Annotated in this window: 48 protein-coding genes and 2 tRNA genes (1 of these 50 running past the window's edge); 15 read left to right on the top strand and 35 right to left on the bottom strand. The window is 73.4% G+C overall.

What is annotated here, in order from left to right; all coding sequences use genetic code 11:
• Positions 1 to 51 precede the first annotated feature (51 nt).
• The 8 genes from def to NQU55_RS11280 form a co-directional block, all read right to left on the bottom strand.
• Positions 52 to 696 (bottom strand): peptide deformylase, encoded by a 645-nt coding sequence (def, locus tag NQU55_RS11315; protein WP_168096998.1) that lies wholly within the window; start codon positions 694 to 696, stop codon positions 52 to 54.
• Positions 697 to 765: 69 nt separating this feature from the next.
• Positions 766 to 1,752: a tetratricopeptide repeat protein gene (locus NQU55_RS11310; protein ID WP_058047142.1), complete on the bottom strand. Its 987-nt coding sequence runs from the start codon at positions 1,750 to 1,752 to the stop codon at positions 766 to 768.
• 277 nt (positions 1,753 to 2,029) lie between these two features.
• Positions 2,030 to 3,292: an HD domain-containing protein gene (locus NQU55_RS11305; protein ID WP_256790399.1), complete on the bottom strand. Its 1,263-nt coding sequence runs from the start codon at positions 3,290 to 3,292 to the stop codon at positions 2,030 to 2,032.
• A gap of 17 nt (positions 3,293 to 3,309) precedes the next feature.
• Positions 3,310 to 4,677 carry an HD-GYP domain-containing protein gene (locus NQU55_RS11300; protein WP_168094086.1) on the bottom strand — a complete coding sequence of 456 codons (1,368 nt, stop codon included), beginning with the start codon at positions 4,675 to 4,677 and terminating at the stop codon, positions 3,310 to 3,312.
• Between the two features lie 294 nt (positions 4,678 to 4,971).
• On the bottom strand, positions 4,972 to 5,376 hold the full coding sequence (gene rsrA, locus NQU55_RS11295; RefSeq protein WP_240976532.1) for a mycothiol system anti-sigma-R factor: 405 nt from the start codon (positions 5,374 to 5,376) through the stop codon (positions 4,972 to 4,974).
• Positions 5,373 to 6,104 carry a sigma-70 family RNA polymerase sigma factor gene (locus NQU55_RS11290; protein ID WP_372504681.1) on the bottom strand — a complete coding sequence of 244 codons (732 nt, stop codon included), beginning with the start codon at positions 6,102 to 6,104 and terminating at the stop codon, positions 5,373 to 5,375. The genes rsrA and NQU55_RS11290 overlap by 4 nt, the downstream gene beginning before the upstream one ends.
• 454 nt (positions 6,105 to 6,558) lie before the next feature.
• Entirely contained in the window at positions 6,559 to 7,197 is a 639-nt protein-coding gene (locus NQU55_RS11285; RefSeq protein ID WP_168094084.1) for an alpha/beta hydrolase family protein, read from the bottom strand.
• Between the two features lie 79 nt (positions 7,198 to 7,276).
• Positions 7,277 to 8,110 (bottom strand): SOS response-associated peptidase, encoded by an 834-nt coding sequence (locus NQU55_RS11280; protein WP_168094087.1) that lies wholly within the window; start codon positions 8,108 to 8,110, stop codon positions 7,277 to 7,279.
• A 42-nt stretch (positions 8,111 to 8,152) separates the two neighbouring features.
• On the opposite strand from NQU55_RS11280, the gene NQU55_RS11275 reads away from it, so the two are divergent.
• The 4 genes from NQU55_RS11275 (at position 8,153) to NQU55_RS11260 (ending at position 11,797) form a co-directional block, all read left to right on the top strand.
• Positions 8,153 to 8,866 (top strand): M50 family metallopeptidase, encoded by a 714-nt coding sequence (locus tag NQU55_RS11275; protein WP_168094083.1) that lies wholly within the window; start codon positions 8,153 to 8,155, stop codon positions 8,864 to 8,866.
• 120 nt (positions 8,867 to 8,986) lie between these two features.
• Complete coding sequence (aroA, locus tag NQU55_RS11270; protein WP_168094082.1) at positions 8,987 to 10,357, top strand: 3-phosphoshikimate 1-carboxyvinyltransferase; 1,371 nt, start codon at positions 8,987 to 8,989, stop codon at positions 10,355 to 10,357.
• 20 nt (positions 10,358 to 10,377) lie between these two features.
• A complete protein-coding gene (gene rsgA, locus NQU55_RS11265) occupies positions 10,378 to 11,385 on the top strand; it encodes a ribosome small subunit-dependent GTPase A (protein WP_168094081.1) in 1,008 nt (335 codons plus the stop codon).
• Between the two features lie 88 nt (positions 11,386 to 11,473).
• Positions 11,474 to 11,797 (top strand): DMT family transporter, encoded by a 324-nt coding sequence (locus NQU55_RS11260; protein ID WP_030366234.1) that lies wholly within the window; start codon positions 11,474 to 11,476, stop codon positions 11,795 to 11,797.
• A gap of 16 nt (positions 11,798 to 11,813) precedes the next feature.
• On the opposite strand, the gene NQU55_RS11255 is transcribed toward NQU55_RS11260, so the two are convergent.
• Genes NQU55_RS11255 through NQU55_RS11245 form a run of 3 tightly spaced genes read right to left on the bottom strand, consistent with a single transcriptional unit; the run spans position 11,814 to position 15,804 of the window.
• Positions 11,814 to 13,865: a dipeptide ABC transporter ATP-binding protein gene (locus NQU55_RS11255; protein WP_168094080.1), complete on the bottom strand. Its 2,052-nt coding sequence runs from the start codon at positions 13,863 to 13,865 to the stop codon at positions 11,814 to 11,816.
• A complete protein-coding gene (locus NQU55_RS11250) occupies positions 13,846 to 14,805 on the bottom strand; it encodes an ABC transporter permease (RefSeq protein WP_372504679.1) in 960 nt (319 codons plus the stop codon). Before NQU55_RS11250 ends, NQU55_RS11255 begins: the two co-directional genes overlap by 20 nt.
• A gap of 15 nt (positions 14,806 to 14,820) precedes the next feature.
• The gene (locus NQU55_RS11245; RefSeq protein WP_256790411.1) at positions 14,821 to 15,804 is read right to left on the bottom strand and encodes an ABC transporter permease; all 984 of its coding nucleotides are present in this window, start codon (positions 15,802 to 15,804) and stop codon (positions 14,821 to 14,823) included.
• Between the two features lie 166 nt (positions 15,805 to 15,970).
• Here NQU55_RS11245 and NQU55_RS11240 point away from each other — a divergent pair, with 166 nt between their 5' ends.
• The gene (locus NQU55_RS11240; RefSeq protein WP_168095315.1) at positions 15,971 to 17,671 is read left to right on the top strand and encodes an ABC transporter family substrate-binding protein; all 1,701 of its coding nucleotides are present in this window, start codon (positions 15,971 to 15,973) and stop codon (positions 17,669 to 17,671) included.
• A 108-nt stretch (positions 17,672 to 17,779) separates the two neighbouring features.
• Here the strand turns inward: NQU55_RS11240 and NQU55_RS11235 are convergent, their stop codons facing one another.
• Complete coding sequence (locus NQU55_RS11235; RefSeq protein WP_168095316.1) at positions 17,780 to 18,430, bottom strand: TetR/AcrR family transcriptional regulator; 651 nt, start codon at positions 18,428 to 18,430, stop codon at positions 17,780 to 17,782.
• A 126-nt stretch (positions 18,431 to 18,556) separates the two neighbouring features.
• On the opposite strand from NQU55_RS11235, the gene hisN reads away from it, so the two are divergent.
• Together hisN and NQU55_RS11225 are read left to right on the top strand one after the other, a co-directional pair.
• Positions 18,557 to 19,363, top strand: coding sequence for a histidinol-phosphatase (hisN, locus tag NQU55_RS11230; RefSeq protein ID WP_168095317.1), 807 nt, complete (start codon positions 18,557 to 18,559; stop codon positions 19,361 to 19,363).
• A gap of 157 nt (positions 19,364 to 19,520) precedes the next feature.
• A complete protein-coding gene (locus NQU55_RS11225) occupies positions 19,521 to 19,943 on the top strand; it encodes a CBS domain-containing protein (protein ID WP_168095318.1) in 423 nt (140 codons plus the stop codon).
• 75 nt (positions 19,944 to 20,018) lie between these two features.
• On the opposite strand, the gene NQU55_RS11220 is transcribed toward NQU55_RS11225, so the two are convergent.
• A complete protein-coding gene (locus NQU55_RS11220) occupies positions 20,019 to 21,509 on the bottom strand; it encodes a catalase (protein WP_168095319.1) in 1,491 nt (496 codons plus the stop codon).
• A gap of 204 nt (positions 21,510 to 21,713) precedes the next feature.
• Here NQU55_RS11220 and NQU55_RS11215 point away from each other — a divergent pair, with 204 nt between their 5' ends.
• The gene (locus NQU55_RS11215) at positions 21,714 to 22,130 is read left to right on the top strand and encodes a Fur family transcriptional regulator (protein WP_168095320.1); all 417 of its coding nucleotides are present in this window, start codon (positions 21,714 to 21,716) and stop codon (positions 22,128 to 22,130) included.
• Positions 22,131 to 22,237: 107 nt separating this feature from the next.
• Here NQU55_RS11215 and NQU55_RS11210 read toward each other — a convergent pair.
• From NQU55_RS11210 to NQU55_RS11195, 4 genes are all read right to left on the bottom strand, one after another.
• A tRNA-Met gene (locus NQU55_RS11210) sits at positions 22,238 to 22,311 on the bottom strand.
• An 82-nt stretch (positions 22,312 to 22,393) separates the two neighbouring features.
• Positions 22,394 to 24,280 carry a tetratricopeptide repeat protein gene (locus tag NQU55_RS11205; protein WP_256790397.1) on the bottom strand — a complete coding sequence of 629 codons (1,887 nt, stop codon included), beginning with the start codon at positions 24,278 to 24,280 and terminating at the stop codon, positions 22,394 to 22,396.
• 236 nt (positions 24,281 to 24,516) lie between these two features.
• Positions 24,517 to 24,590: transfer RNA gene (locus tag NQU55_RS11200), tRNA-Met, on the bottom strand.
• Positions 24,591 to 24,632: 42 nt separating this feature from the next.
• A complete protein-coding gene (locus tag NQU55_RS11195) occupies positions 24,633 to 27,545 on the bottom strand; it encodes a UPF0182 family membrane protein (RefSeq protein ID WP_284702506.1) in 2,913 nt (970 codons plus the stop codon).
• Between the two features lie 144 nt (positions 27,546 to 27,689).
• Here NQU55_RS11195 and NQU55_RS11190 point away from each other — a divergent pair, with 144 nt between their 5' ends.
• A complete protein-coding gene (locus tag NQU55_RS11190) occupies positions 27,690 to 28,289 on the top strand; it encodes a PPA1309 family protein (RefSeq protein WP_168094278.1) in 600 nt (199 codons plus the stop codon).
• A 21-nt stretch (positions 28,290 to 28,310) separates the two neighbouring features.
• On the opposite strand, the gene NQU55_RS11185 is transcribed toward NQU55_RS11190, so the two are convergent.
• From NQU55_RS11185 to NQU55_RS11170, 4 genes are all read right to left on the bottom strand, one after another.
• Positions 28,311 to 29,399 carry a YlbL family protein gene (locus tag NQU55_RS11185; RefSeq protein WP_256790393.1) on the bottom strand — a complete coding sequence of 363 codons (1,089 nt, stop codon included), beginning with the start codon at positions 29,397 to 29,399 and terminating at the stop codon, positions 28,311 to 28,313.
• A gap of 113 nt (positions 29,400 to 29,512) precedes the next feature.
• A complete protein-coding gene (locus tag NQU55_RS11180; protein WP_168094123.1) occupies positions 29,513 to 29,719 on the bottom strand; it encodes a hypothetical protein in 207 nt (68 codons plus the stop codon).
• A gap of 172 nt (positions 29,720 to 29,891) precedes the next feature.
• Positions 29,892 to 30,359: a molybdenum cofactor biosynthesis protein MoaE gene (locus NQU55_RS11175; protein ID WP_168094122.1), complete on the bottom strand. Its 468-nt coding sequence runs from the start codon at positions 30,357 to 30,359 to the stop codon at positions 29,892 to 29,894.
• A gap of 101 nt (positions 30,360 to 30,460) precedes the next feature.
• Entirely contained in the window at positions 30,461 to 31,588 is a 1,128-nt protein-coding gene (locus NQU55_RS11170; RefSeq protein WP_168094121.1) for an SDR family oxidoreductase, read from the bottom strand.
• Positions 31,589 to 31,779: 191 nt separating this feature from the next.
• On the opposite strand from NQU55_RS11170, the gene NQU55_RS11165 reads away from it, so the two are divergent.
• Complete coding sequence (locus tag NQU55_RS11165) at positions 31,780 to 33,198, top strand: zinc-dependent metalloprotease (RefSeq protein WP_168094120.1); 1,419 nt, start codon at positions 31,780 to 31,782, stop codon at positions 33,196 to 33,198.
• Positions 33,195 to 33,716: an NUDIX hydrolase gene (locus tag NQU55_RS11160; protein WP_168094119.1), complete on the top strand. Its 522-nt coding sequence runs from the start codon at positions 33,195 to 33,197 to the stop codon at positions 33,714 to 33,716. Before NQU55_RS11165 ends, NQU55_RS11160 begins: the two co-directional genes overlap by 4 nt.
• Positions 33,717 to 33,824: 108 nt before the next feature.
• Here the strand turns inward: NQU55_RS11160 and NQU55_RS11155 are convergent, their stop codons facing one another.
• The 4 genes from NQU55_RS11155 to NQU55_RS11140 form a co-directional block, all read right to left on the bottom strand.
• Complete coding sequence (locus NQU55_RS11155) at positions 33,825 to 34,580, bottom strand: AIM24 family protein (RefSeq protein WP_168094118.1); 756 nt, start codon at positions 34,578 to 34,580, stop codon at positions 33,825 to 33,827.
• A 17-nt stretch (positions 34,581 to 34,597) separates the two neighbouring features.
• Positions 34,598 to 35,281 (bottom strand): AIM24 family protein, encoded by a 684-nt coding sequence (locus tag NQU55_RS11150; RefSeq protein ID WP_168094117.1) that lies wholly within the window; start codon positions 35,279 to 35,281, stop codon positions 34,598 to 34,600.
• A gap of 16 nt (positions 35,282 to 35,297) precedes the next feature.
• Positions 35,298 to 37,079 carry a TerD family protein gene (locus tag NQU55_RS11145; RefSeq protein ID WP_168094116.1) on the bottom strand — a complete coding sequence of 594 codons (1,782 nt, stop codon included), beginning with the start codon at positions 37,077 to 37,079 and terminating at the stop codon, positions 35,298 to 35,300.
• A 140-nt stretch (positions 37,080 to 37,219) separates the two neighbouring features.
• A complete protein-coding gene (locus NQU55_RS11140) occupies positions 37,220 to 37,813 on the bottom strand; it encodes a SprT-like domain-containing protein (protein WP_168094115.1) in 594 nt (197 codons plus the stop codon).
• Between the two features lie 260 nt (positions 37,814 to 38,073).
• Between NQU55_RS11140 and NQU55_RS11135 the strand changes: the two genes are divergently transcribed.
• Positions 38,074 to 39,213: a ThiF family adenylyltransferase gene (locus NQU55_RS11135; protein ID WP_168094114.1), complete on the top strand. Its 1,140-nt coding sequence runs from the start codon at positions 38,074 to 38,076 to the stop codon at positions 39,211 to 39,213.
• A gap of 42 nt (positions 39,214 to 39,255) precedes the next feature.
• On the top strand, positions 39,256 to 40,635 hold the full coding sequence (locus NQU55_RS11130; protein ID WP_256790388.1) for an ABC1 kinase family protein: 1,380 nt from the start codon (positions 39,256 to 39,258) through the stop codon (positions 40,633 to 40,635).
• Between the two features lie 18 nt (positions 40,636 to 40,653).
• Here NQU55_RS11130 and NQU55_RS11125 read toward each other — a convergent pair whose 3' ends face one another.
• The 5 genes from NQU55_RS11125 to NQU55_RS11105 all read right to left on the bottom strand — a co-directional run bounded on the left by NQU55_RS11125 (position 40,654) and on the right by NQU55_RS11105 (position 44,497).
• On the bottom strand, positions 40,654 to 40,839 hold the full coding sequence (locus NQU55_RS11125) for a hypothetical protein (RefSeq protein ID WP_168096205.1): 186 nt from the start codon (positions 40,837 to 40,839) through the stop codon (positions 40,654 to 40,656).
• A gap of 143 nt (positions 40,840 to 40,982) precedes the next feature.
• A complete protein-coding gene (locus NQU55_RS11120) occupies positions 40,983 to 41,309 on the bottom strand; it encodes a putative WhiB-interacting protein (RefSeq protein WP_168096204.1) in 327 nt (108 codons plus the stop codon).
• The gene (locus NQU55_RS11115) at positions 41,306 to 41,668 is read right to left on the bottom strand and encodes a WhiB family transcriptional regulator (RefSeq protein WP_030366211.1); all 363 of its coding nucleotides are present in this window, start codon (positions 41,666 to 41,668) and stop codon (positions 41,306 to 41,308) included. The genes NQU55_RS11120 and NQU55_RS11115 overlap by 4 nt, the downstream gene beginning before the upstream one ends.
• A gap of 131 nt (positions 41,669 to 41,799) precedes the next feature.
• Complete coding sequence (locus NQU55_RS11110; protein WP_168096203.1) at positions 41,800 to 42,132, bottom strand: hypothetical protein; 333 nt, start codon at positions 42,130 to 42,132, stop codon at positions 41,800 to 41,802.
• Between the two features lie 160 nt (positions 42,133 to 42,292).
• Positions 42,293 to 44,497: an ATP-dependent DNA helicase UvrD2 gene (locus NQU55_RS11105; RefSeq protein ID WP_256790387.1), complete on the bottom strand. Its 2,205-nt coding sequence runs from the start codon at positions 44,495 to 44,497 to the stop codon at positions 42,293 to 42,295.
• Positions 44,498 to 44,687: 190 nt separating this feature from the next.
• On the opposite strand from NQU55_RS11105, the gene NQU55_RS11100 reads away from it, so the two are divergent.
• On the top strand, positions 44,688 to 44,945 hold the full coding sequence (locus tag NQU55_RS11100) for a mycoredoxin (protein ID WP_058046142.1): 258 nt from the start codon (positions 44,688 to 44,690) through the stop codon (positions 44,943 to 44,945).
• Between the two features lie 85 nt (positions 44,946 to 45,030).
• Here the strand turns inward: NQU55_RS11100 and nudC are convergent, their stop codons facing one another.
• The 5 genes from nudC to NQU55_RS11075 form a co-directional block, all read right to left on the bottom strand.
• Positions 45,031 to 45,972 (bottom strand): NAD(+) diphosphatase, encoded by a 942-nt coding sequence (nudC, locus tag NQU55_RS11095; protein WP_168096274.1) that lies wholly within the window; start codon positions 45,970 to 45,972, stop codon positions 45,031 to 45,033.
• 56 nt (positions 45,973 to 46,028) lie between these two features.
• Positions 46,029 to 47,456, bottom strand: coding sequence for a dipeptidase (locus NQU55_RS11090; RefSeq protein ID WP_168096275.1), 1,428 nt, complete (start codon positions 47,454 to 47,456; stop codon positions 46,029 to 46,031).
• Between the two features lie 82 nt (positions 47,457 to 47,538).
• A complete protein-coding gene (locus tag NQU55_RS11085; protein WP_256790384.1) occupies positions 47,539 to 51,204 on the bottom strand; it encodes a UvrD-helicase domain-containing protein in 3,666 nt (1,221 codons plus the stop codon).
• An 83-nt stretch (positions 51,205 to 51,287) separates the two neighbouring features.
• Positions 51,288 to 54,605, bottom strand: coding sequence for an ATP-dependent helicase (locus NQU55_RS11080; protein WP_168092691.1), 3,318 nt, complete (start codon positions 54,603 to 54,605; stop codon positions 51,288 to 51,290).
• A gap of 206 nt (positions 54,606 to 54,811) precedes the next feature.
• Entirely contained in the window at positions 54,812 to 55,180 is a 369-nt protein-coding gene (locus NQU55_RS11075; RefSeq protein WP_240976331.1) for an MGMT family protein, read from the bottom strand.
• A gap of 197 nt (positions 55,181 to 55,377) precedes the next feature.
• Here NQU55_RS11075 and NQU55_RS11070 point away from each other — a divergent pair, with 197 nt between their 5' ends.
• Positions 55,378 to 55,872, top strand: partial view of a lysylphosphatidylglycerol synthase transmembrane domain-containing protein gene (locus tag NQU55_RS11070; RefSeq protein ID WP_168092693.1) — the 5' portion only. The gene runs 2,163 nt beyond the window's last position; 495 of the gene's 2,658 nt are visible here — the first part of the coding sequence; it begins with the start codon at positions 55,378 to 55,380; its stop codon lies beyond the right edge, outside the window.

The following is a 55,872-nucleotide window of genomic DNA, read 5'->3' as shown; positions in this document are numbered from 1 at the left end:
CCCCCCCCCCGCGGGGGGGGGGCGCCCGCCACACGTGCGTCGTGCGCGAGGTCAGTCGTTGGCGACGACCGGGTAGCGCGGCGTGCCCTCTTCCATCTGCTTCAGGGCGTCCTTGCGGTCGCGCTTGGAGAGGCGGTCGATGTAGAGCCGGCCGTAGAGGTGGTCGGTCTCGTGCTGCAGGCAGCGTGCGAAGTAGCCCGTGCCCTGGACGCGGATGGGGTTGCCCTGGGCGTCCTGGCCGCTGACGACCGCGTAGTCGGGGCGGGCGAGGGAGGCGTAGGCGGTGGGGACGGAGAGGCAGCCCTCGTTGGAGTCGTCCAGGATCCGGCGGTCGGCCGGGAGGTCCTCCAGGACGGGGTTGCACACGGTGCCCACGTGGCGGACGCCCTCGTCGTCCATGCAGTCGTAGACGAAGACCTTGAGGTCGACGCCGATCTGGTTGGCGGCGAGGCCCACGCCCTCCGCGGTGCGCTGGCTCGCGAACATGTCGTCGATCAGCTGCGCGAGCTCGGCGTCGAACGAGGTGACGTCCTTGCACTCGCGGTGCAGGACGGGGTTGCCGACCACGGTGATCGGGCGGGACGTGCCGCGCTCGCGGTGCGCGAGCTCGCGCTCCTCGCAGTCCTCGGTGTCCACGATGAACTCGTCGTCCACCGGCTGGTCGGTCTCTTGCTGCGACTGCTGCGACTGCGACATGTCCGCCGTTATGCCTCTCTCAAAACCCAAAAGGATGCCTATACAGGGTAAGGGGCCCCCTCGGGGGCGTCAGCAGACCTCTTCCAGATCACGCCACTCGCGTGTGTCGGGGCTGTCCGCGACCCAGCCGTCCAGCAGGCCCCGCACCAGCCCGGCGGGGGCGGCGATGCCGCACTCGCGCTCGGGCACCCACAGGGAGCCGGAGCCGGCCGTGCGGTGCCCGAGGGGGCCGGGGTGGCCGGGCTCGCTGTGGTCGTGCGGGTCGAGGTGCTCGCCGTTGCCCTCGTCGCTGGGCATGCGGCTCTCGGAGCACGTGCGGCACAGCAGGCGCACGGACGAGGACCAGTCCTCGGCGGCGAAGCCGGCGTCGGCCGCGAGGCGCTCCAGGGCGTCCCGGTCGGCCTCCGTGGCGGCCTCCAGCAGCACGACCCACGTCGGCACGGGCGAGGGTGCCCACAGTTCGATCTCGTCGAAGACGGGATAGGAGGGCCCGGCGGCGGTGACGCGCTCGCCGTGCGGGACGCCGTCGTGCAGCACGACCTCGCCCCAGCGGCGCCCCGAGGAGGGCAGCGGGATGGAGAGGACCTCCATGCGGGCCGGGTCGAGCCTGCGGCCCCAGACGACCTCCGCCTCGCCCTCGGGCGAGAGTCTGACGGCCGCGCTGCCCAGCTCCATGCCGACGGGCTCGCCGGCCGGGGTGCCCTCGCCGGGGACCCGCAGGCCGTACGCCTGCCAGGCGCGGCGGGCCAGGGGCCAGTCCTGCAGGGCGGTGGCGGCGATGCCCACGTTCCACCAGTCCGGGGCGCCGGCCTCGCGGTCCAGGAGCGCCACGGCGCGCAGCCCCGCGGCGCGGGCCTGCTCCCAGTCGTGGCGGAACTTGTGCAGCAGCGCCAGGTTGAACCACGACTCCGAGAGCCACGGCTCCATGTCCGCCGCGCGCGTCAGCAACGCGCCCGCGTCCTCGTACCGGCCGTCGCCGATGAGCGTGAAGGCACGGTCGGTGGCCTGCCGCCACGAGGCGGAAGGCCGGTGCCGTACCTTGCCGAAGATCCTCACGATTCCCGCCTGCCGGTTTCTGCGTGCGACCACGCCGGATGACCCAGGTGAAGGCCGCCGTCCTCCCTGACGACAACCTGCCACATCTCACTCGCTCCGGGAAGTCGCGACCGATCCGCCTCCGTGCCGGAGGCGGCGCGCCCGACGCCCCCCCGTCGTCTCCGTGGTTTCCCCGTCTTTCTCTGTCGTCTTCTCCTCTTCGCATCCAACCATGCCCCTTTGGACGCCCGCTCATTACCCGTGGGTTCACCGCGGTACTCCCGCTTTGACCGGACTCTTACCCCTGGTCCGGCCCCGGTCCACCCCCGCCGCGCCCCGGCTCCGCTCCCCCGCCGCCGCCCCCGCGCGCGAGCACCCTGGCCAGGGCCGCCACGACCTGCGGGTCGTGTTCGCGGGCGGTGTCGAGGCGCAGCCGCTCCAGGGCGCACAGGGGCCCGCAGCCGGTCCGGCCCACGTGGTCCTCGAAGGCGTTGACGGTGCGGACGACGCGGGCGGCGAGCGGCTGCTCGCGGTAGGGGTCCGCCTGCCGCTCCACGACGACGGCGACGTCGGAGGGCACCCCGGTCTGGCGGACCACGGCCCCGCCCAGGAGGGCGATGCGGCGGCGCTGCTCGGGGGGCAGCGGCTCCGTGGCCCCGGCCGGGACGGGGTCGAGGAGGGAGAGCTGGCCGATGTCGTGCATCAGCGCCGCGTACTCCAGAACGGTGAGGTCCGTCTCGGACAGGCCGAGCTCGCGTCCCGCGGCTCTGCTGAGGGCGGCGACGCGGCGGGCGTGCCCGGCCGGGGTGTGGCCGGCGATCTCCGTGGAGCGGGCGAGGGAGGCGATGGTCTGGTGGTACGTGGCCCGTACGGCGGTGTAGCGGTGGAAGGAGAGCTGGGTGAGCAGCAGGGGCAGGCAGAAGACCGGCAGGGCCCACAGTCCGGCGACGCCCACGGCGAGGGCCATGACGGCGCCGGTGGCGCAGATCGCGGTGCCGATGCCGGCGAGGGCGCGCAGCTCGTCGCGGAGGACGGGCCCGTAGGGGTCGCCGGTGCGGGCGCGGGTGAGGACCGCGGCGAGCACGGCGTCGAAGAGGGTGGTCAGCGCGAGGACGAGGAGCAGGACGAAGGCGTAGGCGGGGCCGTGGCCGGGCCAGCGGTCGAGGACGCCGGAGTGGTGCAGGGGCTGGAAGCAGAGGGCGGCGAAGCCGGTGGTGAGCAGGCGGCGGGCGAGGTGGTCGCGGGTGGGCGGGCGGCCGACCGCCCCGGCGAGGGTCGCGGCGAGCACGACGGCGACGACCTGCGGGGCGCAGTGCGCGGTGGGCCGGCCGCCGATCTCCCCGAGCAGGGCGTAGGAGAGGGCTCCGGCGGCGCCGACGGGGGCGGTCTGGCGGTCGCCGGGGCCGGTCGTGGGGCGGCGGCGCCGGGCGGCCTCGCCGACGGCGATCAGGAGGGCGTAGGCGAGGGCGACCCGCGGCTGGGCGACGCCGTGCCAGGCGGTGCGGGCCAGGGCGGCCAGGGAGAGCGCCACGGCCGCGGCGTGCACGCTCCGTATCAGCATCGGGTCACCGCGTCCCGTCACCCCTCACCTCCCGGGTGGCCGGCCCCGGTGACCGGCCGGCGGGAAGAAGGGACGTTTCCGCTGGGCGGAGTTGCACTCTCCGTAGCCTCCGAGGTCACTGTCGAATGCCATCCGTGACGGTCGAGGGCCGCGGACAGGGCCGCGACCATACGAGGGTCGAACTGGCTTCCCGCGCAGCGGTGGAGCTCGGCGAGGGCGGCCGGTACGGGACGGGCCCGGCTGTAACTGCGCGTGGAGGTCATGGCGTCGAACGCGTCGGCGACGGCCACGATGCGGGCGAACAAGGGGATCTGAGGGCCCATCAGACCGTAGGGATAGCCGCTGCCGTCCAGGCGCTCGTGGTGGTGCAGGATCGCGGCCCGCGCCTCGTCCAGGAAGCCGATGCCGCGCACCATCTCGTGCCCGTACTCCGGGTGCAGCTCGATGACGCGCCGCTCCTCCGGGGTGAGCGGCCCGTCCTTGCGCAGCAGGCGGGTGGGGACGCCGAGCTTGCCGACGTCGTGCAGGATGCCCGCGAAGCGCAGCGCCTCCAGCCGCTCCCCGGCCATGCCGAGCTCGCGGCCGATGAGCACCGAGGCGCGCCCCACGCGCTCGCTGTGGCCGCGGGTGTACTGGTCCTTGAGGTCGACGGCCTGGACGAGCGCGCGGATGGTCGCCTGGTGGGCGGCCCGCTCGCGCTCGCAGCGGTCCAGGAACCAGGATGAGACGGACATCGGCAGCAGGATGAGCAGCGCCGTGGCCGGGCCGTAGGCGCTGTGCCAGAGGGCCGCGGTCAGCAGCCCGATGGGGCCGTGCACGAGGGCCGGCAGCAGCGGGCCGGGCAGCAGGAGCCCGCTCCACGCGGCGCGCGGGCGGCGGCGCTCGGCGGCCACGCGGACGGCGCCGTCGAGGGCTGCGGCGACGAGCGAGAGGACGAGGGCCGCGGCGAGGGCGGGCGGCAGGGCGGAGGGGAAGTCCGCGGGGGCCACCGGGGGGAAGCCCGCTCCCGGAGCGGCGGGCGGCGCCGTGGCCGGGGCCGTGAGGGCGAAGACGTGGGAGGCCGCGCAGGTGGCCAGCGAGAGCTGGGCGGCGTGCCACAGCCGCCGGACCCACGCCGGGCGCTGCTCGACGCGGCCGGCGAGCGCGCCCGGGACGGCCACGAGCCCCGCGGCGGCGGGCGGCAGCAGGAACGCCCCGGCGAGCAGGACGGGCAGGGTCAGGGTGCGGCGCGGCAGGCGCTCGCAGACGGCGCAGACCGCGGCCAGGAGGGCCACCGCGCCCCAGGGGACGCCGTGGGCGGACCGCAGGGCGGGGGCTGCGCACAGGGCGGCGGCGAGGGCGGCGCACAGGACACAGGCGCGCGCTGCCGCCGGAAGTGCCCCCATGGTGCGTCCTCCCGTCCCTGAGGTGCCGGCATGCTTGCCGTCAGGAAGGGGAGAATAGGGTTCGGCGCGGCCGGGGAACGGCGCATTCGGGGATTGCCCCACGCGAACCGACCAGATGCACACCTTCGGGTGATAATCCCCGCCGGGCGGCATGCCGGGCCCGGGCCGCATCAGGCCCGGAAGGGCTACGCGCATCAGGCCCGGAAGGGCTACGCAGAGGGACGCGGAGGAACTACGCGAACGGACGCGGACCGCGCGGTGCGGGCACCGCGCCCGCGTCTACCGCGCCCGCTTCTACTCCTGTGCCGTGGCGCCCAGGGGGCCCGCACCGGCGGAGCCGCCCGACGCGCTGCGGACGCCCCGGTCGCTCCGGTCGCCCTGCGTCAGGGCGGCGGCCTCCGCCGCCCTGGCCTCGGCCACGACGTCCTGGTCGGGCACGGACTGCCCGGCGCGGATCAGCTCGATCCGGCCCATCACCTTCGAGCGCAGGTCGGCGGGCACGTCGTCATGCCCGCAGCAGCGCTTGACCAGCTTCTTCACCGCCTGTTCCAGGCCGTATTTCTCCAGGCACGGGGAGCACTCGTCGATGTGCACCTCGAACTTGGCGCAGTCCCCGTCGGGCATCTCGTGGTCGAGGAACTCGTAGAGGTGGTCGAGGACCTCGGAGCAGTCCGTCTCGTGCGGGTCTCCGCAGCTCATGAGTCCGAGCCTTTCCGGTTGTGCGACTCGTCGGAGCCGTTCGGCGCGGGGGCCGCCCCGGCCGGGACGAGACCCCGCTCACGGGCGTAGTCCTCCAGCATTCCGCGCAGCTGGCGGCGGCCCCGGTGGAGCCGGGACATGACCGTGCCGATGGGCGTACCCATGATGTCCGCGATCTCCTTGTACGCAAAGCCCTCGACGTCCGCGAGGTAGACCGCTATCCGGAATTCCTCGGGGATGGCCTGGAGGGCCTCCTTGACATCGGAGTCCGGAAGGTGGTCCAGCGCCTGGGACTCGGCGGAGCGCAGGCCGGTCGACATGTGCGACTCGGCACGGGCCAGCTGCCAGTCCTCGATCTCCTCCGACGCGCTGCGCAGCGGCTCGCGCTGCTTCTTGCGGTAGGAGTTGATGAAGGTGTTGGTCAGGATGCGGTACAGCCACGCCTTGAGGTTCGTGCCGTCGCGGAACTGGTGGAAGGACGCGTACGCCTTGGCATAGGTCTCCTGCACCAGGTCCTCCGCGTCCGCCGGGTTGCGCGTCATGCGCAGGGCCGCGGAGTACATCTGGTCGAGGAAGGTGAGGGCGTCGCGCTCGAACCGGGCGTTGCGCTCGGCGGCGCTCTCCGCGCCGGCGGCCCCGCCCGTGGCGGCGGCGTTCTCGGTGGCGCTCTTCATGCCCGTGGCCCCGGTGTCTTCGGTCCCCTCGTCGGTCCCAGTGACCGGACCCACCTCCTCCAACACGACGGCAGGACCGGATGCGGACCCGCTCGAATCGGAGAATAGACGACGATCCCGCCCGTCCGCCGCTCCAGCCGGGGCGGGCTGCGCCACATGCAGTGCCGCCCACCCCAGGTCAGCGGTCTGCGGGCGGGACAGGCAGGCGGTCGAACCCATGCGGCGAGCTCCTATTCCTCGGTCGGCCAGTGGCCACCGGTCCAGTAGCTGATGACGACTGGCACAACAGCGCCCGGGCGCGGGGCATTCCCGGAATCCTCCGGAATTCAACGGCTCTTTCGGAATGCGGAATTCCGGAGAGACGGCGGATGTATCGCGGGGCCCGGCTTCCTTACGGGCTCCGGCGGATCCGGCTGCCTTACGGGCCCGGCGGATCCGGCTGCCTTACGGGCCCGGCGGATCCGGCTTCCTTGCGGGCCCGGCGGATCCGGCTGCCGCGCCGGCGGCTTCAGCCGTCGGCGCCGGCGCCGACGCCCTCCAGCCAGCCGGCCACGGCCTCCGTGAGGCCGGCCAGGGCCTCCTCCTGCCCGACGTCCGCCTTCTTCGGCACGGCGAAGCCGTGGTCCCCGTGCGGCACGGGGACCGGGCGGGTGCCGGCCGGGAACTCCTCGGGGCGGCCGAACGGGTCCTTGGCGCCCTGGACGACGAGGGTGGGCAGGCCGGCGCCGGTCAGCTCGTCCGCGCGGGACTTCTCCGGCTTGCCCGGCGGGTGGAGCGGGAAGCTCAGGGCGAGCACGGCGACGGCACCGAGGCCGGCCGCGGTGCGGCAGGCGACGCGGGCGCCCGCGCTGCGGCCGCCGGCCACGACCGGGTGCCCGGGCTTCCGCAGCGCCGGCCACAAGGCCGTCCAGGCGGCGTCCAGCGTCTTCGGCGCCGGGGCGACCTTCTTGCCGGCGACGCGCCAGGGCTGCTCCACCAGGGCGACGGTGACGCCGCGGGCGGGCAGCGCGGCGGCGAGGGCCTGCAGGTCGCGGGCCTCGACGCCACCGCCGGCGCCGTGGCCGAGGGCGAGCACGAGGCGCGCCTGCGGGGCGGGGTACCAGTGGATCCGGGCGTCGCCCGCGGGGGTGGGAACGGTCTCGATCACCCGTCCATCTTCGTCCACCGCGCCCGGAAACCCCTCGGCCCCGGAACCCCGTGCAGCGCTCGATCCCCCGGACGATCCCTCAGAACAGCGTCGCTTCCTCCGGCGCGTCCAGTTCCTTCAGGAGCTCGGGGCCGTTCTTGCGGACGTCGCTGACCGCGGTCGCGACCGGGTAGGCGCGGACGGATCCCGCGGGCGGCGGGGCGAGCAGGGCGCGCAGCTCCTCCACGTCCGTGCACGCCGGGTCCAGCCAGGCGTCCCACCGGTCGGGCGGCAGCACCAGCGGCATCCGGGGGTGGATCTCGGCCAGGGAGCGGGGCCCGCCGCCGTCCGGGGCCGCGTCCCCCTCCGCGGAGGCGAACGGCGCGGGCTCGGCCTCCGTCGTGATCACCGTGCAGGTGGCCCACCAGGCATGGGGGTGGTCGGGCGGCAGCGCCGGGTCGCGCCAGAACTCGTACAGCCCGGCCATCGCCATGACCGAGCCGTCGGCCGAGGTGACGAAGTAGGGCTGCTTCCGGGTCCTCTTCCTACGGCCCTGCTCCTCCAGCTCCCGCTCGGCCGCACCGGTGACCCACTCGTAGTATCCGTCGGCGGGTATCAGACAGCGGCGCCTCTCGAAGGCCTGCCGGTAGGACGGCTTCTCGTGGACGGTCTCGGACCGGGCGTTGATCATCTTCGCGGCGCCCTCGGGCGACTTCGCCCACGGCGGGACCAGCCCCCAGCGCAGCGGGCGCAGCTGGCGAACCGGACGCCGGTCGGCTGCGTCTTTCAGAGGACGTTCGAGCACCGCGTGGACGCTCTTCGTCGGGGCCACGTTCCAGTCCGGAGCGAGGGCCTCCGCCGGCTCCCACTTCCCGATGCCGAAGAGCCCCACGAGATCCTCGGGCTCCCGGCTCGCCGCATATCGACCGCACATGTTCGCCAACCCTGCCACGGACCCACGAGGAGCCGCGCACAAATGGACAGCACCGAAGCCACCGCCCTGTGGGACCGCGTGGTGGGGACCCAGCCCGCGCCCTCCGTGTGGCTGGTGGCCGCCACGGGGCTCGTCGCCCTCGCGGCGGTGGCCCCGCGCGGCATATGGCTGGTGACCCGCAACGCCGTCACCATCGCCCACGAGGGCGGCCACGGGCTGGTGGCCCTGCTCGCCGGGCGGCGGCTGGAGGGCATCCGGCTGCACTCGGACACCTCGGGCCTGACCGTCTCGCGCGGCAAGCCGACCGGCCTCGGCATGATCCTCACCGCCGCCGCGGGCTACCCGGCCGCCTCGCTGCTGGGGCTCGGCGGCGCGTGGCTGCTCTCCGCCGGTCACATCACGGCGCTGCTGTGGGTCGCGACGGCGCTGCTCGCCGCGATGCTGCTGATGATCCGCAACGCGTACGGGGTGCTGACGGTGGTGCTCTCGGGCTCCCTGTTCGTGCTGGTCTCCTGGCTGGCGGGGCCGGCCGTGCAGGCCCTGTTCGCGTACGGGGTGGTGTGGTTCCTGCTGCTCGGCGGCGTCCGCCCGGCCTTCGAGCTGCAGAGCAAGCGCCGCTACGGAGGGGCTCCCGACTCGGACGCGGACCAGCTCGCGCGGCTCACCCACCTGCCCGCCACGGTGTGGCTGGTTTTCTTCCATGTGATCTCGCTGTGCGCGCTGACCGGCGGGGGCCGCTGGCTGCTGGGGCTGTGATCCGGGAGGGGCGCGTACGGGGCGCACACGGGGCACCGGCGGCCGCCGCCCGGGCCGGGAACCTCAGGCCATAGGACTTCGGGGACCGAACCACGCGGCGAACGTCAGTAAGGTAAAGGCATGACCGAGAACCCCGCGCACACCGACCTCTGGCCCGCCCCCCTCGCCACGGGAGCGGTCGACGCGACCGTCACCGTGCCCGGTTCGAAGTCGGTCACCAACCGCGCCCTGGTGCTGGCCGCGCTCGCCTCCGAGCCCGGCTGGCTGCGCCGCCCCCTGCGCTCCCGCGACACCCTGCTGATGGCCGAGGCGCTGCGCGCCATGGGCGTCGGCATCGAGGAGACCGTCTCCTCCAGCTCCGGCGACGCGGACGGCCCGGCGGGCTCCGGCGAGGCGTGGCGAGTGATCCCCGCGCGGCTGCGCGGCCCCGCCACCGTGGACGTCGGCAACGCCGGCACCGTGATGCGCTTCCTGCCGCCCGTGGCGAGCCTGGCCGACGGCCCGATCCGCTTCGACGGCGACCCGCGCAGCTACGAGCGCCCCCTGCACGGCGTGATCGACGCGCTGCGCGCCCTGGGCGCCCGCATAGACGACAACGAGCGCGGCGCCCTGCCCCTGACCGTGCACGGCGGCGGCGCCCTGGAGGGCGGCACCGTCGAGATCGACGCCTCCTCCTCGTCGCAGTTCGTGAGCGCGCTGCTGCTGTCCGGCCCGCGCTTCAACCAGGGCGTCGAGGTCCGGCACGTGGGCTCCGTGCTGCCCTCGATGCCGCACATCCGGATGACCGTCGACATGCTCCGCCAGGCCGGTGCGCAGGTGGACACCCCCGAGTCCGGCGGCGAGCCGAACGTGTGGCGGGTCTCCCCCAGCGCCCTGCTCGGCCGCGACGTCGTGATCGAGCCGGACCTGTCCAACGCTGCGCCGTTCCTGGCCGCCGCCCTGGTCACCGGCGGCCGCGTCACCGTCCCCGACTGGCCCGAGCGCACCACCCAGCCCGGCGACGCCCTGCGGGAGATCTTCACCGCGATGGGCGGCTCCTGCGAGCTGACCGAGGCCGGCCTGACCTTCACCGGCACCGGCCGCATCATCGGCATCGACGCCGACCTGCACGAGGTCGGCGAGCTGACCCCGGTGATCGCCGCCGTCGCGGCGCTCGCCGACTCCGAGTCCACCCTGCGCGGCATCGCCCACCTGCGGCTGCACGAGACGGACCGGCTGGCCGCCCTGGCCAAGGAGATCAACGAGCTCGGCGGCGACGTCACCGAGACCGAGGACGGGCTGCACATCCGCCCGCGCCCGCTGCACGGCGGCGTCTTCCACACCTACGAGGACCACCGGCTCGCCACCGCGGCCGCCGTCATCGGCCTCGCGGTCGACGGCGTCCAGGTGGAGAACGTGGCCACCACCGCCAAGACCCTGCCCGACTTCCCGGAGCTGTGGACCGGGATGCTCGGAACCGTCGCGGGGGCGGCGACGGCGCCGAGAGTCTGAGAGATCCAGGAAAGCCAGCAATGCGCCGCTACGGCAAGAACCCCGACGAGGACGACGTCCGCGTCCGCCCCAACCGCAAGGGCAACCGCCCCCGCACCAACATCCGCCCCAAGCACGAGGACGCCGCCGAGGGCTTCGTCCTGACCGTCGACCGCGGCCGGCTGACCTGTCTGGTCGAGGACCGGATCGTGATGACGATGAAGGCCCGCGAGCTGGGCCGCAAGGGCGTCGTGGTCGGTGACCGGGTCGCGGTCGTCGGGGATCTTTCCGGCGCGAAGGACACCCTCGCGCGCATCGTGCGGGTCGAGGAGCGCTCGTCGGTGCTGCGCCGCACGGCGGACGACGACGACCCCTTCGAGCGCGTGGTGGTGGCCAACGCCGACCAGCTCGCGATCGTCACCGCCCTCGCGGACCCCGAGCCGCGGCCCCGGCTCATCGACCGCTGTCTGGTCGCCGCGTTCGACGCGGGGCTGGAGCCGCTGCTCGTCCTGACGAAGTCGGACCTGGCCTCGCCGGACAAGCTCCTGGAGTCCTACGGCTCGCTGGGCGTGCAGTACGTGGTCACCAGCCGCGAGGAGCTCGCGGACGGCGGCGCCGCGGACCGGGTCCGCGAGCGGCTGGAGGGCCGGGTCACCGCGTTCGTCGGCCACTCCGGCGTCGGCAAGACGACCCTGGTCAACGCGCTCGTCCCGGACCGGCAGCGGGCCACCGGCCACGTGAACGCGGTCACCGGCCGCGGCCGGCACACCACGACCTCCGCGCTGGCCCTGCCGCTGCCCGGGGGTTCGGGCTGGGTCATCGACACCCCGGGCGTGCGGTCGTTCGGCCTCAACCACATCGATCCGTCCCGCGTCATCCACGCCTTCCCCGACCTGGAACCGGGCACGGAGGGCTGCCCGCGGGCCTGCAGCCACGACGAGCCGGACTGCGCGCTGGACGCGTGGGTGACCGACGGCCACGCCGATCCGCAGCGCCTCTACTCGCTGCGCCGACTGCTTTCCACGCGGGAGCGACGCGAAGGCGACTGATCGCCTACGTTTGCGAGTGACCGCCAGTGGCAAGGGCATCAAGCACACCGGGACGGACGGCGGTCACCGAGACACGGGAGGCAAACTGATGGCGTGGCTGCTGGTCGTGGTCGCCGGACTGCTGGAAACCGGCTTCGCGGTCTGTCTCAAGCTCTCCCACGGTTTCACCCGGCTGTGGCCGACGATCGCGTTCGCGTGCTTCGCGCTCGGCAGCTTCGGCCTGCTGACACTCTCCCTCAAGAAGCTCGACGTGGGCCCGGCCTACGCGGTGTGGACGGGCATCGGCGCGGCCGGCACGGCGATCTACGGCATGGTCTTCCTCGGCGACCTGGTCTCGACGCTGAAGCTGGTGTCGATCGGCCTGGTGATCCTGGGAGTGATGGGCCTTCAGCTGTCGGGCTCGGCGCACTGAGGCCCGCCCGGACCCGCTACGCGCCGGCGAAGTGACAGGCCGCCACCTGCTCACCGCCGAACGACCGCGGCACCGGCCGCACCCCCTCGCACCGCGCCCGGTCCGCGTCCCCCAGCCCCGCGTACAGCCCGCACCGCCCGCGGAACCGGCACCCCTCGTCCCGTACCTCGGGGCTGGGCGGATCGCCCGCCAGCAGGATCCGTTCGCGGGAGCGCTCCCGCGCGGGGTCGGGCACCGGTACGGCCGACAGCAGCGCCTGCGTGTACGGGTGCCGCGGCCGGGCGAAGACCTCCTCGACCGGCCCGGACTCCACGGTGCGGCCGAGGTACATGACGCTGACGCGGTCCGCGACGTGCCGCACGACGGCCAGGTCGTGCGAGACGAAGAGGTAGGCGAGGCCCAGTTCGCGCTTGAGGCGCTGCAGCAGGTTGAGCACGCCGGCCTGCACGGAGACGTCCAGCGCGGACACCGGTTCGTCGAGGACGAGCAGCTCCGGCTCGACGGCGAGCGCCCGCGCGATGCCGATCCGCTGCCGCTGCCCGCCGGAGAACTCGTGCGGGAAGCGGTCCGCGTGGCCGGCCTCCAGGCCGACGAGCTCCAGCAGTCCGGGGACGCGGCCGGCGGCGGCCGCGCGCCCGTGGCCCTGGGCGCGCAGCGGCTCGGCGACGATGTCGCCGACCGGCATCCGCGGGTCCAGGCTCGCCATGGGGTCCTGGAAGACGATCTGTACGGAGCCGCGCAGGGCGTGCGCCTGGCGCTTGGTCAGCGCGGCGGCGGAGCGGCCGAGGATCTCGACCTCCCCGGACTCGGGGGCGGCCAGCCGCAGGATCTCCATCAGGGCGGTGGACTTGCCGGAGCCGGACTCGCCGACGAGTCCCAGGGTCTCGCCCCGCCGGATGTCGAGGTCGACCCCGTCGACGGCGTACACGCTGCCGACGCGGCGGCGGAAGGCGGCACCCTTGAACACCGGGAAGGTCTTGGCCAGCCCCTGGACCCGTAGCACAGCGGGCAGTTCACCGCGCGGCGCGTCGGCGGCGGCGCGCACGGGCGGGAGGCCGGGCACCGGGTAGAGGCCGGGGCCGGGTGTCTTCACGCAGGCCGCGAGGTGGTCGCCGGACCCTGCGAGCGCGGGTTCGTCGGCGCAGGCGTCGTCGGCGAGCGGGCAGCGGGGGGCGAAGGGGCAGCCGCCGGATATTTTCCGCGGGTCGGGCGGTGAGCCGGGGACGGGGGTGAGCGGGCGCCCGCCGGCGTCCGGGCGGGGCACGGCGCCGAGGAGCCCGATGGTGTACGGCATGCGCGGCGCGGCGAACAGCTCGTCCACGGGTGCGCTCTCCACGACGCGGCCCGCGTACATCACGGCGACGCGGTCGGCCATGCCGGCGATCACGCCGAGGTCGTGGCTGACGAGGAGCAGCGCGGCGCCGGTCTCGCGCCGGGCGGTGCGCAGGACGTCGAGGATCTGGGCCTGGACGGTGACGTCGAGGGCGGTGGTGGGCTCGTCGGCGAGGATGACGTCGGGGTCGTTGGCGACGGCCATGGCGATCATCGCGCGCTGGCGCATGCCGCCGGAGAACTCGTGCGGGTAGGCGCGGGCGCGCCGGGCGGGGTCGGGGATGCCGACGAGGTCCAGGAGTTCGACGGCGCGGCGCCGGGCCTTGTCGCGGGTGACGTCCTGGTGGATGCGGACGGCTTCGGCGATCTGGTCGCCGATGCGGTGGACGGGGGTGAGGGCGGAGAGCGGGTCCTGGAAGACCATGGCGACGCGGCTGCCGCGCAGCCGGGACAGCGCCTTCTCCCCCGCGCCGAGCATCTCGGTGCCGCCGGCCAGGACGGAGCCGCGGACGCGTGCGGTGCGGGGCAGCAGCCCCATGGCGGCGAGGGCGACGGTGGACTTGCCGGATCCCGACTCGCCGACGAGGCCGAGGACTTCGCCGCGGTGGAGGGTGAGGCCGACGCCGCGGACGGCGGGGACCGGGCCGCCGGGCCCGTCGAAGTCGACGTGCAGGTCCCGTACGGCCAGGGCGGCCGTGCGGGCCGGGGTCACCGCGTCAGCGGGCGGCGCGGTCATGGGTGGTTCCCTTCCGGCGCGGGCGGCGCCTGGTGCGGTGGTGGCCCGAGGTGGGGTCGAGGGCGTCGCGCAGGCCGTCGCCGAGGAAGTTGACCGCGAGGACGAAGACGACGAGCAGTCCCGCGGCGAAGAAGAACATCCAGGGGTAGGTGAGGGCGGCGTCGGAGCCGTCGGCGATGAGGGTGCCGAGGGAGACGTCGGGGGGCTGCACGCCGAAGCCGAAGTACGACAGGCCGGTCTCGCTCATCACGGCGCCGCCGACGGCGATGGTGGCGTCGACGATGAGGAAGGAGGAGATGTTGGGGAGGATGTGGCGCACGATGATGCGCAGCGGGTGCACCCCCATGAGCTGGGCGGCGCGTACGAATTCGCGCTCCTTGAGGGAGCGGGTCATGGATCGCACCACCCGCGCGGTGATCATCCAGCCGAAGACGGCGAGGAGTCCGACGAAGACGATCCAGCCGCTGTCGCGGAGCCGGGGCGAGACGATGGCGATGATCAGGAAGGCGGGGAAGACGAGGAGGAGGTCGATGAAGAAGGTGACGGCCCGGTCGGCCCAGCCGCCGAAGTAGCCCGCGCAGGCGCCGACGACGGAGGCCAGCACGGTCGAGGTGAGGGCTGTGAGCAGGCCGATCAGCAGCGATTTCTGCAGCCCGTGGAGGACTTGCGCGTACACGTCCTGGCCGATGCGGTTGGTGCCCCACCAGTGGTCGGCGGAGGGCGCTTCGCGGAGCGCGCTGTAGTCGATGTCCGTGTGGCTCCAGGGAGTGAGGTGGGGGCCGGCGAAGGCGAGCAGGAACAGCAGCAGGAGGACGCCGGCGCCGGTGACGGCGTTGCGGTTGGCGGCGAAGCGGCGCAGCGCGGTGCGGCCCCGCCCGCGGGCTGCGGGAGGCGGCGCCGCGGCGGGGCCGGCGGTGGGGACGGTGGCGGTGGTGGTCACGGTCGTGTGCCTCGCTCAGCTGGTGCGGACGCGCGGGTCGAGCGCGGCGTGGAGGACGTCGGCCAGGAAGCCGGAGAGCAGCACCATGACGGCGGCGAACACGTTGACCGCGACGACGGAGTTGACGTCGCTCTTGCCGATGGCGTCGATGAACCACGAGCCCATGCCGTGCCATCCGAAGATCTTCTCGGTGAAGGCGGCGCCGGTGAACAGGGCGAGGAACCCGTAGGCGAAGAACGTGGACATGGGCACGAGCGCGGTGCGCAGGCCGTGGGTGAGGACGGCCCTGCGATGGGTGAGCCCCTTGGCGCGCGCGGTGCGCAGGAAGTCCGAGCCGAGGACGTCGAGCATGGTGCCGCGCTGGTAGCGGCTGTAGGCGGCGGCGGTGCCGAGCGCGATGGAGAGCGTGGGCAGCAGCAGGTGGGCGGCGCGGTCGCCGAGGAGCGTGCCCGCCGAGCCGGTGAGGCCCGGGGTCTTCTCGCCGGTGAAGGAGATCAGTTCGGCGCCGGCGGCCTGGTTGACCTTCATGGCCCCGATCTTGAGCAGGACGGCGAGGAGGAAGGTGGGCGTGGACAGCAGCAGGAAGGCGAGGACGGTGACGGCGCGGTCGGAGAACCGGTACTGCCGGAGCGCGCCCCAGGCACCCGCGAGGATCCCGGCCACGGTGCCGAGCAGGGTGCCCGCGAGCAGCAGCCGCAGGCTGACGCCGACGCGGCGGCCGAACTCCTCGCCCACGCTGCTGCTGTCGATGGTCCGCCCGAAGTCCCCGCGCACCGCGTGCGAGGCCCAGGTGCCGAATCGTTCCAGCAGAGGCGTGTGGTCGTTGATCCCGAGCGCGGTCAGCTGCGCCTCCACCGACTCGGCGGGGGGCGGCGGTTGGCGGCCTTCGAAGTACCCGCGCGGGGAGAGCGCCAGCGACGACAGCACGTACGACAGGAAGACGGCCACGGCCAAAAGCAGCGCATAGTAGCCGAGTCGTTTCGTCAGATAGGCGAGCACGGTGAGTGACACTATCCGGCGGAACCTACCGTTCGGTTTCTTTCTGTTTCGGATGTGTTTCGTGCGCGATAAATGCTGTAAACGCTTGACCGTATGGGCCTGTTGAGGCGGCAGTGACGTGCTTACGGTGGCCGGGCCGCCCGTCCCCCATGAGAGGAAACCCGCCATGATCAGGCCCGTCAGAGCCACCGCCCTCGCGGCCGCGGCCGTCTCCGCCGCGCTGGTGGTCACCGCCTGCGGCAGCGGCTCGGGGAAGTCCACGGACGACGGCGCGCAGGGCCAGGCGGCACCGGCGGCCGGCGCCCAGGACCTCAACCCGCACCCGGCGGAGGACCTGAAGCAGGGCGGCGTCCACAAGGTCTCGATCCAGCAGTGGATCAACCAGTACAACCCCAACCAGACGGACGGCACCCAGGGCGACGCCGCGGCGATCACCGCCCTGGTGGAGCCCGACCTGTTCACCTTCGACGCGAAGGGCGTCCCGCACTCCAACCCGGACTACCTGGCCTCCGCGAAGGTCGTCTCCACCGACCCGCAGGTGGTGTCGTACGAGCTCAACCCCAAGGCCAGGTGGTCGGACGGAAAGCCGCTGGGCGTCGCCGACTTCGAGGCCCAGTGGAAGGCGCTCAGCGGCAAGGACAAGGGCTTCCAGGTCGCCTCCACCAGCGGCTACGACCAGATCGCCAAGGTCGAGCAGGGCAAGGACGAGCACGAGGTGCGGGTCACCTTCGCGACCCCCTTCGCCGACTGGCAGATGCTCTTCGACCCGCTGCTCCCGGCCTCCCTCAACGCGAACCCGGACAGCTTCAACAAGAGCTGGGCGGGTCAGGTGCCGGTCACCGGCAACGCCTGGAAGGTCGGCCGGTACGACAGGACGGCGAAGACCATCACCCTGGTCCCGGACCCCGCCTGGTGGGGCGAGAAGCCGAAGCTGGACAAGTACATCTTCTGGGCCATGGACAGCAAGGCCCGCACCGACGCCTACCTCAACAAGGAGCTCGACGAGGCCCCGGCCTCCACTCCCGAGGCGTACCAGCGCCTCAAGGGCGACCAGGGCACCGACATACGCATCGGCGCGCGCTGGGACCAGGTCACGCTCAGCATGAACGGCGCCCGGGGGCCGCTCCAGGACGTCAAGGCGCGCCAGGCCGTGGCCCTGGGCGTGGACCGCGAGGCGCTGGCGAAGGTGGCGGGCAAGGACCTGCCCTTCCGGCCCAAGGTCGTCAACAACCACTTCTTCATGCCGAACCAGGAGGGCTACCGGGACAACGCCGGCTCCTTCGGCAAGCGGGACGTCGCCCGGGCGAAGAAGCTGCTGGACGAGGCGGGCTGGAAGGAGGAGGGCGCCGGCAAGCCGCGCAGCAAGGACGGCAAGCCGCTCGCCCTGGAGTACGTGATGCCCGCCGACGCGGTCGGGCTCGCCGAGGACCAGGCCAAGCTCACCCAGCAGATGCTCGGCGAGATCGGGATCAAGGTCGACCTGCGCAAGGTCCCGGGCGACGACTACTTCGACCGGTACGTCCACCGGGGCAACTACGACCTCACGCAGTTCCGCCAGGTCGACCGGATCTACCGCTCCAGCTCCTACCAGGACTACCGGCAGCCGGACGGCGACAACGCCTTCACCAACTACGGCCGGGTCTCGTCCCCCGAGGTGGACAGGCTGATGGTGGAGGCGTCCCGGACCACGGACGCCGCGAAGCAGGTCGCGCTGTACAACGAGGCGGACGCCAAGGTCTGGGAGCTCGGTCACTCGGTGCCGCTCTACCAGCGGCCCCAGATCATCGCGATCCGCAAGGGCCTGGCCAACACCGGAGCGCCGGGGCTGGGCGACGAGAACAGCGTCCGGATCGGATGGCTGAAGTAACCCCTGAAGCAACTCCTGGAGTAACTCCTGGAGTAATCAGGTAATCCCTGAAGCGGCCGCCGAAGCGCCGGCTGAAGCGCCGCCTGAAATGCCCGCCGCCCCGGCCGGTCACTGCTCCGGACGGGGTGCTTCCGTCGCCCGCTCGCCCACCAGGGTGCGGACCAGACGGGCGACGTGGCCGGCGGCCTCCTCGTCCGACGCGCCCGGGACGACGACGTAGGACAACGTCAGCCGTACGGCCGCCTCGCAGGCCCACCGCGTGACCTCCGGCGCCCGGTCGGCGGCCGTGCCGGAGACCGCCCGGACGGTGCGGTCGCGGACGGCCTCGGCGAGGGCCGCGGCGCCCGGCCCGGAGCGCCCCCGGGGCGGGGCGAACGGCCCGCGCGGGCCCGGCGGGGCGGGTGCCGCGGCGGCCGGGAGCCGCTCCCCGCGGCACCCCGTGAGCGCGGCCCGGACGAGGGGGTTGGCCCGGGCCGTGCGCAGGATCCAGCAGGCGGCGGCCGCACAGCGCTCCCCGGCGTCCGCGGCGGCGCCGGCGGGCGCGGCCGCCAGGGCCCGCTCGACACCGGCGAGGAAGGCCTCCGCCTCCCGGCGGACCAGGGCGCGGGCGAGGCCGTCCTTGCTGCCGAACTCGTTGTAGAGCGTCTGCCGGGAGACCCCGGCCGCGGCCGCGACGTCGACCATCCGGACCCCGTTCCAGGGCCGGGTGCGAAGCGCCGCGAAGGCCGCGTCCAGCAAGAGCTCTCGTGCCGCGGGCATCGTCGCCTCCCCGGCCGTCCGGCCGCACCACGACTGTGGGCACAGAATTGACGTGCCGCCATACGGTGTCAAGAGCCGTGGGCGGGCCGCGAGTGCCGGAGCGGCGGCCACGGGTACTGTTCAGCCATGTCCGACTACCACGATGATCTGCGGCTGGCCCATGTCCTCGCGGATGCCGCCGACGCGGCCACCATGGACCGGTTCAAGGCCCTCGACCTGAAGGTCGAGACCAAACCGGACATGACCCCGGTGAGCGAGGCGGACAAGGCCGCCGAGGAGCTGATCCGCGGTCACCTGCAGCGCGCGCGTCCGCGCGACGCGGTGCTGGGCGAGGAGTTCGGCAGCGAGGGCACGGGCCCGCGCCGCTGGGTGATCGACCCGATCGACGGCACCAAGAACTACGTGCGCGGGGTGCCGGTCTGGGCCACGCTGATCTCCCTCATGGTGCAGACCGAGTACGCGGGCTCGATCAGCTGGGAGCCCGTCGTGGGCGTGGTGTCGGCACCGGCGCTGGGCCGCCGGTGGTGGGCGGCCCGGGGATCCGGTGCGTACACCGGCCGCAGCCTGACGTCGGCGACCCGCCTGCAGGCGTCCCGCGTGGGCCGTATCGAGGACGCCTCGTTCGCCTACTCCTCGCTCAGCGGCTGGGAGGAGCGCGGCCTGCTGCCGGGCTTCCTCGACCTCACGCGCGACTGCTGGCGCACCCGGGGCTACGGCGACTTCTGGCCGTACATGATGGTCGCCGAGGGGTCGGTGGACATCTGCGCCGAGCCGGAGCTGTCCCTGTGGGACATGGCGGCGAACGTGGTCATCGTGGAGGAGGCCGGCGGCCGCTTCACCGGGCTGGACGGCCGGCCGGGCCCGCACAGCGGCGACGCCGCGGCGTCCAACGGCCTGCTCCACGACGAGCTCCTGGGCTACCTGCGCACGTAGCGCGCCCGGGCGGATCCGGGAGTGCCGCCGAGCGCGGTTACGGCCCTGCGCGCCTCTTGTTGGGCACGCCGTGCCGTGTGACGATGAGGGCCCCACGCTTGTGAACTTGTGAATCCCGGCAGGGGGTTCGCGGTCCACCAAGGAGGTGGCTCCAGCCATGCTCGTCCGCGACGCCATGAGCACGGTGGTCCTCACCATCGGCCCCGCCCACACCCTCCGACAGGCGGCCAGGCTGATGTCCGCGCGCAGGATAGGCGCGGCGGTCGTCCTCGACCCCGATACGAGCGGTCTCGGCATCCTCACCGAGCGGGACATCCTCAACTCCGTCGGCGCCGGGCAGGACCCGGACCGGGAGACCGCCCACGCGCACACCACGACGGACGTCGTCTTCGCGGCGCCCGAGTGGACGCTGGACGAGGCCGCGAACGCCATGTCGCGCGGCGGATTCCGCCACCTGATCGTCCTCGACGGCGAGGGGCCGGTCGGCGTGGTGTCGGTGCGCGACATCGTCCGCTGCTGGCTGCGGACGGGCGCGCACGGGGCCCGCGAGGACGCGGCGGCCGGGGCGCTGGCGGGCTGAGGGCTTCCGGGCAGCCGGGAAGGCCGGAGCCCATTGGCGTCCGGCCTCCCCGGTTCTCGTACGGCAAGCGGCCACTCAGCCGCGCAGGGCCTGGACGGCGGCCTCCAGTCGCTTGCCGTAGTCCGCGTCCGCCTGGCGGAAGTTGTTGATGGCCCGCTCGGCGATGTCGGCGCGCGACACCTTCGCGATGAAGCCCGCGAGGTTGGCGATCAGGCGCTCCTTCTCCTCCTCCGACATCAGCCGGTAGAGGTTGCCCGCCTGGACGAAGTCGTCGTCCTCGGCGTGCGAGACCACCGCGTGGTTGCCGGTGCCGCCGTTGACGGAGGTGGAGCCCCACAGCGGCTGCCCGGTCTCCCGGGGGCCGCCGAAGCTGTTGGGCTCGTAGTTCTTGGACCGGCCGTGGCGGCCGTCGTAGGCGTAGCCGTCACGGCCGTAGGTGTTCGCCACGGTGGCGCGCGGGCGGTTCACCGGCAGGTGGTCGGCGTTGATGCCGACGCGGTAGCGGTGGGCGTCGCCGTAGGCGAAGAGCCGGCCCTGCAGCATCTTGTCCGGGGAGGGGCCGATGCCCGGCACGAAGTGCGCCGGCGAGAAGGCGGACTGCTCGACCTCGGCGAAGACGTTGTCGGGGTTGCGGTTGAGCTCCAGCTTGCCGATCTCGATCGGCGGGTAGTCCTCGTGCGGCCACACGCGGGTGAGGTCGAAGGGGTTGAAGCGGTACTGGGCCGCCTCGTCCGCCGGCATGATCTGCACCTGCAGGGTCCAGGTGGGGAACTCGCCGCGCTCGATGGCCTCGCGCAGGTCGCGCTGGTGGAAGTCGGGGTCCTCGCCGGCGATGCGGTTGCCCTCGTCCTGGGTGAGGTTCTTGATGCCCTGGTCGGTCTTGAAGTGGTACTTGACCCAGAAGACCTCGCCGGCCTCGTTCTGCCACTGGTAGGTGTGCGAGCCGTAGCCGTTCATGTGGCGGTACGAGGCGGGGATGCCGCGGTCGCCGAAGAGCCAGGTCACCTGGTGGGTGGCCTCGGGCGAAAGCCCCCAGAAGTCCCAGACGTTGTCCGCCTCCTGCGAGCCCGTGTACGGGTCGCGCTTCTGGGTGTGGATGAAGTCGGGGAACTTGATGGCGTCCTTGATGAAGAACACCGGGGTGTTGTTGCCGACGAGGTCGTAATTGCCCTCCTCGGTGTAGAACTTCAGGGCGAAGCCGCGGGGGTCGCGCACCGTGTCGGCGGAGCCGAGGCTGCCGGCGACGGTGGAGAACCGCAGGAACGTCTCGGTCTCCTTGCCCACCTGGGACAGGAACTTCGCCCGGGTGTACCGCGAGACGTCGGCGGTGACGGTGAACGTGCCGTAGGCACCGGCGCCGCGGGCGTGCACCACGCGCTCCGGGATCCGCTCGCGGTTGAAGTGCGCGAGCTTCTCCAGCAGCGACTGGTCCTGGATCAGGACGGGACCGCCGACACCCGCGGTCTCACTGTTCTGGTTGTCCGCGACCGGAGCTCCGGACTCCGTGGTCAGCGGGCCCGTCGTGGGAATGGTCTCGCCCTGAACCGACACGTGTGCCTCCGTCATCTCGTCCCTCACTCGGCCACTGGGTCCGGCCGGTCGTCTGGCCGGACCCGATCGCTTTGGCTTGACCTGATCGCTTGGCCTGAGCCGAGCTCGATCCTACATTAGACAATGTCTAAGTCAAGATGGACCTAACATAAAAACGAGATCCAATCGTGGACGAGGGCCGCTGCTACGCTGGTCCCATCTGACTGATAGGTGAATGGCATGAGTGACCTGCTGGAACGGCTCCGGGGACGCGGCTGGCGGCTGACCGCACAGCGACGCGTCGTGGCCGAGGTCCTGGACGGGGACCACGTGCACTACACCGCGGACGAAGTGCACGCCAAGGCCGCGGAACTACTGCCGGAGATCTCGCGCGCGACCGTGTACAACACCCTCGGGGAGCTGGTCTCCCTGGGCGAGGTCATGGAAGTGAGCACGGACGGGCGCGCCAAGCGGTACGACCCCAATGCCCACCACGCGCACCAGCACCTGGTGTGCTCCCAATGCGGCACCATCCGCGACGTGCACCCCACGGGCGACCTGATGGCCGTCCTGCCGGCCGAGGAGCGCTTCGGCTTCCAGGTGGCCGCCGTCGAGGTCACGTACCGCGGCGTGTGCCCCAACTGCTCCACGAGCTGAGCGCAGCGGCGCCCGGGGGGGGGCCACGAGCACGACGGGCCCGGAAACGATCCGGGCCCGGAAACGGCGAAGGCCCGGATCCTGAGGATCCGGGCCTTGCCTTGGAGTAGCGGGGACAGGATTTGAACCTGCGACCTCTGGGTTATGAGCCCAGCGAGCTACCGAGCTGCTCCACCCCGCGTCGGTAGCTTTACTCTAACCCTTCCGGCGCAGCAGAAGCAAACGAGTTGCCCAGGCCCCCCTGGCCCGTCGCCGGCCTGCCCCTACGCGGTCAGCTCCTGCTGCAGCGCATCGCGCAGGCGCGCCGCGCGCTCGGCCACCTCCGGGGGGCCGAGCGCGACCGCCCGGTCGCACCAGTGCCGCCCCTCGGTGAGATCCCCGCGCCGGGCCGCCAGCAGGGCGAGCCGCAGGGCGGCGCGCCCGTGCCCGGCCTCGGCCGCGCGGGCCCACCACAGGGCCGCCTCCGGCTCGCTGCCCTCGCGGGCCAGCAGCAGCCCCAGGTTGAAGGCGCCGTTGCGGCTGCCGGCCTCGGCCGCCTCGCGGTACCAGTGCGCGGCCTCGACCACGTCGCCCCGCTCGGCGACGAGCATCCCGAGCCGCACCTGGGCCCGCCGGTGGCCCTGCCGGGCCGCCCGCCCGTACCACTCCTCGCACTCCTCGCGGGCCTCCTCGTCCCGGTCGAGCAGCGCGCCCAGCCGGAAGGCGGCCTCCGCGCTGCCGCCGCGCACGGCGACCCGCAGGTGGCGCTCGGCGGCCTCCTCGTCCCCGTCCCGCAGCAGGGCCATGGCGACCTGGAGGGCGGCGTCGGTGTGCCCGGCCGTCGCCGCGCGCTCGTACCACTGGAAGGCCGCGCGGTCCTCGTCGCGCCCGGCGTAGAGGATGCCGAGGTTGAAGGCGGCGTCGACGCTGCCCGCCTCGGCGGCCTTGGAGAACCACGGCTCCGCGCCGGCCGCGTCGCCGCCCTGGAGCAGCAGCACGGCGAGGGCGTTGGCCGCCTCCTTGTGCCCGGCGTAGGCCGCGCGGCGGTACCACTGCTCGGCCTGGGCCGTACGGCCCTGCTCGGCGCAGAGCAGGCCCAGGTTGTAGGCGCCGTTGACGTCGCCGTGGTCGAGCGCCGTGCGGTACCAGCGCTCGGCCTCCTGGGACTCGCCCCGGTCGGCGTGCAGGGCGCCCAGGGCGTTGGCGGCGTTGCCGTCGCCGTCCTGGGCGGCGCGGCGCCACCACACGGCCGCGCTGTCGGCGTCGCCCGCGTCACGCAGCAGGAAGCCCAGCGCGCAGGCGGCCCGGGGCTCGCCGTCCTTGGCGGACGTCAGGTACCAGTGGGCGGCCTCCTGGGTCTCGCCGCGGCCCTCCAGCAGGGTGCCCAGGTGCAGGGCGGCCCGGCGGTGGCCGCGGGCGGCGGCCTGGCGGTACCACTGCTCGGCCTCGCGGGCCGGGCCCCCGCCGTCGCGGCCGCCCGCGGCGGCGGCGCGCAGCTCGCGGACGGAGGTCTCGACGCCGCCCGGGCCGAGGCTCTCGGCGCGCGAGCGCGGCGACCGGCCGTCCAGGATCCTGGCCAGGCGGTAGGCGGCCTCGCGGTGGCCGCGCTCGGCCGCGGACCGGAACCAGCGCTCGGCCCCGACGTCGCTGCGGTGCTCCAGCAGGTCGGCGAGGGCGTAGGCGCCGAGGGCGTGCCCGGTTTCGGCCGACTGGCGCAGCCAGTACTCGGCGGCGGGCTCGTCCCCGCGCTCGCGGTGGTAGCGGCCGAGGGCGTGCGCGGCGGCGGCGGACCCGGCGACGGCGGCGATGCGCCACCACCCGGCGGCCTCGTCGGCGTAGCCCCGCTGGTGCAGCAGGACGCCGAGGTTGTTGGCGGCGGAGCGGTCGCCGTCGGCGGTGGCGGCGCGCAGGTGGCGCTCCGCCCCGTCGAGGTCCCCGCGGCGCAGCAGCAGGGCGCCGAGCATGCTCAGAGCGGCGGGGTCGCCGCTCTCCGCGGCACGGCGGCGGGCGGTCTCCAGCTCGAGGTCGGCGGCGTCGCCGGCGTCGGCGGAGTCCGCCGTGCCGGGGCGGAACCCCGGCACGCCCGGCATTTCCTGGTCGCTCCCGTCACCGGGAGCCTCTACAAGCCGGCCTGTCTCCCACAGCGTCGTCCTGTCCCCCATAAGCCCCATCGTCGCACCACCCGCAACCCGCGTACACCTGGTATACCGCAGCCAGTGAGGTCACTTCAGCGTTTTGTCGACTTCCCGACTTCCCGACACGACGGGGCTCCAAACTCTCCACAGAAGCCCCGCACACAACCCGCACAGTCCGCGTCACCCGGACACCGCACGGCCGGGGTGGCCGGCGGGGTCCGGGAACGACAAGGCCCGGAGTCCGTAGCCGGACTCCGGGCCTTGTCATGAAGTAGCGGGGACAGGATTTGAACCTGCGACCTCTGGGTTATGAGCCCAGCGAGCTACCGAGCTGCTCCACCCCGCGCTGTTGTGGAACAACCGTACCACGGCGCGGGGCGGAGCTTGATCAACTTCCGGGCTTGCCGCCCTGCTCGCTGCCCTTGTCCCCGCTCTTGTCGCCACTCTTCTCGGCGGCCTTGGCCTCGGCCTTGGCGGCCCGTTCGAGGGCCTCCTTCAGGGCGTCCTGGGCCTTGCCGTACTCCGCCCAGTTCTTGTTCTCCAGGGCCTTCTGGCCGGCCGTGAAGGCGTCCTGGGCGTCCTTCAGGGCCTGCTTGACCGTGGGGTCCTGGGAGGGGGCGGGCTTCTGGGTGCCTTCGGAGGGCTTGGACGGCGCGGTCTTGCTGCCGAAGATCTCATCCAGGGCCTCGTCGAGGGTGTCCCTGAAGGCGATCTTGTCGCCGTAGTTCACCAGCACCTTCTTCAGGAGCGGGTAATTGGAGCCGGCACCTCGCAGATAGACCGGTTCCACGTACAGCAGTCCGCCGTCCAGCGGCACGGTCAGCAGGTTTCCGTACTCGACCTCGGAGTCGCCCTTCTTCCAGATGTTGATCTGGTCGGCGACAGGTGTGTGGCTGTTGAATTTGCCCTGCGCCAGTCTGGGTCCCCAGACCGAGGTCTCGGACGGCAGTTTCAGTATCCGGATCTTGCCGTAGTCCTTGCTCTTGGCATCGGCGTCCACGGCCATGAAGGCGCCGAGGTTCGTCCGGTTCTTGGGCGTGAAGGTCGTCGTCAGCGAGAAGGTCTGCTTCTCCTGGCGAGGCATCTTCATGCTCAGGTAGTACGGCGGGACCGCGTTGCCCTTGGTGTTGGTCGGGTCGTCCGGCACCTCCCAGCGCTCACTGCCGGTGTAGAACGTCTCCGAGTCGGTGACGTGGTACCGGGAGAGCAGCTCGCGCTGGACCTTGAAGAGGTCCTGCGGGTAGCGCAGGTGGTCCATCAGCGCGGAGCTGATGGCGCTCTTCGCCTTCACCGTGCCGGGGAACGCCTTCATCCAGGTCTTGAGGACGGGGTCCTTCTCGTCCCACTGGTACAGCTTCACCGTGCCGTCGTAGGCGTCCACGGTCGCCTTGACGGAGTTGCGGATGTAGTTGACCTGGTTCTGCTGGGCGACGACGGCACGCTGGCCGGTCGTCAGCGAGTCGGCCGTGGTGTCGCCGAGGGTCGTACGGGAGGCGTACGGATAGCCGTTCGTCGTCGTGTACGCGTCCACGATCCACTGGATGCGGCCGTCGACCACCGCCGGATAGGCGTCGCCGTCGATGGTCAGCCACGGGGCGACCGCCTCGACGCGCTCCTTGGGGGTGCGGTGGTAAAGAATCCGCGAACCCTTGCCGATGGCGCCCGAGTAGAGGATCTGCGGCTCACCGAAAGCCACCGCGTACGCGGCCCGGTTGACGGGGTTGGAAAGGTTGACCCCGCTCTTCCCCTTGTACGAGTAACTCCGCTCGCCCTTGTCCGAGGAGTAGTCCAGCTCCTCCTGCGGACCGCCGACGATCGAATACTGCGTCGTCTTCTCGCCGTAGTAGACGCGCTGCTCGTAGGGGCCGAACAGGCCCTCGGTCGGCAGGCTCTTGGCCGTGAAGTCCGGCGCCCCGGCCTTGTCGGTCGTGGTGCCCTTCGCGGTGATGGCGCCGTAGCCGTGGGTGTACTTGAAGTGGTCGTTGATCCAGTTGCGCTCGGGAATGCCCTTGAGGTTGAGCTCGCGCAGACCGATGACCGTGTCCTGCTCCTTGCCGTCCACCTTGTAGCGGTCGACGTCCAGCGTGGAGGGGAACTGGTAGTACCCCTTGACCTGCTGCTCCTGCTGGAAGGCGGGCGAGACGAGGTTCGGGTCGAGGAGGCGGAGGCTGGCCGTCGAATTCACCGCGGCGCGCAGCTTCTCGGGGTCCTTGCCCGTCAGATCGCTGTTGCCCTTGTAGTTCTGGACGTCGGCGTCGCCGATCCCGTACGCCTCACGCGTCGCCGTGATGTTCTTCTTGATGTACGGCGCTTCCTTGGCCTGCTCGTTCGGCTGGACCTGGAACTTCTGCACGATCGCCGGGTAGAGCCCGCCGATCAGGACGGCCGAGAGCACCATCAGGCCGAAGCCGATCACCGGCAGCTGCCAGGTGCGCCGCCACAGGGTGGCGAAGAACAGCACCGCGCAGATCAGCGCGATGATGAACAGGATCGTCTTGGCCGGCAGATACGCGTTGGCGTCGACGTAGCGCAGCCCCGTCCAGCCGTCGGTGGACTTCAGGCCGCTGGACTTCACCGCCAGGCCGTAGCGGTCCAGCCAGTAGGCGATGGCCTTCAGGCCCACGAAGATGCCGAGCAGCACCGACAGGTGCCCCGTGGCCGCTGCCGTCGCCCGGTGGCCCGGGCTGGTCAGCCGCAGGCCGCCGTAGAGGTAGTGCACGAGGGCGGCGGCGATCAGCGACAGCACCGCGGCCGCGAAGCCGAAGCTCAGCAGGAAGCGGTACCAGGGCAGGTCGAAGGTGTAGAACGCGATGTCCTTGTGGAACTGCGGGTCCTTCTGGTGGAAGGGGACGCCGTTGACCCACTGCAGCCACGTGCGCCACTGCCCGGCCGCCGAGGCGCCCGCGACGAGGCCCACGAGGGCGGTGACCGCGAGGAGCACCCACTTCTTGTACGGCGCGATGCTCATCCGGTAGCGGTCGAGGCTCTGCTGCTCCATCGACATCGCGCTCAGCGGCGGCCGCAGCCGGTGCGCCAGCCAGATGTTGGTCCCCACCGCCAGCGCCATCAGCAGGCCGAAGACCGCGAAGAGCCCGATCTTGGTGCCTAGGGTGGTGGTGAAGACCGAGGAGTAGTCCACCGAGCGGTACCAGAGCCAGTCCGTCCAGAACCCCGCGAACATCACGAAGAGCATGGCCAGCGCGGCCAGCACGCCCAGCGTGGTGAGCAGGGTCCGGATCCGCCGGGACGGTCGGCCGACTCTGATCCGTGGCCCTGTCGGGCCTCCGCCGCGGTCCGGCATCTGGAAAGCCAAGGTGCGCACCTCGAAGTTCGCTGTCTGGGGAGCTGTCGATCAGGGCCCAGCGATACTAGGGCCCAAGGTGGCAACTTACCGAGGCTTTACTCAGTTCCCGTTTTCGGTCACTCTCAGGGCACGATATTGCTCATGTCCAGCACTTCCAGCACCCCCGACCCCTCGCTCCCGTCCGGCCCCGGCGGCCCGGGCGGCGATGTCCCCATGGCGGCCAGCCCGCTGACCCGCGCCGTTCTCGAGATCGACCAGTACGCCTCCACCCTCGGCTGGGACCAGCCCGCGCGGCTGTTCGCCCTGGTGGACACGGCCAAGCTGCGCGCCCAGGAGCCCGGCCTCGCCGATCAGCTCGGCCTCGACGCGGCCGCCCAGGCCGGCTCCCTCACCCCGATCGAGCAGGACGAGGTCCCGGCGGGCACCGCCCTGGACAAGTTCCTGGGCACCATCGCGTGGCCCGGCGCCGTGACGGGCTGCGCCCTGACCGTGGAGCGGCTGATGCTGCCGCCGTCCGCCGAGGGCACGGTGCCCAACGGCATGAACGAGAAGCAGCTCGCCAAGTGGGTCGCCGCCCACCCGGACCGGCAGGAGGTGCGGATGACCGTCGCCGTGCTGCGGGACGGGGCGCGGGAGACCGCGGTGCGGCTGCGCGAGAAGGACTCGCCGACCGAGGTCCTCACGGGCCCGGACCTGGTGCCGGGGCTGGCGGAGGCGCTGGCGGCGACGTTCGAGGACTGATGCCGCGCCCGCAGCGGGGGCTCAGCCGGTCGTGCACAAGGGCAGGCCGGCCGAGTCCCCCTTGCGGATCTTCTCCAGGGCGCCGACGGCGTCCCCTATGGTGTCGACCTTGACCAGCGTGAGCCCGGAGGGCTTGTCCTTCGCGGCGGCCGCGCAGTTGTCCTTGGGCGTGAGGAAGTAGCGGGCGCCCTTGGAGCGCGCGCCCACCGTCTTCATCTCGACGCCGCCGATCGGGCCGACCTTGCCGTCGTCGTCTATGGTCCCGGTGCCGGCGACGAACTTGCCGCCGGTCAGGTCCCCGGGGGTCAGCTTGTCGACTATCCCGAGGGCGAACATCAGCCCGGCGCTCGGCCCGCCGACGTCCGCCAGCTTGATGTTGATCGTGAACGGGAAGGTGTGGTCCGTCCCGGCCTGGATGCCGACCAGGGCGCGCTTGTCGTCGGACGCCTTCGTCGTGGTGAGGGTCACGTCCTGCTCGACGGCCGGCTGCCGCTTCTCCTTCTCGGCCGCGGCGGCCTCCTTGGCCGGAACGATCCGGAAGGTGACCTTCTGGCCGGGCTGGTGCTTGGTGACCAGCTTGGCGACGTCCCCGGGCTGCTTGATCTCCGTGCCGTCGACGGCCTTGATCACATCACCGGCGTGCAGCTGCCCCTCGGCCGGGCTGTTCTTGACGACCGACGCCACCACGGTGCGGGTGCCGACCGGGATGCCCAGCTGCTTGAGCGCCGCCACCTTGGCGCTCTCCTGGGACTGGCTGAACTCCTCCGCCGTCTCCTGGTTGAGCTCGTCGGGCGTCTTGTCGTCCGGGTAGAGCGTGCTGTGCGGGACGACGAGGTTGTCGTGGGCGATCCAGCCGTAGACCGCCTCCACCAGATTCATCCGGTACCGCGAGCCGGTGACGCGGACCGTCGTCATGTTGAGGTTGCCGGTCGTCGGATACGTCCGGTGCCCCGAGATCTGCAGCACCGGCTCCCCGTCGTGCTCACCGAGCGTGTTGACCGTCGGCCCGGGCGACATCTCCGCGTAGGGCACGGGGATCAGCACGCCCGCGCAGAGGAGCGCGATCAGCATCAAGAGGGAGGCGAGCATCGTCGCGGTGCGGCGGGGCATGGAACGACAGTACGGGACGGGTCCGACAGTCCACCCGCGGGGCGGTCCGTCCGGGGAGGCCACCCGGGGCTCGCGAAAACGCGCCGGCGCCCCGGCGCGAGCCGGGGGGCGCTTCAGGCGACCCCGGTACCGGAATCCTGCGGTTCCCTCGCCTCACGGGGTTCCATCGCCTCGCGCCGCTCCATCGCTTCGCGGAACCGGGCATACCCCGCTAGCTCGGAGATGTCCCCGCTCTTGCGGTTACGAGCGGCCCAGGTGCCCCAGAGCAGGGCAACGACGGCCGCGGCAACCGGAATCAGCAACCACACGAGTGCCGCCATACCGACCTCCGACCCCCGGACACCACCACTGAAAAGACCGATGAGCAGATTAGTCTTTCGTACAGTCAACGCTCGCGTCAGGGGGCCGGTTACGCAACCGGAAGTGATCCTTCAGGAGTCCCCGGCCGCCGCCTACGGCTAGCGCTGGAAGTGCCCCCAGGACGCCCCCGTTCTAAGCACCCACCCACTCCTCCGTGCCGTCCTGGAACACCTGGTGCTTCCAGATCGGGACCTCGCGCTTGAGGTCGTCGATGAGCCGCCGGCACGCCTCGAACGCCTCCGCCCGGTGCGGGCACGAGACCGCCACGACGACGGCCAGGTCACCGATCTCCAGATCGCCCACCCGGTGCACGGCCGCCAGCGCCCGCACCGGGAAGTCCGCCGCGACCTTCTCGGCCACGCGGCGCAGCTCCGCCTCGGCGGTGGGGTGGGCGGAATAGCCGAGCCCGCGGACGCCGGCGCCGCCGTCGTGGTCACGCACGGTGCCCACGAAGAGCGCCGTGCCCCCTGCGGCGTGGTCACCGACCGCGGCGAAGACCTCGTCCACGGACAGGGGGGTGTCGCGGACCGCCAGAAGGCGGACCGGATCCGTCGCGGCGAGCTCGCCGGGGTGATCGTACGTACGGGCCATGTCCCCCATCGTGCCGTACGGAGGGCGTGGGCGAGGACCGGCCTTTCAAACAGCCGTACGAGACGGTCCGTGGACGGTCCTCCAAGCCCCGGGCCCCCGCCCGGGCCCCCTTAGAGGCGGCGGCGCGCCTTGCGGGCGCGACGGACCAGCGCGGCGGTGCCCAGCAGTGCCACGGTCGCCCCCGCGGCGCCCGCGGCGGTGGCGTCCTTGCGGCCCAGGCGGCGGCCCGCGACCGTGTGCCGGCCGGAGACCTCCTCCAGCAGCTCGGCGAGGACCTCCTCGTTCGTCCAGCGCGGCCGCCAGCCGGCCTCGTGCAGCCGGCTCCCGCTGACGACCCACGGGTGCATCGTGTACTCGAGGTCGCCCGCGGGCGACGGCGTCAGGCCGAGCCGGTGCAGCCGGGAGGCCGCCCCGAGGGCGACCGCGGAGGGCAGCTCCATGCGGCGGATGCCGGAGAGCTCCTCGACCTCCTCCTGCTCCAGCCAGCCGTCGCAGCCCACCGCGAGCTCGCCCTCGGCCTTCTCCAGGGCGGCGAACTCCAGGGCGCTGACCAGGTCCTCCACGTGGCAGAACTGCCAGGTCGGCCGGGATCCGGCGACGACCAGGAGGCGGGGCGACTCGAAGTAGCGGGTCAGGGCGGTGTCGGTGCCTCCGACGAGGACGGCGGGCCGCAGCACCGTGACGTTCAGGCCGGGGTGGGCGCGCGGCGCCCGGCGGGCGAGCCGCTCGATCTCCAGCAGGTCGCCGACGCCGGTGGCCTCGGCGGTGGCGCGCAGCTCGGCGTCCTCGGCGAGCGGCACGTCGTTGTCGGGCAGGGCCCCGTAGACCATCGCGGAGGTGCACAGCACCACGCGGTGCACTCCGGCGGCCGCGGCGGCCGTCAGGACGGTCTGGGTGCCGCGCACGTTGTAGGCGGTGCGGGCGGCCTCGTCGGTCTCCAGGTCGAGGTCGAGCGCGAGGTGCACGACGACGTCGGCGCCGCGCAGCTTCTCGGCGATCGCCGGGTCGCGGACGTCGAGCACGTGCCACTGCGCCTCGGTCACGTCGCCGCGGCGCTCGTCGATGGCCACGACCTGCTTGATGTGCTCGGACACGGCGAGCCGCTGCGTGAGCAGGGCGCCGACGCCGCGGGCGGCACCGGTGACCGCCACGACGGGCCTTCGGCCGCCGTGCGGGCTCGTACTGTCTCGCGCGGAACCGTTTCGCGCTGCGCGAACTTCTGGGTCGGGGGAACTCACCGGGCGTCTCCAGCGGTTGTCTTCAGTACGTACGAGAGATGACGCGTACGGACCAGGTGACGTCCATCCTGCCGCAGGCCCCGGGTCGGCGAAGCACCAAGCCCGGATACCGGTGAGGTGTCTAGGCTGGTGGTGATGTCGGGCATTCGCCGCCGGTCCTGTGCCGGCGGCCCTACGAGCCGAGGAAACCCGTGAGTGACACCCCATTCGGATTCAATCTTCCGCCGGAGGAGCCGGAGAACGGCGGCGACGGCAAGAAGAAGGGCGAGGGCCGGGGCGGCCAGGGGCCTGCGAATCCGTTCGGGTTCGGCGGGCCGGGCGGCGCGGGGGACAACCCCTTCGCCGCGATGTTCGGCGGCGGCATGAACCCGGGCGACCTCGGCGCGGCCTTCCAGCAGCTCGGGCAGATGCTCTCCTACGAGGGCGGCCCGGTGAACTGGGACATGGCCAAGGACATCGCTCGCCAGACCGTCGCGCAGGGCACCGCCGACGGCACCAAGGACGCCAGCGTCACCTCCGGCGAGCGGAGCGCGGTCGAGGAGGCCGTGCGCCTGGCCGACCTGTGGCTGGACGGCGCGACGTCGCTGCCGTCGGGCTCGGGCACGGCGGTCGCCTGGAGCCGCGCCGAGTGGGTCGAGGCGACCCTCCCGGTGTGGAAGGAGCTCGTGGACCCCGTGGCCGAGCGCGTGGGCGCGGCCATGGGCGACGTCCTGCCCGAGGAGATGCAGGCCATGGCGGGCCCGCTGCTCGGCATGATGCGCTCCATGGGCGGCGCCATGTTCGGCACGCAGATCGGCCAGGCCGTGGGCGTGCTGGCGGGCGAGGTGGTCGGCTCCACCGACATCGGCCTGCCGCTGGGCCCCGCGGGCAAGGCCGCGCTGCTCCCGGTGAACGTCGCGGCGCTGGGCGAGGGCCTCGGCGTCCCGCAGGACGAGGTCCGGCTCTACCTGGCCCTGCGCGAGGCCGCCCACCAGCGCCTCTTCGCGCACGTGCCGTGGCTGCGCTCGCACCTCTTCGGTGCCGTCGAGGGCTACGCGCGCGGCATCAAGGTCGACACCTCCAAGCTGGAGGACGTGGTCGGCCAGCTCGACCCCACCCACCCCGAGCAGCTGCAGGACGCCCTCCAGCAGGGCATGTTCCAGCCGGAGGACACTCCGGAGCAGAAGGCGGCCCTGGCCCGCCTGGAGACCGCCCTGGCGCTCGTCGAGGGCTGGGTGGACGCCGTCGTGCACGCGGCCGCCGCCCCGCACCTGCCGTCGGCCGGCGCCCTGCGCGAGACGCTGCGCAGGCGGCGCGCCTCCGGCGGCCCGGCCGAGCAGACCTTCGCCACGCTGATCGGCCTGGAGCTGCGCCCGCGCCGCCTGCGGGACGCCTCCCGGCTGTGGGCCTCCCTGGCGGACGCGCGCGGCCCGGAGGGCCGTGACGCCCTCTGGGAGCACCCGGACATGCTGCCCACGGCGGCCGACCTGGACGACCCGGACGGCTTCGTCCACCGCGAGCACCTGGACTTCTCCGAGATCGACAAGATGCTCGGCGAGGCGGCCAGGGGCGAGAAGGGCGGCCAGGACGGCAAGGGCAGGCCCGAGGGCGAAGGCGACGACAAGAAGTGAGCCTGCACGAGGATGCGGTCCGCGTCCTGAAGGAGTACGCGGACCAGGAGGAGCTGCGCGGGCTCTACCTGGACCACCTGGCGTCCCACCCGGACGGCATGTGGAAGCCCTGTGAGGCCGGTCACGTCACGGCGAGCGCCCTGGTGATCGACCCCTCGCGCGGGCAGGTGCTGCTCACGCTCCACCGCAAGCTGCGGATGTGGCTGCAGATGGGCGGCCACTGCGAGCCCGGTGACACGACGGTCGAGGCGGCGGCCCTGCGGGAGGCCACGGAGGAGTCCGGGATCGCCGGGCTGACGCTGCTGCCGGGCGGCCCCGTGCGGCTCGACCGGCACCCGATCCCCTCGCCCTGCAACTGGCACCTGGACGTCCAGTACGCGGCCCTGGTGCCCGCGGGTGCGACGGCGGCCATCAGCGACGAGTCCCTGGACCTGCGCTGGTTCCCGTACGCCGAGGTGGGCGAGGTCGCCGACGACTCGGTCGTGCAGCTGATGCGGCGCACGCTGGAGCGGCTGTAAGAGCCTGATGCGCCCTCGCCGGGCGGCGTCGGCGCAGGGCAGGGGTAAGGGGCGGTCACCCATGGTGACCGCCCCTTACCTGTGCGCCGCCCCTCCGGGCGGCCGGGCTCAGGACCAGATGTTGCCCTGGTTGCGGCCGTGCGCACCCTGCTGGCCGACGCCGTACTGGGCCATGAGGCCCTGGCCGATCTCGGCACCCTGGGGCGGCAGGAGCTCGCTGGGCTGGACGAGGGCGTAGCCGTGGCCGGCGAAGCTCAGCTCCCAGCCCTCCCCCGTGCTGCCGCGCCGCCGCCACACGCCCGAGGACGACGTCTGGGCCTGCATCTGCACGCGCAGGGACGTCGACCAGGCGATCACGGCGTCGGCGTCGGCGCTGACGACCCGGTCGGGTGTGACCTGGAGCATCAGGGGCTCGCCGGAGGTCATCAGCGCGACCTTGCCCTGGCCGCTGATGTTGAGCTGGTAGGCGCCGGTGCCGGAGATGCCGTACTGGCTGTCGACTGCGATGGCCTCCCAGTGCAGCGTGGAGTCCAGGGCGAGCACGTAGGCGCCGTCCACGGTCAGCCCGTCGCGGTCGACGTCGACCACGTGGACGTGCTGGGCCAGGTTGGCGAAGTAGACCGTGCCCTGGCCCGAGCAGCGCATCAGGTCCAGGCCCTCGCCCGTGTGGGCGCGGGCGGTCTGCTGGCCGCGGGTCTGGTACTCGCCGTCGAACTCGATCAGGCCCTGGTAGGCGACCATCGAGCCCTTGCGGGCGAGGACGTCGTCGTGGCCGGTGAGGGAGACGCGCAGCATCTGCGGGTTCTGCAGGGCGTAGCGGTCCTGCGTCTGGGCCTCGGTGTAGCCGAAAAGCGGGCTCTGCATGATGTCCTCGTTCCCCCTCAGCCCCGGGCCCGGAGCCGGTCGGTGCTGTCCTCGCTGGGCTGTACGACCACGAAGCCCTCGCCGGAGAAGCCCAGTTGGTAGGCCTCGCCGCTGCCCCGGCCGATCAGCGAGGAGGCCTTGAAGCTGCGCTTGCCCTTCATCCGGAGGTTGCTGGACCAGGCGACGAGCGCGTCGGGGTCGACGTAGGTCTCGTCGTCGCCGCGCCCGCAGTCCACGACGATGGGGGTGCCGCGGGAGGTCAGGGCGACCCAGCCGGTGCCGCTGATGCCGACGTTGAACAGGCCCTGCCCGGCGAACTTCGCCATGCCCTTGACGCGCTCCACGCCCCACTGGAGGTGGGCGTCGAAGGCGAGGACGTTGGTGCCGTTGACGGAGAGGGAGTCGCCGTTGAGCTGGAGGCAGACCACGTCGGCCCCGTAGTCGGCGAGGTAGAGCAGGCCGTCGCCGTGGCAGCGCATGAGGGGCACGCCCTCGCCGGTGAGCCACTGGGAGGCCATCTGGCGGACCGCGGGCGGGTTCGGGTCGTACTGGACGTAGCCCTCGTAGGCGACCATCGAGCCGGTGCGGGCGAAGAGGTCCTGGCCGGTCTGCATGGCGACCTTCAGCATGCTGCTGCCGTGGTTCTCCATGCGGGCGGTGACGGGGGTGGGGGCGTAGCCCTGGATCGGTGTCTGGTTCATGGTCTTCGCTGGTCCCTCAGACCTCGTAGGGCTGGACGACGACGAAATTGCCGGGAGCGCCCCGGAATTGGAGGTTCACGGCTTCTCCGCTGTGCCCCGGGTAGGAGCTGCGGCGCAGGCGCACCTGGCTGGAGATGATCACCTGGGCGCCCGCGGACCAGGCGATGACGGCGTTGCTGTCCGCGTAGGTCGACGGGGTGACCGGCAGCACGACGGGGATGCCGTGGGTCTTGACGACGACGGTGCCGTGGCCCTGGAACTGCATGGTGAACAGGGCGCCGCCGGGGATGCCGTGGCCCTCGATCCGGCGGACCTCGTGCTGCAGCGACTCGTCGAAGGCGAGCACCGACTCCGCGGAGACGCAGATGGCGTCGCCCTGGAGCTCGATGGGGTGCACGTGGGCGGAGTTCTCCGCGAGGAAGACCTGCCCGCGCCCGGAGCAGCGCATCAGCTGCAGCTCCTGGCCGGTGGCGTTGCCCACGATGCGGCCGGCGAAGCCGGCGCCCTTGTAGCCGAAGTCGACCTTGCCCTGGTACAGCACCATGCTGCCCTGGCGGGCGAGCACGGGCTGGCCGTCGACGCCGAGGTCGACGCGGACGAGCTTGGGGTTCTGCTGGGTCCAGCGCTGGCCGGTGGGGGCCTCCCGGTACTTCTGCAGCGCCGCCTGGACGCCCGCCGCGGCAGCCGGCTGGCCGTAGGCCTGCTGGCCGGGCTGGCCCGGGAAGGGCTGCCCGTGCTGGGGCGCGGGGTGCGGCTGGCCGGGGTAGGGCGCGTTCTGCTGGGGCACCTGGGGCGGCTGGCCGTACGGCTGCTGGCCGGGCTGACCGTAGGGCTGCTGCGGCGGCTGGCCGTACGGGGCGGGCTGCTGCTGGCCGTACGGGCCCGGCTGGCCGGGGATTCCGGGCGGACCGGGCGGGGGCGGGGTGAACTGGCCGCCGGTGGAGGCTCCGGGGCTGTTGAAGAAGCCCGGAGGGGCGATCGGCGCGGCCAGGGTCTGCGCGGCGTGCACCTGCCCGGCGGGCGGCGCCGGCGGCGGGGTGCTGCCGGGCGGGGGCGGGAAGCCCTGGTGGGGCGGCGGCGTGGGGGCCTGGTGGGCTGCGGGCGCCGGGGCCGGAGCGGGGGCCTGGGGCGGTACGGGCGCGGGGGGCTGCGCCCCGGGCGCGGCGAAGGCCGGGGGCGGGCCCGCCTGCTGCGGAGGGGCGAAGGCGGGCGCCGCGGCGGGCGCGGGCGCGGGTGCGGCCGGAGCCTGCGCCTGGGGCTCGGGCTCCTCTTCGAGCACCTCGCCGCCGAAGTGCTGGAGCAGTGCCTCCAGTCCGCCGTCGAAGCCCTGCCCGACCGCGGCGAAGCGCCAGACGTCCTTCAGGTAGATGTCACCGAGCATCACCGCGCGTTCGGTGCTGAATTCGGCCCCGGTGAAGGAGTAGCGCGCGACTTCCTGTCCGCCGGCGACGATACGGAGATAGCCGGGTGCCGTCTGTGACATCTGGCCCGCGCCGTCGAGGGTGGCCGTGAAAGAGAGCCGCTGGATGTGCGCGGGGATCTGGTCGAGGGTGACGCGGAAGGATTCCGTGTCCCCGGCCTGCGCCCCGAGCTGCTGAATGGCGCCCTCGGGCGACTTGGGCTGGTTGAAGAAGACGAAATACCGGTCGTCCGAGAGCCGCTCCGCGGCGTCGAGGCCGAAACAGCTGATGTCGAAGGTCAGGCCGGGGCCCGCGATCTGCACTCCCACGTACAGATCGGTCCCCGCCGTCAGGTCACTGATCTTGGCCTTGTGGCCGCGCTGGAATTCCCTGGCCATGCGTAACGACCGTCCCCCATCCGAACGTGCGATGAAAACGTGTGATGAATGCGTTGCGTCAGGCTAACGGCTGAGGGCTGGTTCGACCGACTCCGGACCGGCCGTGTCCCCCTCGGGGGCCCGCCGGAGCCGGGCCGGGCTCATTCGCCGCGCGCTGCGGGGAGGTGCGGCAACCTGTCGGCGGCCACCACACCTTCGAGGTAGCCGCGGGCGCGCTCGGTGCGCGGGTAGGCCTCGAGGAGCCGCCAGAAGCCGGGGCCGTGGCCGGGGACGAGCAGGTGCGCCAGCTCGTGCAGGAGTACGTAGTCGAGGACGTATTCGGGCATCCCCTGCAGCCGGTGCGAGAGGCGGATGCTGCCCTCGGTGGGGGTGCACGAGCCCCAGCGGGTGTTCTGGTTGGTGACCCAGCGGACGGTCGCGGGGCGGGCCCGGCCGTCCAGGTACTGCGCGGACAGGCGCGCGGCCCGCTCGGCGAGCTCGGTGTCGCCGAGCATCCGCTTGCTCTCCTGCGCCGCCAGCCTGTCGAGCATCACCGTCACCCAGCGCTGCTCCTCGGCCTCCGACATGCGGGCGGGGATGAGGACGACGGTGCGGTCCCCCTCCCGGTACGCGGAGACCGTCCTGCGGCGGCGCGCGCTCCGTCGGACCTCGACCGCTCCGGGCTCGGCACCGCCGGTGAGCGGGCTGGGAGCACTGCGCGGTCGTGCGGCACTGTGCAGAGGGTCGACGGGCACGGCCCCGACGTTACCGGCTGGCGGCGCGTGAAGTCCCGCCCATCACTCCTTGTCGGGCCCAAAGACCCAAGGGGACCGAGCTTGTACGACCATCACACCGTGCTTGTGGACAACTTCTCACGGTGACCACGCGAACGGTCCATGCTGAAGGCCGATCGAGGGGGACGGCCATGCCGACCGAGGGGGGAACCGTGCAGAAGGCAGCCACGCAGGGGACGGCCGCACAGGGGACGATCACGGAGGAAAGCTCTGAGCCGGGCATGTCCGCGCATCCCGTGCTCAAGCCCGCGCTGCGGCGCAGCTGGCGCAATCGCGACACCGTCCAGTTCGGGGTGGCCCCGGCCCACGCCGTGACGGTGGGTCCGGTGGACACGGCCACGGGCAGCTTCCTGACCCTGCTCGACGGCACGCGCGGCATGCCGCTCCTGCGCGAGGAGGCGAGAGCCGTGGGGCTGCCCGAAGGACGGGCGGACGCCCTGGTGGAGCGGCTTACCGCGGCGGGGCTGCTCGATGACGTGCGCGGGGGCGGGGAGGCCGCTGCGGCCCTGCGGGAGACGGGGCCGGCGCTGGACCGGCTGCGGCCCGACCTGGCCTCGCTGTCCGTGCTGCACCCGGGGCCGGGCGAGGCGATGCGGCTGATGGCGGCACGGCAGGCCATGCGGGTGCAGGTGCGGGGCGCCGGGCGGGTGGGCGCGGCCGTCGCGGCGCTGCTGTCGGCGTCGGGGGTGGGCCGCGTCGACGTGATGGACGGCGGCTGCGTGGAGCCGTGGGACGCGGGGCCCGGCGGGACGGACGCCGCGCGGACCGGGGAGCGGCGGGAGGTCGCGGCGCGGCGGGCCGTGCGGGCGGCGGCGCCGGGGGTGCGGCGCAGGCCCCGGCGGGGCGGCGAGCCGGAGCCGCCGCTGGCGCTGGTGGTCTTCGCCCCGCGGGACGGCCTCGCGGCCTACGCGCCCGACCCCGGCTCCTCGCAGGAGCTCCTCGCATCGGGTACGCCGCACCTGTTCGCGGGGGTGCTGGAAGCCACCGGGCTGGTGGGGCCGTTGGTGCTCCCCGGCGGGACGGCGTGCGCGGGCTGCATCGAGCTGGGGCGGGCCGGCCGCGACCCGGCCTGGCCCCGGATGCTCGCCCAGTGGAGGTCCGGCCGCGGCTCGGGGGTACCGTCGTGCGACATGGCACTGGCCACGGTTGTGGCGGGGCTGACCGTGGCGCGGGCTCTGGCCTTCCTCGACGGTGGGTCCCCGGCGAGCGCGGGGGTGCGGCTGGAGCTGGCTCTGCCGGGTCCGGCCTGGTCCCCGCGGCCCGTCGAGCCGCATCCGCGGTGCCCCTGCGGCGCGGCGCGTTCCCCGGATCCCGGGTATGCCGCGGCCACGGGGTCACCGCACGGGACAATGAGCAGGTAACCGCCGTCCGCGGCGTGGCTGTTCAGCTAGTTGGAGGGGCGAATGTCTGATCTACCCCGCAAGGCGGTAACGCGCACCGCCAAGTTGGCCGCGCTGCCACTGGGGTTCGCGGGGCGCACTGCCCTGGGGCTCGGCAAGCGCATCGGGGGGCGGCCGGCGGAGCTGATCGCGACGGAGTTGCAGCAGCGCACCGCAGAGCAGCTCTTCGCGACGCTCGGTCAGCTCAAGGGGGGTGCGATGAAGCTGGGGCAGGCGCTGTCGGTCTTCGAGTCGGCGCTTCCCGAGCAGATCGCCGGGCCCTACCGGGCCGCCCTGACCAAGCTTCAGGAAGCCGCCCCTCCCATGCCGGTGAAGACGGTGCACGCGGCCCTGGCGGAGCGGCTCGGCGAGGACTGGCGGGATCTGTTCGAGGAGTTCGACGACCGCCCTGCGGCCGCCGCCTCGATCGGGCAGGTGCACCGGGCGGTGTGGCACGACGGCCGGAAGGTCGCGGTCAAGGTGCAGTACCCGGGGGCGGGCGAGGCCCTGCTGTCGGACCTCACCCAGCTGGGGCGGTTCGCGAGACTGCTGGGGCCGCTGGTTCCGGGCATGGACATCAAGCCGCTGATCTCAGAGCTGCGCGACCGGGTCTCCGAGGAGCTGGACTACGGCCTGGAGGCGCGGGCCCAGACCGCGCACGCGCAGGAGTTCGCGGGCGATCCGGATGTGGTGGTGCCGGCCGTCGTGCACCAGGGCGACCAAGTGCTGGTCACCGAATGGATGGAAGGGCTGCCGCTGTCCGAGGTGATAGCGGAGGGCACCCAGGAGCAGCGGGACCGGGCGGGGCAGCTGCTGGCGCGCTTCCTCTTCTCGGGCGCGGCGCGCACGGGGCTGCTGCACGCCGACCCGCATCCGGGCAATTTCCGGCTGCTCACCGGGGACGCCCCCGACGGCCCGCCGGAGAAGTGGCGGCTGGGCGTGCTGGACTTCGGCACGGTCGACCGGCTGCCGCAGGGCCTCCCGCCGGAGATCGGGACCGCACTGCGGCTGACGCTGGACGGCCGGGCCGAGGCGGTCCACGAGCTGCTGCGGGAGGAGGGGTTCGTCAAGCCGGAGATCGAGCTGGACCCGGGCGCCGTCCTCGACTACCTGCTGCCGATCATCGAACCGGCGCAGGCGGCGGAGTTCACCTTCACCCGGGGCTGGATGCGCGCCCAGGCGACGCGGATCGCCGACCCCCGCTCCCCCGCGTACCAGCTGGCCCGCCAGCTCAACCTGCCGCCGGCGTATCTGCTGATACACCGCGTGACGATGAGCACCATCGGGGTGCTGTGCCAGCTGGGCGCGACCGTGCGGCTGCGCGAGGAGATGGAGGCATGGGTGCCCGGCTTCGCGGCGGCGGGCGCCGCGGCCGAAGAGGAGAGCCGCGAGACGCCTGCGTGACGGGGCCGGGCCCCGGCTTCACCACCAGGAGGAGTCGAGGCGGCCCTCGATGGATCTGATGTTGGCCCGGGAGCAGTCGTCGCAGAAGTAGCGGCGGCTGCCGTTCTCGAAGGAACAGGTCCAGGTCGGCGGCGCACCGTCGGCGGGGGTGCCACAGCGAGCGCAGGTGATGGTCTCGGCGGGCTCGGTGGCCTCAGGGTCCAACTGCCCTGATTCATGCGTCTTCTGGTCCACTCCCAGACGATATCCCCGCGAAGGGGCCGGGAGGGCACAACGCACCCGAACGCCCCGCGGGGCCGGTCCGTTCGGATCCGGCCCCGCGGGGGTGGTGACGAGGGTGGGGCGGGTCAGTGCATGACCGCCATGGCCAGGGCCCGGCGGGCGCGCATCGAGGCGCGCTCGGCGCGGCGCTGCATGCGCCGGGCGGCGGCCAGCCGAGTGGCCCTGCGTTCGGACTCGGCCTCCCTCAGTCGCTCGTGCATATGGGCACGGGCCAGGGCTTCTGGGATGAGTTGCATTTCGAGGTTCCTGTTCTGGCGCGAGGCGATCGCGCTGAAGGCGTCACGGGTGGGGACTTCGGGGCCGAAGGACTCGGCGGAGAGGCGGTGCATCGTCGGATCCTGCTTCTTGGGGTCGTGCGTGGTGGGGCGGTCGATGGTGCCGAAGACGTTCATGCGGCGACCGGGTTCTTGCGCGGACGGCCACGGGGCCGCTTGCGGGCCACCACTACGCCCTGGACGAAGAGCTCGCCTCCCCAGACGCCCCACGGCTCGCGGCGGTCCATCGCACCGGCGAGGCAGGCCTCGCGCAGCGGGCAGGTCCGGCAGAGCGACTTGGCGTACTCCACGTCCGCGGGCGACTCGGCGAAGAAGACCTCCGGGTCGTAGCTGCGGCAGGGGACGGGGGTGCCCAGGTTCTCGATCGCGTCGTCGAGGTCGGTCAGGGCGGTGAGGGGGGTCAAGGTGTCCTCCGTGGGGACGGGCGGGGGGATCAGGTCGGTCGCTACTGACGGGGTGTGCGCCTTGAGTTGCACGGTGTCTTTTTCCTCGTCTGTGTTCCGGCTTGTGGCCGGGCTGGTTCCCCTCGGCGAGGGGGCAAACAAAAGGGCCGCGGATCCCGGTGTGGGTTCCGCGGCCCTGGAAGGTGCCGACCTGATCATGCCGATCAGGCTGGATCTCTCCAGGGTTCGAGCCCACGGAAGGCCCACATCGTGTGGTGCTGGTGCTGGTGCTGCGTGCTGACGGATCCGGCGCCGCTGGTCGTCGCCGCAAGGGCATAGGCCTGGGCCTGTGCCGATGCTGCTGCCTTTACCGCGGACGCCTTCGTCGGTCGCTCATTGATCAGGGAGGTTTCGCCGATCAGGGCGGAGCCGTTGATCGGACCGAAACCGGCGCCGGACAGACCGGTGCCCCGGAGCGAGTCGAAGGAGAAGCCGAGCGGACGGGCGGCGATGACCGGGCGATCGGTCATTTTGTTGCAGGTCTTGAAGCTGATCATTGGTCTCGCCTCCTCTCGGCGTCTTCGGGGACCTGTCGGGACAGGTCCGGGCTTTTAAGTTCAGTACAGCTGGTTCAGTACAGCACGGATCCGCCGGCTCCCGGAAGAGCCGTTGTCTCCGTGCTCGGAAGGCTATGGGTATGCCGTCCGCGTGCGCAAACTATTTTTCGCGAGATTCTTCGGACGCGTCCTGGGACGCGTCTTCCGACGTCAGGTAGGTGCCTGCGCACAGTGCGAGGACGTCGGCACCGAACGAGTCGAGCTTGCGTCCTCCCACCCCTGAGATGCGCGCAAGCTCCGCTTCGGTTCCCGGAACGGCCTCCGCGATGGCCAGCAGCGTCTTGTCGGTGAAGATGCAGAAGGCGGGCTGGCCGAGCCGGCCGGCCTCCCCGGCGCGCCAGTCGCGCAGCCGCTCGTAGAGCGCCTCGTCGAGCTCGCAGGGGCAGTCCTCGCAGCGCATGAGCTTGATCTCGCCCGCATCCGTCAGGGTGCGGCCGCAGACGCGGCAGCGGGCGGAGCCCCGCTGCCGGCGGCGGGCGGGACCCCGCTCGATGCCCGCCGTGCCGCCGGGAGAGCCGGGGCCGGGCCGGACGGCCGCGGAGCCCGGCCGCAGGCCGTTCAGGAAGCGGGTGGGGCGCCGGGAGGGGCGGCCGCCCGGCGTGCGGGAGAGCGCCCAGGACAGGGAGAGGTGACGGCGGGCCCGCGTGACGCCGACGTAGAGGAGGCGGCGCTCCTCCTCGATCTGCTCGTCCGTCTTGGCGTATGTGATCGGCATCATGCCCTCGGCGAGGCCGACGAGGAACACGGCGTCCCATTCGAGGCCCTTGGCGGCGTGAAGTGAGGCGAGAGTCACACCCTCGACGGTGGGGGCGTGCTGGGCGCTCGCCCGCTCGTCGAGCTCGGCGACGAGATCGGCGAGGCTGGCGTCCGGTCTGGCCCGGACGAAGTCCTCGGCGAGGCGCACGAGGGCCGCGAGGGACTCCCAGCGGTCCCGCACCGCCCCCGAGCCGGTGGGCGGCTCGGCCGTCCAGCCGCGGGTGCCCAGGACGGCCCGCACCTGGGACGGGACGTCGTCGGCGCCGGCGAGCTGGGTGTCGCCCCCGCCGGCTCGGGCGGCGCCGCGCAGCAGCAGCCCGGCCTCGCGCACCTCGGGCCGCTCGAAGAACCGCTCGGCGCCGCGCAGCTGGTAGGGCACCCCGGCGTCGGCGAGGGCCTGCTCGTAGACCTCGGACTGGGCGTTGATGCGGTAGAGGATCGCGATCTCGCTGGCGGGCACCCCGGAGTCGATGAGGTCCCGGACGCGGCGGGCGGTGCCCTCGGCCTCCGCGGGCTCGTCCGCGTACTCGCCGTAGACGGGCTCGGGGCCGGCCTCGCGCTGGGAGACGAGCTCCAGGCGGTGCTCGGCGGCCCGGCCGCGGGCCTGGGAGAGCAGGCCGTTGGCCAGGTGGACGACCTGGGGGGTGGAGCGGTAGTCCCGGACGAGCTTGACGACGGTGGCGTGCGGGTGACGGGTGCGGAAGTTCAGCAGGTGGTCGGGGGTGGCGCCGGTGAAGGAGTAGATGGTCTGGCTCGCGTCGCCGACGACGCACAGGCTGTCCCGGTCGCCCAGCCACAGCTCCAGGAGGCGCTGCTGGAGGGGGCTGACGTCCTGGTACTCGTCGACGACGAAGTGCTGGTACTGGCGGCGGACGGTCTCGGCGATGTCGTGCCGGTCCTGCAGGACGCCGACGGTCAGCAGCAGGACGTCCTCGAAGTCGATCACGCCGCGGTCGCGCTTGAGGTCCTCGTAGGCGGCGTAGACCCGGGAGGTCTCGGCGGGGTCGCGGGGCATGTCGCGGCCCGCCTTGGCGGCGGCCGCCGGGTAGTCCTCGGGGACGGTCTGGGTGACCTTCGCCCACTCGATCTCGCCGGTGACGTCGCGCAGCTCGGTGCGGTCGAGGCGGATGCGGCAGCGGGCCGCGGCCTCGGCGACGATCTGGACCTTCCGCTCGGCCAGCCGCGGCAGGTCCCCGCCCACGGCCTTGGGCCAGAAGTACTGCAGCTGGCGCAGGGCGGCCGAGTGGAACGTGCGCGCCTGGACGCCGCCGGCGCCGAGCTGGCGGAGCCGGCCGCGCATCTCGCCGGCGGCGCGGTTGGTGAACGTGACGGCGAGCACGCTGGAGGGCTGGAGCACTCCGGACCGGACGCCGTAGGCGATGCGGTGGGTGATCGCGCGGGTCTTGCCCGTGCCGGCGCCGGCCAGCACGCACACCGGGCCGCCCAGGGCCGTCGCCACCTCGCGCTGCTCGGGGTCGAGCCCGTCGAGCACCGCGTCCGGGGAGTCCGGGACCGGCGGGAAGAGGGTGGAGTGCGTTGCTGCTGTCACCCCGCCATGCTGCCAGGTTCGCGGGGGCGACCGGGAATGCCGTCCACAGGGGTGGCGCGGCAGTCGTACGAATACGGGAATGGCTGTGGACAGGTGCACGTTCTACCACCGGAACAACACCGGGATCGGTACCCACGGCACGACCGGGAACGGACCGGAACACCACACGAGAGAAGGGGCACGAGGTCGAATGTCGGGCACCGTGACGATGTACAGCACCACCTGGTGCGGCTACTGCCGCCGGCTGAAGAGCCAGCTGGACCGCGAGGGAATCGCCTACAACGAGATCAACATCGAGCACGACGCCGAGTCGGCGGCCTTCGTGGAAAAGGCGAACGACGGCAACCAGACGGTCCCGACGGTCCTGGTGAACCCGCTCAGCGGCGCCGCGCCGGTCACCATGACCAACCCGTCCCTGGCCCAGGTCAAGCAGGCCCTGGCGTCCTGACGCGCGGGCGCGGAGACAGAACGGCCCCGGTCCGCGGACCGGGGCCTTCGCCGTCTCCGTGCGGAGCGCGTGTGTGACGCGTTCCTCAGGGCTGGCTCTGCGGCAGCGGCTCGCCGTACCAGAGCTCCAGCAGCCGGGCCGCGATGGAGATGCCGGTCGGGGGCAGGACCTCCCCCGAGGCGAAGGCGGCCCGCAGTTCCTTGCGCGAGAACCAGCGCGCCTCGTGGATCTCCTCGCCGTCCACCTGGATGTCGCAGGACGTGGCCCGCGCCATGAAGCCCAGCATCAGGCTGGACGGGAACGGCCAGGGCTGGCTCGCGACGTACTCCACGTCCCCGACGACGACGCCCGCCTCCTCGGCGACCTCGCGCCGCACCGCCTGCTCCAGCGACTCCCCCGGCTCGACGAAGCCCGCGAGCGTGGAGAAGCGGCCCTCGGGCCAGTGCATCTGGCGGCCGAGCAGCGCGCGGTCGTCCCCGTCGGTGACCAGCATGATCACGGCCGGGTCGGTGCGCGGGTAGTGCTCGGCGCCGCAGGCCGGGCAGCGGCGGATGTGGCCGGCGGCCGCGACGACCGTGCGCTCGCCGCAGCGCGAGCAGAAGCGGTGCAGCCGCTGCCAGTTCTCCAGGGCCACCGCGTGCACCATCAGGCCGGCGTCGCGCGGCGAGAGCAGCAGGCCGGCCTCGCGCAGCCCGGCGGGGCGCGCGGACTGGTCCATCCGGCCCGGCAGGGCGTCCTTCTGCAGCGCGAAGTAGGCGATGCCGTCCGCGTCCTCGCCGAGGAAGTAGCGGTGCGTCTCGGTGACGGGCGCCTCGAAGGCGGGCGTCATCACGAGCTCGGTGCGGCCGTCGGGGGTGTCGTCGATCAGCACCTGGCCGCCGGAGACCACGAAGACTCTCGTGGAGGGGTGGCTCCAGGCCGCGGCGAGCCACGCCTCGTCCAGGCGGTGGTGGGCGGCACGGTCGATGCCGCTCTCGGCGGTGAGGGTGATCGGCCGGGCGGCCGAGAGATCGGTCCAGGTGGTCACTGCTGCTTCCAACTCCCCCTACGAATCCCTGCGAATGGTCGTCTGTGGTGCGCGGACTAGCCGGCGAGCCCTCCCCCGGGCCCCGTCCCGGACGCGCCCGCGGCCGCGAGGTCGGACCACAGGTGGGCGGAGGTCTCGACGCCCTTCATCAGGAGGTCCAGCTCGACCTTCTCGTTCGGCGCGTGCCAGCCGTCCGAGGGCACCGAGATGCCGAGGAAGAGCACCGGGACGCCGAGCACGTCCTGCAGGTCCGCGGCGGGGCCGGAGCCGCCCTCGCGGGTGAAGCGGACCTTCTGCCCGAAGGCGCGCTCCATGGCCCGCACGACCGACCGGAGATACGGGTGGTCCAGCGGGGTCAGGCAAGGGCGGGTCGCGCCCCAGAAGGTGATCTCGTGGCGGATGCCGTCCGGGAGGGTGTCGGCCACCCACCGGCGCACGGCCTGCTGGACGTGGTCGGTGTCCTGGCCCGCCACGAGCCGGAAGGACAGCTTCAGCTGGGCGGTGGACGGGACGATGGTCTTCCCGCCGGGGCCCTGGTAGCCGCCGCCCATGCCGTTGACCTCGGCGGTGGGGCGGGCCCAGATGCGCTCCAGGGTGCTGTAGCCCGCCTCGCCCAGAGGGGCGTGCGAGTGGGCGGTGCGCAGCCAGCGCTTCTCGTCGAAGGGCAGCTCGGCGAAGAGCTCGCGCTCGCGGTCGGTGAGCTCGACGACGCCGTCGTAGAAGCCGGGGATCGCCACGCGGAGGTTCCGGTCGTGCAGGCCGGCGGCGAGCCGGGCGGCCTCCATGGCGGGGTTGGGCACCGCGCCGCCGAAGGAGCCGGAGTGGATGTCCTGGTCCGGGCCGTAGAGGTCGATCTGGCAGTCGGCGAGGCCGCGCATGCCGGTGCAGACGGTCGGGGTGTCCTCGGACCACATGCCGGTGTCGGAGACGATGACCGCGTCGCACGCGAGGCGGTCGGCGCGGGCCCGGACGAGGTCCGCGAAGTGCTCCGAGCCGGACTCCTCCTCGCCCTCGACGAGCAGCTTGAGGTTGACCGCGGGCGCCGTGCGGCCGGTGGCGGCCAGGTGGGCGCGGACGCCGAGGGTGTGGAAGAAGACCTGGCCCTTGTCGTCGGCGGCGCCGCGGGCGTACAGCCGGCCGTCCTTGACGACGGGCTCGAACGGCTCGGTGTGCCAGCCGTCCTCGCGGGCGGCGGGCTGGACGTCGTGGTGGCCGTAGACCAGGACGGTCGGGGCCCCTTCGTCGCCCGAGGGCCACTCGGCGAACACCGCCGGGGCGCCGTCGGTCTCCCAGACCTCCGCGGTCGGGAAACCGGTCTCCGTGAGCTTCGCGGCCAGCCATTCGGCGCTGCGGCGCACGTCCCCGGAACGGCCGGGGTCGGCCGAGACGGAGGGGATGCGGAGCCACTCGACGAGATCGTCGAGGAACGCGGCGCGGTGGCCTTCGATAAACGCGCGGACGGCGCTGTCCGGAGTCTCGCTCATGCCGTCGAGCCTATCCGGACACACGGCGTGACCATGACCGGCCCGGCGTACCGCCGGACACACCTTCCGTCATCACGCCTGCTCACGGGTGCTCTCCCAGGAGGAGCCGCTCCAGCCCCGCACGGTCGGGGAGGCCGTCCGGGCGGACGGTCTCGCCGTCGCGCACGTAGACGAAGGCGGCCGTGACCGAGGACAGCGGGATCCCGTGCTGCTCGGCCCAGGCGACGCGGTAGATCGCGAGCTGCAGGGGGTCGGCGTCGTGGGCGCGGCTGGTCTTCCAGTCGACGATCTCGTACGTGTCGCCGCCGGGGCCGCGGTCGCGGTAGACCGCGTCGATGCGGCCGCGGACGACCCGGCCCGCGAGGGTGAGCTGGACGGGCACCTCGATTCGGTGGGGGACGCGGCGGGCGTACGGGGTGCGCTCGAAGGCCTCCTTGAGCTCGGCGAGGTCCTGCTCGTCGGCGATCTCCGGGCCGAAGTCGTCCTCCGCGCCGCCGGGCAGCTCGTCGGGGCCGAGCAGGGGCAGGGGCAGCGGCTCGAAGCGGGATTCGATCCAGGCGTGGAAGCGGGTGCCGCGGCGGGCGGCGGGCTGGGGCGGGCGCGGCATGGGCCGGGCGAGCTCGCGCGCGAACCCGTCGGGGTCCGCGGCGAGCCGGACCAGCTGCCACGCGCTGAGCGAGGCGGGCAGGGGCACGTCGCGCTCACGCGCGCGTGCCCGGCGGAGCTCGCCCGCCAGGGCGTCGAGATCCCGGTCCCAGGAGGCGGCCAGGCGGGCCTCTTCGGGCGCGAGCACGGACGCCGGGAGCCCGTCGGGCTCCGGCGCGGGGTGGGGCAGCCCGCCCGCGGGGCCGGGCGGGGCGGACGCGTGATCGTCCCGTACGGGCTGGGCGCCGCCGGGTGCACGCCGGGGCCCGGGCAGCACGGGGCCGCCTGCGGCGGGCTCCGGACGGGCCGCCGGCAGGGCGTCCCACGCGCCGGGGTCGGCGAACCGCTCGTCCTCGGCGTCGTCCTCGTGCGGAGCACGATCGCCCTCGTACGCCCCGGCGCCCATGACGGCCTCCGGGCGAGCCGTCGGCAGGGCCTCCCACGCGTGCGGGTCGGCCGGGTGCTCGTCCTCGTGCGGGTCCGGCTCCGGTGCGTACGCGTCGTACTCGTCGTCGTCCGGCGGCGGGGGCGGCCAGTCCGGGTCGTAGGCCGGGCCGGGCTCGGGGAGCGCCGACGCACCGGTGCCCGTGGCGGCTCCGGCGGCCCCGCTCTCCAGTCGCTCCAGGTGCGCGAGCACCGCGTCCGCCGCGGCGCGGCGGCGGGCGAGGGAGTCCGGGTCCAGGGGAAGCGGCCAGGAGCGGTCGGTCTCGTCCTCCTGCAGCGCGGGGTTCTCGGCGTCCTCCTCCGGAGGGGCGGCCCAGGCCTCGATCTCGCCGTGGCCGGCCTCGCAGTGCGCGCGGAGGGCTTCGAGGAACGCGGACGGCCCGCGGGGCTTCTTCTGGCTGGGGCCCCACCAGTGGCCGGAGCCGAGGAGCAGGGAGCGGGGGCGGGTGAAGGTGACGTAGCCGAGGCGGAGTTCCTCGATGCGCTGGTGTTCCTTCATGGCGGCCTTGAAGGCGCCCATGCCCTTGGCGTCCCACGCGCCGACGTCGGGCAGGGTGTCGGCGTCGCCGCGCAGGGCGTGCGGGAGGACCTTGGCCTGGGCCGTCCAGGAGTCGCGGGACTGCTCGCTGGGGAAGGTGCGCTCGACGAGGCCGGGGACGGCGACGACATCCCACTCCAGGCCCTTGGACTTGTGCGCCGTGAGGACCTTGACGGTGTCCTCCCCTCCGGGGAGGGAGCTGTCGAGTCCCTTCTCGTACTGCGCGGCGGTGCGCAGGAAGCCGAGGAAGGCGAGCAGGGTGGTCTCGCCGTCGACGGCGGCGAAGCCCGCGGCGACGTCCATGAAGTGCGAGAGGGTCTCGCGGCGGCGGGCGGCCAGGGCGTGCGGCGAGGCGGACAGCTCGACCTCCAGGCCCGTGACGGCCAGGACGCGGTGGAGGACGTCCATGAGGGGGTCGGCCAGGGAGCGGCGCAGGTCGCGCAGTTCGGCGGCGAGGCGGGCGAAGCGGACGCGGGCCTCGGCCGAGAAGGGCAGGCCGTCGTCCGGGGCGTCGGCGGCGAGGAAGGTGTCGAGCGCGTCGGCGAGGGAGACCGTCTCGGCGGGGTCGGTGCCCTCGACGGCCTCGGCGAGGCGGCGCTCGGGGTCGCCGCCCGCGCTTCCGTAGGGCACGAGCGTGCGGGCGCGGCGGCCGAGGAGCGCGAGGTCGCGGGGGCCGATGCGCCAGCGCGGGCCGATCAGCAGCCGGACCAGGGAGGCGTTGGCGGCGGGGTCCTGGAGGACCTCGCAGACGGCGACGAGGTCGGCGATCTCGGGCAGGTGCAGCAGCCCGGACAGGCCGACGACCTCGACGGGCAGGTCGCGCCGCACGAGCGCGCCCTGGATCTGGGCGAAGTCGGCCGCGGTGCGGCACAGGACGGCGATGTCGCCGGGGCGGGTGCCGGTGCGCACCAGGTGGGCGAGGGAGTCGGCGAGCCACTCCAGCTCCTCGGCGTGGGTGGGCAGCAGGGCGCAGCGCACCACGCCGTCCCGCTCGGCGCCGGGGGCGGGGCGCAGGGCCTCGACGCCCTCGTGGCGCTCGCGCAGCTCGGCGGCGAGGCCGTTGGCGAGGTCGAGGAGGCGGCCGCCGCTGCGCCGGTTCTCGCTGAGCGCGAAGCGCCGGGCGGGGCTGCCGTCGGCGAAGGGGAAGTGCTGCGGGAAGTCGTCCAGGTTGGCGACGGAGGCGCCGCGCCAGCCGTAGATGGCCTGGCAGGGGTCGCCGACGGCGGTGACGGCGTGGCCGGTGCCGCCGCCGAAGAGGCCGGAGAGCAGGAGGCGCTGGGCGACGGAGGTGTCCTGGTACTCGTCGAGGAGGACGACGGCGAACTGCTCGCGCAGGATCCGCCCGACTTCGGGGCGGCTGCGGGCGAGCTCGGCGGAGAGGGCGATCTGGTCGCCGAAGTCGAGCAGGTCGCGCTTGCGCTTCTCCGCGCGGTAGCCGCCGACGAGCTCCAGCAGTTCGAGGCGGGCGCGGGCGGTCTCGGGGACCTTGCGCAGGTCGGCGTTGGTGAGCCGGGCGCTCTCCAGGGCGGCGAGCAGCTCGCTGTCGTGGGCGCGGAGGCGCTCGGCGGGCACGAGGTGCTCGGCGAGCTCGCCGTCGAGGGCCAGGAGGTCGGCGACGAGGTCGGCGAAGGAGCGGGTGAGCGCCGGGAAGGGGCCCGGGGAGCCGCGCAGGACGCGGGCGGCGAGCTGGAAGCGGGTGGCGTCGGCGAGGAGGCGGGCGCCGGGCTCCAGACCGATGCGCAGGCCGTGCTCCTTCAGGAGGCGGCCGGCGAAGGCGTGGTACGTGGAGATCTGCGGCTCGCCGGGGGCCTGGTCGGGGTCGGCGACGGCAGGCTCGGGGTCGGTGACGCCGGCCGCGACGAGGGCCTTGCGGACGCGCTCGGACAGCTCGCCGGCGGCCTTGTTGGTGAAGGTGAGGCCGAGGACCTGCTCGGGGGCGACCTGGCCGGTGCCGACGAGCCAGACCACGCGCGCGGCCATCACTGTGGTCTTGCCGGACCCGGCGCCGGCCACGATGACCTGCGGGGCGGGCGGCGCGGTGATGCAGGCCGTCTGCTCCGGGGTGAACGGGATGCCGAGGAGCTCCTTGAGCTGCTCGGGGTCGGTCAGGCGCGGGGTCACGGCACACCACGCTAACGGCCGCCACTGACATATCGGCATCGCCGCAGGTCAGAGCGGTCTCCCTGGCTCTCTTCGAGGGCGGGCTACTCGACGATCTGCCGGCCCTCGGGCCGGGCCGTGCAGGAGGCCCGGAAGGAGCAGTGCGAGCAGTGCTGGCCGGGGCGGGGGGCGAACCGCTCCTCCAGGACCCGGCCCGCCGCCTCGGCGAGCAGACCGCCGACCCACTCGCCCTCGCCCAGCGGCTCCTGGCCCTGCACCTTGGGCACGGCCTCGCCGCCGTCCCGCTTCGCCGCGCCCTGGCGCAGCTGGACGAGCTCGGCGCCGCCGGACCGGGGCCGGGCGCCGTCGAAGACCTCGTCGACGGCCCCGTGCTCCACGGCGAGCTGGTAGACGGCGAGCTGGGGGTGGCGCTCGACCTCCTTGGCGGAGACGGTGCCCTTGCCGGTCTTGAAGTCGACGACGTAGGCGCGGCCGTGGTCGTCCGCCTCCACACGGTCCATGGAGCCGCGGATGCGCACGAGGTAGTCCTCGGCCTTCAGGGTGACGTCGAAGGCGTGCTCGGTGGCGACGGGGGCCCGGCCGCCGCGCTCCATGACGTGCCAGCGCAGGAAGCGCTCCAGGGCCGCGCGGGCGTTCTCCTTCTCCTGCGCCGACTTCCACGGGGCGTCGAAGGCGAGCGCGTCCCAGACGGAGTCGAGGCGCTCCATGAGCACGGCGAGGTCGGCGGGGGTGCGGCCGGAGGCCACCTCGTCGGCGAGGACGTGCACGACGTTGCCGAACCCCTGGGCGGCGGTGGCGGGCGCGTCGGCCTTCACCTCGCGGCCCAGGTACCACTGCAGCGAGCAGGTGCCCAGCTGGCCGAGGGCCGAACCGGACAGGGCGACCGGCCGGGTGCGGTCGCGCAGCGGCACCTCGCTGTGGGTCGGCTCGTGCAGGCCCCACCAGCGGTACGGGTGTGCGGACGGTACGAGCGGCTGGCCCTCCTCGTCGCGCAGCGCCGCGAGCCGGGCGAGCCGTTCCGCGGCGGCGGCCCGCAGGGCGTCCGAGGCGGCGGGGTCGACGGTGGTGGCGCGCAGCTCCGCCACGAGCGCGGCGACGGCCAGGGGGCGGCGCGGGCGCTGGGTGACGTCGGCCGGCTCGACGCCGAGTTCGGTCAGGAACCGGGAGGGCTGGTCGCCGTCCTCGGCCGCGGCCTTGACCGCGGTGACGACCACGCGCTCGCGCGCACGCGTGGCCGCCACGTAGAACAGGCGGCGCTCCTCGGCCAGCAGCGCGCCGGGGCTGAGGGGCTCGGCGATGCCGTCGCGGCCGATCCGGTCGGCCTCCAGGAGCGAGCCGCGGCGCCGCAGGTCGGGCCAGAGCCCTTCCTGGACGCCCGCGACGACCACGAGCCGCCATTCGAGGCCCTTGGAGCGGTGGGCGGTCATCAGGCGCACGGCGTCGGGGCGGACGGCCCTGCGGGTGAGGGTGTCGGCCGCGATGTCCTGCGCCTCGAGTTCGTCGAGGAAGTTCAGGGCGCCGCGGCCGCCGGTGCGCTCCTCGGCGCGGGCGGCGGTCTCGAACAGGGCGCAGACGGCGTCCAGGTCGCGGTCGGCGTTGCGGCCGGCCGCGCCGCCACGGTGCGCCGCGCGCTGCAGGCGGGCGGGCCAGGGGGTGCCGTCCCAGAGGGCCCAGAGGGCCTCTTCGGCGGTGCCTCCGGCCGCGAGGATCTCGCGCGCGCCGCGGAGGAGGGCGCCCAGGCGCTGGGCGCCGCGGGCGTAGGCGGGGTCGTGGACGGCCAGTCGCTCCGGTTCGGCGAGGGCTTCGGCGATGAGGGTGTCGGAGGGACGGGGTACGGCTTCGCCCGCGGCGCGCTCTTCGTCCCTGAGGGCGCGGCCGAGGCGGCGGAGGTCGGCGGCGTCCATGCCGCCGAGGGGGGAGGTGAGGAGGGTGAGGGCGGTCTCGGGGTCGGTGGCAGCGGGCCCCGCAGGCTCCGCAGCATCCGCCGCGCCGCCCTCCGCAACGCCCTCCGCCACCACTCGCAGCGCCGTCAGCAGCGGTGCCACCGCCGGTTCCCGGCGCAGGGGGATGTCGTCGCCGTCGACCTCCACCGGGACGCCCGCCGAGGTCAGGGCGCGGCGCAGGGCCGGTATGGAGCGGGAGCCCGCGCGGACGAGGACGGCCATCTCGTGCCAGGGGACGCCGTCCTCCAGGTGCGCGCGGCGCAGGATGTCGGCGATGTTGTCGGTCTCCGCGCCCGCCGTCGGGTACGTGAAGGCCTCCACGCGCCCGCCCTCGCGGACGGCCGCGAGGTCCCGGTGCGCGCGGACGGCGTCCGCGGGGAGGCGGGTGAGGGGCATCCGGCGGGTGAGCAGGCGGGTGGCCGCGAGGAGGTCCGCGGCGGAGCGGCGCGAGGTGGTGAGGACCTCGACGGGGGCGGCGGCGCCGTCGCGGCGGGGGAAGGCGTCCGGGAAGTCGAGGATGCCGTTGATGTCGGCGCCCCGGAAGGCGTAGATCGACTGGTCGGGGTCGCCGAAGGCGACGAGGGTGCGGCCGCCGCCGGCGAGCGCCCGCAGCAGCCGCACCTGGGAGGCGTCGGTGTCCTGGTACTCGTCGACGAACACGGCGTCGTAGCGGCCGGCCAGCTCGGCGGCGGTCTCGGGGCGCTCGGCGAGGAGGACGGCGCGGTGCACGAGCTCGGCGTAGTCGAGGACGCCGCGCAGGTCGAGCAGGTCGAGGTACTCGGCGAGGAAGGAGGCGGCGGCCGCCCAGTCGGGCCGCCCGGTGCGGGCGGCGAAGTCGCCGAGGGAGCCGGGGCCCAGGCCGAGCTCGCGGCTGCGGGCGAGGACGGCGCGCACCTCGTCGGCGAAACCGCGGGTGGTCAGGCAGGCGCGCAGTTCGTCGGGCCAGCGCACGCGGGCGCGGCCGGCGCGCTCCAGCTCGGCCTGGCCGGCCAGCAGCTCGCGCACGACGGCGTCCTGCTCGGGGCCGGACAGCAGCCGCAGGGGGTCGATGAACAGGTCGGCGTCCTGGTGGGCGCGGACGAGGGCGTAACAGTACGAGTGGAAGGTCGTGGCCTGGGGCGCGGCGGCGCCCGCGCCGAGCCGGGCGGCCATCCGGTCGCGGAGCTCGACGGCGGCCTTGCGGCTGAAGGTGAGGACGAGGATGCGCTCCGGCGGGGTGCCCCGGCGCACCCGCTCGGCGACGGCCTCGACCAGCGTCGTCGTCTTCCCCGTGCCGGGGCCCGCGAGCACGAGCAGCGGCCCTCCGGCGTGCTCAACCACGGCACGCTGGCGTGCGTCCAGCTCAGGAAGGGCCGTGGAGCCCGGCCGGGTGCGCACGAGGCGGTAGGCGCCCGGGGAGGGGTGCCGTGCCTGCTGGTGCTGCGGCCGGGTCGAGCCGGAAGGCGGGAAGGAGCTCACGTGGGTTGCCGGTCCTGGTGGGGGTGCGGGGAGTCGTGCGGCCGTGCGGGGCGGGAGGCCGGGGAGTGACGGCGGTTCCCGACGCTACGCCAGGCGGCGTCCGGGGCGCAGGGCGTCGCGGGAGCCGGCGCACGGCTTCAACGGTCTCACCCGTTCGGGTGAGACCGGGTCCGCCCGGGCCCCGCGGCCGCGGGCGGTGGGTGCCGTCAGGTGTGCGGAGTCACATCCCCGGGGTCGCGGCCGTCCCAGCGGGCGAGTGCCATGGCGATCCGGGGGACGTGGCCCTCGGCCGACCGCGCCGCCTCGCGCAGGGGCGTGCCCTCCTCGCGGTAGCGGGCGAGGGCGCGCAGTTCGTGGCCGGGCAGCAGGACGCCGTCCGCGCGGACGACGCGCCACCAGGGCACGGGGCCGCCGTAGAGCGCCATGACGCGCCCCACCTGACGGGGCCCGCCCTCGCCCAGCCACTCGGCGACGTCCCCGTAGGTCATCACCCGCCCGGGTGGGATCTGCTCGGCGACCGCCAGCACACGTTCCGCGTACTCGGGAAGCTCCTCGTCCTCGCTCACCCGGTCCATGGTGCCGCACCCCGCCGACAGCCCCGTCCGGCGATCACCCCGGTGATCACGCAGAGTGCGGAATCGCACTACAGGGCGTACGATCCGGAGTCCGCGCCCCCGAATTGCACCCTGATGCCCCCTCGCCCGGCGGGGCCATGCCACCATCTTCCGGGCGGTGACAGGTGATACGAGACCAAGAAGACGAGAAGGACCGGATGCAGGGCGCGGAGCCTCCTGAGGGGGACCACGCTCCCCGAGCGCTGCCCTCGTCCGGCCCGGGAGCGTACGAGTGCGACGAGGGGGGCGTGCAGATCGACCGGGTCTCCGGTGACGAACCGCTGCTGCCCGCCCGCGTGCACCGCCCGGCCGACCTGGTCCGGCTCTTCCTCGGCATCGTGGGCATCGCGCTCGTCCTCGCCCTCGCCGCCTTCGCGCACGGCACCACCACGGGTCTCGCCCAGGACATCAACGAGAGCACGGGGCGCGCCCCGCAGCTGCTGGCGAGCTTCGCGGGCCTCGCGGCCAACATCGCCATCTTCATCGTCCCCGTGGCCTTCGCCGTCGAGCGGCTGATCAAGCGGGACGGGCTGCGCATCGCCGACGGCGTGCTGGCCGCCGTGCTCGCGCACGGCGTCTCCCTGGCCACCGACCTGTGGGTGGCCCGCACGGCCCCCGACTCGATCCGCGCCGCCCTCACCCAGCTCGCACCC

The organism is Streptomyces telluris (assembly GCF_024519335.1).
GTDB lineage: Bacteria > Actinomycetota > Actinomycetes > Streptomycetales > Streptomycetaceae > Streptomyces > Streptomyces telluris.
Note: the sequence above shows the minus strand (reverse complement) of the source record. Positions and strands in the feature narration are given on the sequence as shown.

What these genes read in the sequence shown, in the direction of transcription:
- aroA (WP_168094082.1), top strand. Translation starts at nt 8,987, where the DNA reads ATGACCGAGAACCCCGCGCACACCGACCTCTGGCCCGCCCCCCTCGCC.
- NQU55_RS11260 (WP_030366234.1), top strand. Translation starts at nt 11,474, where the DNA reads ATGGCGTGGCTGCTGGTCGTGGTCGCCGGACTGCTGGAAACCGGCTTC.
- NQU55_RS11150 (WP_168094117.1), bottom strand. Translation starts at nt 35,281, where the DNA reads ATGAACCAGACACCGATCCAGGGCTACGCCCCCACCCCCGTCACCGCC.
- NQU55_RS11240 (WP_168095315.1), top strand. Translation starts at nt 15,971, where the DNA reads ATGATCAGGCCCGTCAGAGCCACCGCCCTCGCGGCCGCGGCCGTCTCC.
- NQU55_RS11305 (WP_256790399.1), bottom strand. Translation starts at nt 3,292, where the DNA reads ATGCTGATACGGAGCGTGCACGCCGCGGCCGTGGCGCTCTCCCTGGCC.
- NQU55_RS11120 (WP_168096204.1), bottom strand. Translation starts at nt 41,309, where the DNA reads ATGAACGTCTTCGGCACCATCGACCGCCCCACCACGCACGACCCCAAG.
- NQU55_RS11255 (WP_168094080.1), bottom strand. Translation starts at nt 13,865, where the DNA reads ATGACCGCGCCGCCCGCTGACGCGGTGACCCCGGCCCGCACGGCCGCC.
- NQU55_RS11280 (WP_168094087.1), bottom strand. Translation starts at nt 8,110, where the DNA reads ATGTGCGGTCGATATGCGGCGAGCCGGGAGCCCGAGGATCTCGTGGGG.
- NQU55_RS11100 (WP_058046142.1), top strand. Translation starts at nt 44,688, where the DNA reads ATGTCGGGCACCGTGACGATGTACAGCACCACCTGGTGCGGCTACTGC.
- NQU55_RS11145 (WP_168094116.1), bottom strand. Translation starts at nt 37,079, where the DNA reads ATGGCCAGGGAATTCCAGCGCGGCCACAAGGCCAAGATCAGTGACCTG.
- NQU55_RS11235 (WP_168095316.1), bottom strand. Translation starts at nt 18,430, where the DNA reads ATGCCCGCGGCACGAGAGCTCTTGCTGGACGCGGCCTTCGCGGCGCTT.
- NQU55_RS11300 (WP_168094086.1), bottom strand. Translation starts at nt 4,677, where the DNA reads ATGGGGGCACTTCCGGCGGCAGCGCGCGCCTGTGTCCTGTGCGCCGCC.
- NQU55_RS11190 (WP_168094278.1), top strand. Translation starts at nt 27,690, where the DNA reads ATGTCCAGCACTTCCAGCACCCCCGACCCCTCGCTCCCGTCCGGCCCC.
- NQU55_RS11075 (WP_240976331.1), bottom strand. Translation starts at nt 55,180, where the DNA reads ATGGACCGGGTGAGCGAGGACGAGGAGCTTCCCGAGTACGCGGAACGT.
- NQU55_RS11275 (WP_168094083.1), top strand. Translation starts at nt 8,153, where the DNA reads ATGGACAGCACCGAAGCCACCGCCCTGTGGGACCGCGTGGTGGGGACC.
- NQU55_RS11195 (WP_284702506.1), bottom strand. Translation starts at nt 27,545, where the DNA reads ATGCCGGACCGCGGCGGAGGCCCGACAGGGCCACGGATCAGAGTCGGC.
- NQU55_RS11205 (WP_256790397.1), bottom strand. Translation starts at nt 24,280, where the DNA reads ATGGGGCTTATGGGGGACAGGACGACGCTGTGGGAGACAGGCCGGCTT.
- def (WP_168096998.1), bottom strand. Translation starts at nt 696, where the DNA reads ATGTCGCAGTCGCAGCAGTCGCAGCAAGAGACCGACCAGCCGGTGGAC.
- NQU55_RS11215 (WP_168095320.1), top strand. Translation starts at nt 21,714, where the DNA reads ATGAGTGACCTGCTGGAACGGCTCCGGGGACGCGGCTGGCGGCTGACC.
- NQU55_RS11135 (WP_168094114.1), top strand. Translation starts at nt 38,074, where the DNA reads ATGTCCGCGCATCCCGTGCTCAAGCCCGCGCTGCGGCGCAGCTGGCGC.
- NQU55_RS11175 (WP_168094122.1), bottom strand. Translation starts at nt 30,359, where the DNA reads ATGGGGGACATGGCCCGTACGTACGATCACCCCGGCGAGCTCGCCGCG.
- NQU55_RS11155 (WP_168094118.1), bottom strand. Translation starts at nt 34,580, where the DNA reads ATGCAGAGCCCGCTTTTCGGCTACACCGAGGCCCAGACGCAGGACCGC.
- NQU55_RS11090 (WP_168096275.1), bottom strand. Translation starts at nt 47,456, where the DNA reads ATGAGCGAGACTCCGGACAGCGCCGTCCGCGCGTTTATCGAAGGCCAC.
- NQU55_RS11220 (WP_168095319.1), bottom strand. Translation starts at nt 21,509, where the DNA reads ATGACGGAGGCACACGTGTCGGTTCAGGGCGAGACCATTCCCACGACG.
- NQU55_RS11110 (WP_168096203.1), bottom strand. Translation starts at nt 42,132, where the DNA reads ATGATCAGCTTCAAGACCTGCAACAAAATGACCGATCGCCCGGTCATC.
- NQU55_RS11180 (WP_168094123.1), bottom strand. Translation starts at nt 29,719, where the DNA reads ATGGCGGCACTCGTGTGGTTGCTGATTCCGGTTGCCGCGGCCGTCGTT.
- hisN (WP_168095317.1), top strand. Translation starts at nt 18,557, where the DNA reads ATGTCCGACTACCACGATGATCTGCGGCTGGCCCATGTCCTCGCGGAT.
- NQU55_RS11225 (WP_168095318.1), top strand. Translation starts at nt 19,521, where the DNA reads ATGCTCGTCCGCGACGCCATGAGCACGGTGGTCCTCACCATCGGCCCC.
- NQU55_RS11185 (WP_256790393.1), bottom strand. Translation starts at nt 29,399, where the DNA reads ATGCCCCGCCGCACCGCGACGATGCTCGCCTCCCTCTTGATGCTGATC.
- rsrA (WP_240976532.1), bottom strand. Translation starts at nt 5,376, where the DNA reads ATGAGCTGCGGAGACCCGCACGAGACGGACTGCTCCGAGGTCCTCGAC.
- rsgA (WP_168094081.1), top strand. Translation starts at nt 10,378, where the DNA reads ATGCGCCGCTACGGCAAGAACCCCGACGAGGACGACGTCCGCGTCCGC.
- NQU55_RS11130 (WP_256790388.1), top strand. Translation starts at nt 39,256, where the DNA reads ATGTCTGATCTACCCCGCAAGGCGGTAACGCGCACCGCCAAGTTGGCC.